We start from the raw sequence: 56460 nt of genomic DNA on the forward strand, positions 1-56460 counted from the left end.
GCATCGCCGAACTTATGAAAACGGATCATGCGGGACATCGCTTACCTCGAGCTTGATCGCGGATTAACACTTCAATGACTGTGGACTCTATCCGCTGTGTGGCGGTGGCACTATCCGACTCTATCGATAGTCGTCATGCCTGTCAGTGATTCGGCGCCTTTCAATACGCCTCGCACTGCCCGTACTATTGCCGGGGCAAAGGCTCTCATTTGCACCGCCGTGCTGACAAGGCCCGTTTTCCTCGGATGGTATCTGGATGAATCGCAACGACCTGCGTCGCCTCGATCTGAACCTGCTGATCGTCTTCGAGACATTGATGCACGAACGCAGCGTAACCCGGGCCGCAGAGAAGCTCTTTCTCGGTCAGCCAGCGATCAGCGCCGCGCTCGCACGCCTGCGCACCCTGTTCGATGATCCGCTGTTCGTCCGCACCGGCCGCAGCATGGAGCCGACTCCGCGTGCGCAGGAGATCTTCGCCCTGCTCTCGCCGGCACTGGATTCCATCTCCACGGCGGTCAGCCGCGCCGCGGACTTCGACCCGGCCACCAGCAAGGCGGTATTTCGCATCGGTCTGTCCGACGATGTCGAGTTCGCCCTGCTGCCCGCCCTGCTCCGCCGCCTGCGCGCCGAAGCGCCTGGCGTGGTACTGGTCATCCGCCGCACCAACTACCTGATGATGCCGAGCCTGCTCGCCTCCGGCGAAATCTCCGTGGGCGTGGCCTACACCGACGAGCTACCTGCCAACGCCAAGCGCAAGGTGCTACGCCGGAGCAAGGCCAAACTGCTGCGCGCCGACTCCATACCTGGCGCGCTGAGCCTGGATGACTACTGCGCCCGCCCCCATGCGCTGGTGTCTTTCGCTGGCGACCTCACTGGCTTCATCGACGACGAGCTGGCCAAGCTCGGACGCAAACGCCACGTGGTGCTGGCCGTGCCACAGTTCAACGGCCTCGGCACGCTGCTGGCGGAAACCGACATCGTCGCCAGCGTGCCTGACTACACCGCCGCTGCCCTGACCGCCGCCGGCGGCCTGCGTGCAGAAGACTTGCCGCTGCAAACCCAGACTTTCGAGCTGCACATGGCCTGGCGTGGCGCCCAGGACAACGATCCGGCCGAGCGCTGGCTGCGTTCGCGCATCCAGATGTTCTGTGGCGATCCGGACAGCCTGTAGCGCACCTCAGGCGTTACATTTCGCCGATTGGCGAATGCCTCAGCGCATTACTGTTTTCAATTCAGTACCGCTATTTATTGGCAACATCGTCGAGAAGGTAGCCTTTCCGCGTCGAGGCGGTGTGTTCGGCCTTTGAAGATCCGCTTCCGCAAGCGGATGAGACGTGAGCCAAATCAATCTGCGCCCGTGAGCCCCCTGCGGCGTCCCATCAGTCACATCACCACCACAGACGCTCCATAATCATTGGCGATGATATTGAACTTCATGGCGTTCGATTAGTCGCTCGCCATGCGTCGCCGCAGACTCCGCCCATTCACAAATCCGACTGGCGGAGTCACCCATGGAACAGCATCACAAGAACATCTGGATATTCCCCCTGGCCCTCGCCGGCGCCCTGCTACTGAGTGGCTGCGAGCAAGCGCCACAAGCCCAGGCGCAAATGGCGGCGCCCAAGGTCAGCGTGGCCGAGGTCATCGAACAATCCGTCAACGAGTGGGACGAGTTCACCGGTCATCTGGAAGCGCCGCAATCGGTTGAGATTCGCCCACGCGTGTCCGGCTACATCGACCGCGTCGCCTTCGACGAAGGCAGCCTGGTGAAGAAAGGCGATCTGCTGTTCCAGATCGACCCGCGCCCGTTCCAGGCCGAGGTCAAACGTCTCGAAGCGCAACTGCAGCAAGCCCGCGCCAACCAGGCTCGCGCCGTCAACGAAGCCCGTCGTGGCGAGCGCCTGCGCCAGAGCAACGCCATCTCCGCCGAACTGGCCGACGCGCGTGCCAGTGCCGCCACTGAAGCCCAGGCGCAGGTCGCGTCGATCCAGGCTGAGCTGGACAACGCCCGCCTCAACCTCGGCTTCACCCGTATCACCGCGCCCATCGACGGTCGCGTCAGCCGTGCCGAAATCACCCTGGGCAACCTGGTCAATGCCGGCACTAGCCTGCTGACCTCGGTGGTTTCCACCGACAAGGTCTACGCCTACTTCGATGCCGATGAACGCGCCTTCCTCAAATACACCGAGCTGGCTCGTGAAGCCGGTACCGATGCTCGTGGCGCCAGCCCGGTGTACCTGGGGCTGTCCGACGAAGCCGGTCACCCGCATCTGGGCCAACTGGACTTCCTCGACAACCAGGTCAACCCACGCACCGGCACCATCCGTGGCCGCGCCGTGTTCGACAATCAGGATGGCCGCTTCACCCCGGGCCTTTACGCACGCCTGAAGCTGGTAGGCAGCAAGCCCTACGCCGCCACCCTGATCAAGGACGAAGCGGTCGGCACCGACCTGGGCAAGAAGTACGTGCTGGTGCTCGGCACGGACAACACCGTGGCCTACCGCCCCATCGAGCTGGGACCGAAGCTCGAGGGCCTGCGCATCGTCCGCAGCGGCCTGAGCAAGGGCGAGAAGATCGTCGTCAACGGCCTGCAGCGGGCCATGCCGGGCGCCGCCGTCGATCCGCAACCGGTGGCCATGGCCGATGCCGACACCCTGGCGCAACTGGCGCGCATGCGTGAAGCCGCCGCTGACAGCCAGCCGCCACGCGTTGCCGCCGAAACCACCGCTACCCGCTCGCCGCGCGGCTGATCGCGCCTGCGCGACTTGAGGACAGAGCCATGAATTTCTCGCAATTCTTCATCCAGCGGCCGATCTTCGCCGCCGTGCTGTCGTTGCTGATCCTGATCAGCGGCGCCATCTCGTTGTTCCAGTTACCGATCAGCGAATACCCGGAAGTGGTGCCGCCCACCGTGGTGGTGCGCGCCAACTTCCCCGGCGCCAACCCCAAGGTGATCGGTGAGACCGTCGCCTCGCCGCTGGAGCAGGCCATCGTCGGCGTGGAAGGCATGCTCTACATGTCGTCGCAGTCGACCAACGACGGCAAGCTGACACTGACCGTGACCTTCGCCCTCGGCACCGATCTGGACAACGCCCAGGTGCAGGTGCAGAACCGCGTCACTCGCACCATGCCAACGCTGCCCACCGAAGTGCAGCGCCTCGGCGTGACCGTGGACAAGGCCTCCCCGGATCTGACCATGGTGGTGCACCTGACCTCGCCGGACAATCGCTACGACATGCTCTACCTGTCCAACTACGCCGCGCTCAACATCAAGGACGAGCTGGCGCGCCTGGACGGCGTGGGCGACGTGCAACTGTTCGGCATGGGCAACTACTCGCTGCGCGTATGGCTGGATCCGAACAAGGTAGCTTCGCGCGGGCTGACCGCCACCGATGTGGTCAATGCCATTCGTGAGCAGAACCGCCAGGTCGCCGCCGGTGCTCTCGGCGCACCGCCGTCTGATGCCGGTAACAGCTTCCAATTGTCAATCAACACCCAGGGCCGACTGGTCAGCGAGGAAGAGTTCGAGAACATCATCATTCGTGCTGGCGACGACGGTGAGATTACCCGCCTGCGCGACATCGCCCGCATCGAGTTGGGCTCCAACCAGTACGCCCTGCGTTCGCTGCTGAACAACCAGCCGGCCGTGGCCATCCCGGTGTTCCAGCGCCCTGGCTCGAATGCCATCGCCATCTCCGATGAGGTGCGCGCACGCATGGCCGAGCTGAAGCAGAGCTTCCCGCAGGGCATGGACTACGAGATCGTCTACGACCCCACCATCTTCGTCCGTGGTTCCATCGAGGCGGTGGTGCACACCCTGCTCGAAGCCATCGTGCTGGTGGTGCTGGTGGTGATCCTGTTCCTGCAGACCTGGCGCGCCTCGATCATTCCGCTGGCCGCTGTGCCGGTGTCCTTGATCGGTACCTTCGCCGTGATGCACCTGCTCGGTTTCTCGCTCAACGCCCTGTCGCTGTTCGGCCTGGTGCTGGCCATCGGCATCGTGGTGGACGACGCCATCGTCGTGGTGGAGAACGTCGAGCGCAACATCGGCCTGGGCAAATCGCCAGTGGAAGCCACGCGCCAGGCCATGAAGGAAGTCACCGGCCCCATCGTCGCCACCGCCCTGGTGCTGTGCGCCGTATTCGTGCCGACCGCGTTCATTTCCGGCCTCACCGGGCAGTTCTATCAGCAGTTCGCGCTGACCATCGCCATCTCCACGGTGATCTCGGCGATCAACTCGCTGACCCTGTCGCCGGCGCTGGCCGCTGTGCTGCTCAAGGATCACCACGCGCCCAAGGATGGCTTCTCGCGCCTGCTCGACAAGCTGTTCGGTGGCTGGTTGTTCGGCCCGTTCAACCGCGTGTTCGACCGCGCCAGCCATGGTTACGTCGGCACCGTGCGTCGCGTTCTGCGTGGCAGCAGCATCGCCATGCTGGTCTATGGTGGCCTGCTGGTGCTCGGCTACCTGGGCTTCTCCAGCACCCCGGCCGGCTTCGTGCCGCAGCAGGACAAGCAGTACCTGGTGGCCTTCGCCCAGTTGCCCGATGCCGCCACCCTCGACCGTACCGAGTCGGTGATCAAGCGCATGAGTGAGATCGCCGCCAAGTACCCGGGCGTGGAAAACACCGTGTCCTTCCCGGGCCTGTCGATCAATGGCTTCACCAATAGCCCGAACAGCGGCATCGTCTTTGTCACCCTCAAGGACTTCGACCAGCGCAAGGACAAAAGCCTGTCGGCTGGCGCCATCGCGGCCGCACTCAACGGTCAGTTCAGCGAGATCCAGGACGCCTACATCGCTATCTTCCCGCCGCCACCGGTACAGGGGCTGGGCACCATCGGCGGCTTCCGCCTGCAGATTCAGGATCGCGGCAACCTGGGCTATGAGGAGCTGTACACGCAGACGCAGAACATCCTCAACAAGGCTCGTCAGTTGCCGGAGCTGAACCCGATGTCGGTGTTCACCAGCTATCAGGTCAACGTGCCGCAGGTCGATGCCGCTATCGACCGTGAGAAGGCCAAGACCCACGGCGTGGCCATCAGCGACATCTTCGACACCCTGCAGGTGTACCTGGGTTCGCTGTATGCCAACGACTTCAACCGCTTCGGCCGCACCTATCAGGTCAACGTCCAGGCCGACCAGCAGTTCCGTCTGGAACCGGAGCAGATCGGCCAGCTCAAGGTGCGTAACAACCGTGGCGAGATGGTGCCGCTGTCGACCTTCGTCAAGGTCGATGACAGCGCCGGCCCTGACCGGGTGATGCACTACAACGGCTTCCTCACCGCTGAGATCAATGGCGCCGCCGCACCGGGCTACAGCTCCGGCCAGGCCGAGGCCGCCATCGCCAAGTTGCTGGAGGAGGAATTACCCAACGGCATGACCTACGAATGGACGGATCTGACCTACCAGCAGATTCTCGCCGGCAACACCGCTGTGTTCATCTTCCCGCTCTGCGTACTGCTGGCCTTCCTCGTGCTGGCCGCCCAGTACGAGAGCTGGAGCCTGCCGCTGGCAGTGATCCTGATCGTGCCGACCGTGCTGCTCTCGGCCATCACCGGGGTGATCCTGGCCGGTAGCGACAACAACATCTTTACCCAGATCGGCCTGATCGTACTGGTGGGCCTGGCGTGCAAGAACGCCATCCTCATCGTCGAGTTCGCCAAGGAGAAACAGGAAGAAGGCCTCGATCGCGTCGCCGCCGTGCTGGAAGCCTGCCGCCTGCGTCTGCGCCCGATCCTGATGACCTCCATCGCCTTCATCATGGGCGTGGTGCCGCTGGTACTGAGTTCCGGGGCCGGTGCCGAAATGCGCCATGCCATGGGCGTGGCGGTGTTCAGCGGGATGATCGGCGTGACCTTCTTCGGCCTGCTGCTGACGCCGGTGTTCTACGTACTGATCCGCGCCTTCGTGGAGAAACGCCAAGCGCGCAAAGCCACCCGCCTGCAGGAGGTACACGCATGAAGGCCTTGACCCCCGCCCTGCTCGCCCTGGCCCTGTCGGCCTGCGCCGTAGGCCCGGACTACCGGGTACCCGAAACCGACCCGGCGCGCATTGCCGCGCTGGAGGCCGGCGACTATGACCGCACGCGCTTCGATACAGCCTGGTGGCAGCAGTTCGACGACCCGACACTGAACCAGCTGGTGCAGCGCTCACTGGCGGACAACCGCGAGCTGCGCGTGGCCTTCAGCCGCCTGCGCGCGGCGCGGGCGATCCGCGATGACCTGGCCAATGATCGTTTGCCCACTGTCACCAGCCGCGCCAGTGGCGAATTCGGCAAGGCCCAGCAGCCGCCGACCACGGACGAGCGCATTCGCCAGGAACGCTACGATCTGGGCCTGGACACGGCCTGGGAGCTCGACCTGTTCGGCCGTATTCAGCGCCAACTGGAGGCCAGTGAGGCGCGCATCGAAGTGGCCGAGGCCGACTACTACCAGATTCAGGTCAGCCTGATCGCCGAACTGGTGGATGCCTACGGCACGCTGCGCGGTGCGCAGCTGCGTGAACATATCGCCCTGGAAAACCTGAAGAACCAGCAGGAATCGCGCGCCATCACCGAACAACTACGCGATGCCGGTATCGGCAGCGAGCTGGACGTGCTGCGCGCCGATGCCCGCCTAGCGGCGGTGGAAGCCAGCGTGCCGCAGTTGCAGGCGCAGCAGGTGCGTGCGCGCAACCGCATCGCTACCCTGCTCGGCCAGCGTCCGGAGCAACTGGAGGTGGATCTGGCGCCCAAGCCGCTGCCAGCCATCGCCAAGGCCCTACCAATTGGCAACCCGGCCGAGCTGCTGCGCCGACGCCCGGATGTGCAGGCCGCCGAACGGCAACTGGCGGTGGCTACGGCCGAAGTCGGCGTGGCCACGGCTGACCTGTTCCCCCGGGTGAGCCTGTCGGGTTTCCTCGGCTTTACCGCCGGGCGCGGCTCGCAGCTTGGCGCCTCGGCTGCGCGGGCTTGGGCAGTGGCACCGACCATCAGTTGGGCAGCCTTCGACCTGGGCAGCGTGCGGGCGCGCCTGCGCGGTGCCGAAGCCGATGCCGATGGCGCCCTGGCGCAGTACGAACAACAGGTACTGCTGGCCCTGGAGGAATCGGAGAACGCCTTCAGCGACTACGGCAAGCGCCAGCAACGCCTGATCGCCCTGGTGCGCCAGGCCGAAGCCAGCCGTGCAGCGGCGCAGCAGGCGGCAATTCGTTACCGCGAAGGCACGGTGGACTTCCTCGTGCTGCTCGATGCCGAGCGCGAGCGCCTGGCCGCCGAAGACGCCCAGGCCTCGGCCGAGGTCGAGCTGTACAGCGGTATCGTGGCGATCTACAAGGCGCTCGGTGGCGGCTGGCAACCACAGGCCTGAAACGGCTCTCCCCGGTCGGCAGCCTTGCCGACCCTCCTCAGCCTCAGGCGCTTCGTGCTCCTGAGGCTTTTTTACGCGCCTGAATCACACTCCACGCGGTTACGCCCTTGCTGCTTGGCGCGGTACAGCGCAGCGTCAGCCCGCTGCAAGAGCTGCTCCGGCTCGCCTGCAGGGGTAGCCGCCATCGCGGCGACGCCAATGCTCAGGGTGACCCTGCCGTAAGGCGAACCGCTGTGCGGAAGACGCAGAGCATGCATGGCCTCGATCAGCTTCTCGGCCCGTTGCAGAGCGCCGGCCAACTCGGTGCCGGGTGCCAGAAAGACGAACTCCTCGCCCCCATAGCGGGCGACGAAATCCGTCGAACGGCCAAGGGTTGCCTCCAACGTCTGCGCGATCTGTCGCAAACAGGCATCGCCCGCCGGGTGGCCATAGAGGTCGTTGTAAGCCTTGAACCAGTCCACATCCATGATGGCCAACGCCAGCGGCGTGGCAGTGCGTTGCGCCTGGCGCCATTGCTGGGCGAGCACGGCATCGAACTGTCGGCGGTTGCCAATTCCGGTCAGCGCGTCGGTGACGCTCAACGTCTCCAGGCGCTGATTGAGCACCTGCAACTCCTGTGTGCGCGCCTGTACGCGCTGTTCCAGCTCACGCTCGGAACGCTGCAGGGTTTCCACCAGTTGCGCCTGGGCCTGCAGCAATTGCGCCTGGGCGCGCATCTTTTCCTGGCGCATGACGTTGATTCGGTCGGCCAGGGCGAAGGCCAGCAGGAGCATCTCCAGCGACGAGCCCAGTTGCAGGCCATCGACGGTGAACACGTTGGTCGGCAGGATGCCCATTGCACGTAGTGTGGTACTGGCGCCGCCAAGTATCAGCAGGCCAAAGGCCGCCAGGAAGAAATAGGCACCGCGTTGACGCTTCAGGGCGCAAGCGAGCGCGACGGCGATCATCGCCAGTGCAGTGAGCAGGTTGAACACGATGGCCACACGCGCCACCTGCGGCAGTGCCAGGCCATAGATCACTGGCGTGACCAGGTACACGGCAATCATCGCCAGCAGCAGTCGGTCGCCCCAGGGCGATATCCGTGGGGTCTGCAGCATCTTCCGCATGAACAGCATCAGCGTGCACAACGCCAGCGAGGCGCTGCTGTAATAGGCAACGTTGGAATTGAGCGTAAAGCCGAACAGGCTCCAGTCTGGAGCCATGCCGTTCTTGATGGTCAGAAGGCTGACGGCGCATAGCACGAAAGCCACATACAGCAGGTAGATGCGTTCGCGCAAGGCGATGAACAGCATCAGGTTGAACAGGATCATCGCTACCGCGATACCTACATAGCCGCTGCGCGCCATGTAGTCATCACGCTCGTAGGCATGGAAGGCTGACGGTGACCAGAGCTGCAACGGTACCAACAGGCCGATGCTCGACTGCACACGCAGGTAGATCACCTGTTGCGAGCGCGCTGGCAGCTCGACCGGGAAGACGAAGTTGCGGTTGGCATAGGCTTTGGTGGTAAATGGCCGGTCGGCACCGGTGCGCCAGACCTGATAACCGCCCTGTCCGTCCGCAATATAGGCATCAACCATGGAGATACGCGGGTTTTCCACCACCAGCAGGCGCGTGAGCGCTACATCGCTGGAGTTGCCTAGCGACAGACGAAACCAGTAGGCCGAACGGGTGAAGCCCAGGGCGAAAGCAGCGCTTTCCTTCCTCTCATGGCGCATACGGCCAGTTAGCGCGGCGCTACTCACTTCCGCCAAGTTCAGCGCCTGGCCAGGGTCTTCCAGTACGCCTACGTAAGTCGTCAACGACACCGGGGAATGGTCGCCCTGCGCAACGTCGAGATGTACGCCATCGGCCCACGCTGGCAGCGCGAGCGCCAAGCCTAGCCAAAGCCAGATAAGAAGCCGATGAACGTTCATGAATGGGTATCGACTGGAGCGTCGAGAGGCTCCAGCTCGCAAGTGAGCATGTCGCAGAGTTTACAAGACAAGGTGAAAAGGCGGGAAAAATGTAGCGAACATTCACGAGCAAGGTCTAAATCAGCGTGTTTCAATGCTCTACAGCGCTCTGCCCGAAAGCCTGTGACGACGCGATAAAGCCTTGGCCTTGAAGAGCTGGAGTAGCATCGACTACGCCTGGAGCATCTGATTTCAGCCAACTCTGCGTTATGAGGCGGTGATATGCATGTACTGACGAAGGTAAAGTGGTGGGCCACGCCCCGAACCATCGGAAATGTTCATGTCTCCCGACCAGATCGCCCGTTTCTGCCTGAATCTGCCCGGCGCCCGCGAAGACCTCAAATGGGGCAGCAACCGCGTGTTCTCGGTGGCCGGTAACAAGATGTTCGCCATCCTCGACTTCCTCGGCGAGGATCTGGCCTTCAAGGTCGACAGCGACCTGTTCCTCGGTTACGTGGATCGTCCCGGTATCCGTCCGGCGCCCTACCTGGCGCGGGCGTACTGGATCAGCATGAGCGCCCAACGCTTACCGCTGGGCGAGGCCGAGCTAAGCGAGTTACTGACACGCTCGCATCAGTTAGTGGTGCGCCGCCTGCCCAAGCGCCTGCAACCGGGGCTATTGCTATAGAGGTTCAGGCATCTCCAGGCGAATGACCCGCCGCCGCTGCAGGCTCACCGGCGGCTCGAAGACCTGATGGTAGTACGCCCTGGCCAGACGGCTGATCAACCCCGTGCGTTGGGCCTGCGGCAGCAGTTCCTGCAGCAAAAGATGCAGCTCCGGGCGCGCTGGGGATACGTAGAGAATGTGATCCTGCGCGTAGGTGAATACCAGGTTCCGCTCCACCTTCAGGTCGCCGTGCTGCATCCACTCCAGTGCCATTTCATGAGCGCCACGGGGTAGATAATCGATCCGCCGCGTCGGTGAAGCCACCATGCGGTAGAGCCGTTTCCAGTCGCCGTCGATGGTCGCCACTGGCAGGCCGTTGGCTTCCCAGATGGCTCGATCCGCCCAGGCCGTGCCCATGCCTGCCACCTGCTGCAGGCCACGAAAATCGTCCAGGCTCTGCACCGGGTCGTACAGCGCCTGGCTGCCTCTGGGAATGAACAGGATGCGCTGGTTGACCAGGTTGTCGGTCATGGCCACGCGGACGGGCAGAAACCTGTGATCACGTTCGGCCGTTGGCCCAAGGATCAGTACGCTGATATCGCCACGTTGCAGCATGAGTTCCAGGCGCGTCATCGGCAGGTTGCCAAGCTCTTGCACAGTGGCTGAATGCTCCCCGAGGGCCAGTGTCTCTTCGAGCACCATACGGGTATAGGCAACCGACTCAGGTGTACCGCCCAGGCTCAGTTGCACCGTCGCAGAGGCTTGCACCGAACCAAGGAAACCACCCAGTAGAAACAGTCCCAGCGCATGGATACAGAGCCCAAGGCGCTGGGCGATACGGGCTTTGCCCGGGTTTCTTGTTATTGTTTTCATGACAACGTTGCTCTCGCCAGGCAGGCGGAATCCGTCACAGGCAGACTCCGAGCCTCAACATAGCCGCTTGACACGCTGCAAGGCCAGCGTGCCCATCTGGCTACGGCATGAGCAACGGGATGTGGCGGGCAATGTAGACGCCGTCGAACAACAACAGATCGATCCAGAACACCTGATGTGCGACCACGATCAGCCAGAAGACAGACTGATAGGACGCCTTGCGCGTCTTGTGGCGAAAGGTCTGCTGCGCAATCAGCGCGCCAGGCCAGCCACCCGCCAGCTCGACCAGGTGCAAGGTCTGCTCCGGCGTACGCCGCCCGCCTTGCTGCGCGCTGCGCTTGTCCATCCAGTACTGCAGGAAGCTGATCAGGCTGGCGCCGAGGTACAGCGGCAATAGCCACCATAAGGTGCCGCGCAGTTGCAGCGCAGCGCCGAACAGCGGCAGCGCACACAGCAGCACGAACAACACCGCCTTGGCGGTGAAATGACGGACGGGGCCTTCAACCTGACTGCGTCGCTTGGCGCGCGGCGCCTTGCTTGGCGCACTGGCTTTGGCGCTCTGCCTGGTGGTCGGTTTGCGGCGGATCGCCTGGCGATCCAGACTCAATTCACCGGCCAGGCGCATGTGCTCGGCACGCGGCCTGCCCTGCCCATCGCGCCCCTCGACATAGAGCACGTCATCGCCAGCCTGGGGCCGCCGCTCTCCGCGCATTACCGAGATATGGGCGAACAGCTCGTTACCGCCGTCTTGCGGCTGGATGAAGCCGAAGCCCTTGTCGTCGTTCCAGCTTTTCAGGCGTCCCTGGCGTTCCTTCACGGTTGCGCGGTGCTCCAGTCGATCAGATGCAGTTGCCAGGTCGCCAGAATCACCAGGCCAAAGGCGATGCGGTACCAGGCGAATACGGCGTAGCTGTGATTGGCGATGAACTTGAGCAGCACGCGCACGGTGATCATCGCCACGATGAAGGTGGTGACGAAGCCGATGGCGAAGATCGGCAAATCCGAAAGCTGCAGGATGTGGCGATACTTGAACAGCGAATACACGGTCGCCGCGACCATGGTCGGCATCGCCAGGAAGAACGAGAACTCGGTGGCGGCCTTGCGTGACAGGCCGAAGACCAGACCGCCGATGATGGTCGCGCCGGAGCGCGAGGTGCCGGGAATCAGCGCCAGGCATTGGGCGAAACCGACTTTCAGGGCCAGGCTCCAGGTCATGTCGTCGACCGTTTCAGCTTTGATCGCGTGCTGACGCTTCTCAGCCCAGAGCATGATCACCCCACCGACGATGAGCGCCGTGGCCACGGTGATCGGGTTGAACAGCCAGTGTTCGATGAGACTGGCGAACGCCAGGCCGAAGACCACGGCAGGGATGAACGCCAGCAGCAGGTTGAAGGTGAAACGCTGCGCCTTGCGCTCCCGCGGCAAGCCCCAGATCACGCCCAGTACGCGGGCACGGAACTCCCACATCACCGCCAGGATGGCACCCAGTTGAATGATGATCTTGAACGCGGTGGCGGTTTCACCATTGAAGCCCAGCAGGTCGCCCACCACGATCAGGTGGCCGGTGCTGGAAATTGGCAAAAACTCGGTTAGACCTTCGACTACGCCCAGAATCAGGGCCTGAAAGGCCAGCCAGATATCCATCATTCCCCCAGAAGTCGCGGCAAATGCCAAAAATAGTAGAAGCGTTGTCCCGGCGCTGGGACAGAGACCTACCGCAGAGGTTCCTTGCAACGGTCTGGCTCGATGAAGATTCAGCTTCCCTGCCAAGCTGCCGAAATGCTATCAGAGAACCCGAGTAAAAGAGCGCTCCGCTTCAGTACAGCGCTTTTTGGATCTCCGAGCATAACGACAAAAAACGGGGAATCACCCATGAACAGTTTGCGCAGTATCCCCATCAGCCGTCGCCTCTGGCTGATCCTTGCCTTGGCCATCTGCATGCTGGTGGTGCTTGGCTGCTTCATGCTGCAACAGATCAACACCGACCTTTACGCCGGCAAGTCGGAAAAGACCGAGCATGTGGTGCAGACCGCTGCCGGGATTCTCAAGTACTACCAGGGGCTCGAAGCCGCCGGCACGCTGAGCCGGGATCAGGCCCAGAAGCAGGCCATGGCAGTGATCCGCGAGCTGCGCTACGACGGCCAGGAGTACTTCTGGATCAACGACCAGCAGCCGGTCATGATCATGCACCCGACCAACCCCAAGCTCGAGGGCCAGAATCTGTCGGGTCTGAAGGATCCGGACGGCAAGGCGCTGTTCAACGAGATGGTGGCCATCACGCGCAGTCAGGGTGCCGGACACGTGGACTACCGCTGGCCCAAGCCTGGCGCCAGTGAGCCAATTCCGAAGATTTCCTATGTGGAGTTGTTCCAACCCTGGGGCTGGATCATCGGCTCTGGCGTTTACGTCAACGACGTGCAGGCCGAGTTTCGCGCCCAGGTGCTCAAGGCATCGGCCATCGGCCTGTCGATTGCCGTGCTGCTGGCCGCTCTGGTCTTGCTCATCTCGCGTAGCATCTCGCGTCCGCTGCAGGATGCCGTGGCCGCCATGGCCAATATCGCCAGTGGCGAAGGCGATCTGACGCGCAACCTCGACACTCACGGCCGCGACGAACTCACCGCTCTGGCGGGGCATTTCAACGTCTTTACCGACAAGCTCCGGGGTGTCATCCGCCAGTTGCTCGACTCCTCCAGCTCGCTGGATCAGGCAGCGCGCAGCCTGGGCAACATTTCCAGCGAAGCGCAGTTGCACAGCCAACAGCAGGCGCAGCAAATGGCGCTGGTAGCCACTGCGGTCAATCAGGTGACCTATGGCGTACAGGACGTCGCAAAGAACGCCGAGCAGGCATCCAGCGAAGTGCACACGGCCGAGAATCAGGCCAGCCAGGGGCAGCACAGCATTGATGCCAGCCTGCAACAGATCGAACAGTTGTCCGGCACCATCGCCAAGGCAGTCGAGGTGATTCAGTCGCTGGCCACCGAGAGCACGCAGATCGGCGGCGTGCTGGAGGTGATCCGCTCGATCGCCGAGCAGACCAACCTGCTCGCGCTCAACGCCGCCATCGAAGCGGCGCGTGCCGGTGATCAGGGCCGAGGCTTCGCCGTGGTAGCCGACGAGGTGCGCCTGCTGGCCCAGCGCACCCAGCAATCCACCTCCGAAATCCAGACCATGATCGAGCGCCTGCAGACCAATTCCGAGGCGGCGGTCAAGGTTATCAACGACAGCCACCAGGCCTCGCAGCAGACCATCGAGCAGGCTGGCCTGGCTGGCCAGAGCCTGAGCCAGATCACCCAATCGCTGCGCAACCTGACCGGTCTAAACGCCTCGATCGCCAGTGCCACGCTGCAGCAAACGCATGTCGTCGACGACATCAACCGCAACGTCACCCAGACGGCCAGCCTCGCTCACAACACCGCAGAAGCGGCCGAGCAGTCCAGCGCCGCCAGTCAGCATCTCCAGCAGCTAGCCGGGCAGATTCACCGTTTGCTTGGCCAGTTCCGCGTGTAACGAGGCGCACATGAGCATGATGGAACACCAGGAAGTCGACTTCAGCAGGCCGCAGAACCAGGATCTGGTCTGGGATCTCGACAGCATGGCGCGCCGTGAACTGGCGGAGCGCTTCATCAAGCTGTTCGAGAACCGCCTGTGCGTCTATTCCGAGTCGGTGGGCCAGCTCTACACCAACTACAGCCTGCACTTTCCCAGCGAACTGGGGCGCAAGATGGTCGTGTTGCCCAACCCCTATGCCTTTCATGACACCTTGCACGGCATCGACGCCCAGGCCATTCGCAAGACCGGCCTGTGCGTGTTGCCAGGCAAGGTACAAGGCAAGGCGGGTCTGTTGCTCAGCACGCAGATCAAAGGGCAAGGCCCGGCCCCACGGTGCATGCCATTCAAAGCGGCCCTGGCCCAGATCATCAGCCAGCAGAAAAAGGTCGGCGACCTGTTCCTGCCGGTGCTGGTCAAAGGCGACCTGCGTGAATTCAACCAGCAGATGCCCTACCTGCATCTGCACAGGCTGCAGGTGGCGCGCTTGACGCGGCTGTCCAGTTTCGAGCGCGACGACATCCAGCACACCATCACGCGCAAGCTGCTGCTTCTCTACCGTCAGGCAGACAGCCTGGTGTGCTGAGCCCGCCAGCCCGCTACAATCGCGCCCCGCCTTTTTCCTGAGGATGCCGGATGTCCTGGCTCGAACTCGTTGCTGCCGCTCTCGGCATCGTCTCGGTGTGGTTGACCGTACGGCAAAACGCCTGGTGCTGGCCCATCGGCCTGGTGATGGTGCTGCTCTATGCCTGGCTGTTCTTCGACTGGCGTCTGTACTCCAACCTGTTGCTGCAGGTGCTGTTCGCCGCGTTGCAGATTTATGGCTGGTGGCAGTGGACACGCGGCGGTGAGCGCCACGACGGCCGCCAGGTCAGCCTGTTGCCCGCTGCCGGTGTGACAAGGGATCTGGCGGCCGGCGTTGCCGGCGCCCTGTTGCTCGGCTACCTGATGGCCCGTTTCACCGATGCCAGCTCGCCTTGGCTGGATGCTGCGCTGACTGCATTCAGCCTGGTGGCGCAATGGTGGATGGCGCAGAAGCGCCTGCAGTGCTGGGCCCTGTGGATCGTGGTCGATCTGTGCTACGTGGCCTTCTTCATCGCCACGGATCTGTACCTGACTGCCGGCCTCTACGCGGCCTTCACCTTGCTGGCCATCAGCGGCTGGCTTGGCTGGCGCCAGGATCCGGCGCTGCGCGGCGCGGCATGAAGGTCATCGTCCTGACCGGCCCGGAGTCGGCCGGCAAGAGCTGGCTGTCGGGGCTTATCGCCGAGCGCTTTGGCGGCGTGGTGGTCGGTGAATACGTTCGCCACTTCATCGAACAGGAACAGCGTGATACCTGCTACGCCGACATCCCGGTGATCGCGCGTGGACAGTTGGCCTGGGAAGATCAGGCGCGCGCCCAGTGCCCGCCACTGCTGATTCTGGATACCCATCTGCTGAGCAACATTCTCTGGAGTCGCAGCCTGTTCGGCGATGTACCGGATTGGCTGGAAAGCGAGCTGCTCAGCCGTCATTACGACCTGCACCTGCTCCTCGACCCACGCGACGTGCCCTGGGTTCAGGATGGGCAGCGCTGCCAACCGGAACTGGCCGACCGCCTGGCATTCCACCAGGCCTGCCGGGACTGGCTGGAAGCCACGGGTCAACGCTTCAGCGCGATCAGCGGCGACTGGCTGCAACGGCGACATCAAGCGCTGCAGCAGGTCGAGGCGCTATTGGCTCAGTGACGCAGCACGCTGGCCCAAGCCACCAGCAGGCTGAGGCACACCACCCACGTCAGCGGTTTGCGCAACAGCGGGTACCAGCGCGGTGCCAATCCGATCCTGACCGCATGCAGATCAGCCAGATACAGGCCGATGAAGGCCAGCAGGAAGATCGGTAGCACCAGCCCCACCATCAAGCCACTGGACAGCGCCAGCCACCCCAGCAGCGGCGGAATCACCGAAAGCCCCAGTTGCAGTTGGGCACGACTGTCCGCCGCCTCCGCACGCATCGCCAGTCCCCAATGAATCGCGCCCATGAAGGCCAGGATCACGGCGGCATAGTCGAGCAGCGCTGCGAGTACGAACGCACGCCAACCGAGCGGTATCAGCCAGATACCCAGGGCGCCACCGATAAAGGGAAGCAAGCCGGCATAACCGAGCATAAGGGCCAGGCGTGGCGGTTTTTCGGCATCGAAGGGATGCATGGGAAATTCCTTGCGCGAGACGAGTTACAGCACATTAGCAGCGTTGCCTGGCCGCTGCTGCGTGATCAGCGCATCCGGTGCTTGTGCAGCAACCGATAGAAGGTCGGCCTCGACACCCCAAGTGCCCGCGCGGCCTGACTCATGTTGCTGGAATAGCGCGTCAGCGCATCGTTGAGCGCCTGGCGTTCGGCACGCAACACGTAATCGGCCAGGGTGTTACCGCTGTCGTCCAGAAACGAAGGCGCTGCCAGTTGCAGATCCTCGGCTGCCATCTGCCGCCCTTGGGCACTCACCAGCGCGTGCAGGACGCGATTACGCAGCTCATCGAGATTGCCCGGCCAGAGGTGCTCAAGCATGGCCTCGATGGCATCGTCGGCAAACAGACCCTCGAAGCGATTCGATCCCGCGCCATAGCGCTTGGCGAAATGCTCGGCCAGTAACAGGATATCGCCGCGCCGGCTCCTGAGCGGCGGCACCTCGATTTGCAAGCGTCCCAACTCGCCGTACAACGGCTCGAGAAAACGTCCGGCGGCAACGGCCGCAGCCAGTTCACCCTGATCCAGCGTCAGTACCCGCACTGCAGGCGCGCTCCGAAGGTAATCGAGCAGCTTCTCCTGCAACAGCGCAGGCATGGCGTCAGCCCCTTCGAGCACCACGCTGGTGCCCGGCTGCCGGAGTGCCCCCACGGATTCATCGAATAGACGTACGTGCAGTTGCTCGACGGCAAGCGCACGGCAATCCAGCTCGACCAGAGGATCATTGGCATGAGCGGATCGGCCATGAAGCAAGCGCGACAACAACGACTTGCCACTGCCCGTCTCGCCACGGATCAGCACGGGCGCCGACTGCGTGGCGTGCTGCTCCACCTGGCGTCGCAAGGTGCGCACCTGGCTGCTGTTGCCAATGAGCTGAGCCACCTGGCGTTCCGCCAGACGCCGCTGCAGACGGGTGCACGCACGCGCCTCACGCAGCGCCTCATGCAAACCGTCCACCCCCTCTGGCAATAGCACCTGTGCCACGCAACCGGCAGCGAAAAACGCCCCCTGGTATGCGTCGAACGGTTGTCGTTCATCGAGCGCGGCAACCCAGCACCAGCCACTGCGCCGCAGCACGCGCAGAATCTCAGGCAGCGCAGCGGCGGAGTCGGCATCGAGGCGAACCAGGGCAACGTCGACCGCGTACTGTGCCGCCTCGGCCAGGCTGGCCTGCTCCACGGCCCATCCATGTGCGTGCAGACGCGGCAGCAGAGCCGCACAATCGGCAGAGGGATTAATCAACAGCACCGGGTGATACGCGGCGAACGGAGCCTCGGACATATTCCTTCCTTGGCGCCAGTATTTTGTAAAACCAATAAAAACAATATGTTGGCGCGCTTAGTTGTAAAACTAGCAATTACTTTGACACCTCTTGGAACGTTTCTCTATATCCATGCTTCCTGTTGGTTATTGCGAGCACCGGGTTATTTGCCTGATGGCAACTTGCCAAGTGCGCAAGGGATTGGCATAACAGCGCAATTCATAAGAACGCCACAAGGAAGTCCCCGATGCGCATGCTCCGCCGTATCATCAAACTTGTCCTGGCAATGGCGCTGATCCTGCTGGCCGTGGTGCTCTACTACGTCGCCTACCCCAACCTGCCGGCCTATGAAAAGCCCGAGCAGCTGCATTACCTCGACCAATGGAGCGAGGCGCAACGCCAGACCTACTACTACACGCCGCAAGGCACCCAGGTTAAGGGGCTGCGCTACGAGTGGTTCACGGCGCTGGAATTGCCCTTCGGCACGGACAAGTTCGCCCGCCCCGAATACCTGGCCCGATTCGGCTTTCTGATCGACCCGCAGCAACAGCCCACGGCGCTCAACCCCGGCAACCTGCCGGTCGGGTTCACCCGCCACCAGGATGACGAAAACGGCGAGCGCTTCCTCGATATCAGCTGCGCGGCGTGCCATACCGGTGAGCTGCGCTATCGTGGCCAGGCCGTGCGCATCGACGGTGGCGCGGCGCTGCACTCGCTGGCCTCGACAGTGCCAACCCTGCGTGGCGGCGGCTTTGGCCAGGCACTCGGCATGAGCATGGCCTTTACCTATTACAACCCGTTGAAGTTCCGCCGCTTCGCTCGCGAGGTACTCGGTGATCAGTATCCGCAAGGGCGTGATCGTTTGCGCGAGGACTTCAAACAGGTACTCGACACCCTGCTGTCAACTGCCGCCAACGACTGGCACCGTGGGCTCTACCCCACCGAAGAAGGCTTCGGCCGCACCGATGCCTTCGGGCGCATCGCCAATACCGTGTTCGGCGGCGCCATCGATCCGGCCAACTACCGCGTTGCCAATGGCCCTGTGAGCTATCCGCAGCTCTGGGATATCTGGAAGTTCGACTGGGTGCAGTGGAACGGCTCGGCCATGCAGCCGATGGCCCGCAACATCGGCGAAGCGCTGGGCGTGGGTGCCACTCTGCAGTTGCTCGATACCCACGGCCAACCCATTGCCGAGGCCGATCGCTATGCCTCCAGCGTTCGCCCGCAGGATCTCTACACCCTCGAAGAGACGCTCAAGCAACTCAAGCCGCCGCACTGGCCGGAACAGGTGCTGGGCAACATCGATCTGCCCCTGGCCAGCCGTGGCAAAGCCCTGTTCAAGGAAAACTGCGCCTACTGCCACGCGCCCGATCCCAAGCCGAAAGATCAGCGCCTGGCGCCCTCGCGCGATCCGGAGTGGCGCATGCATATCGTGCCGACCAGCGTGGTCGGCACCGACCCGACTACGGCCGACAACATCGCTGACCACCGTTTCGACATCAGCCGCCTGGGCTGGACCAAGGCCGAGTTGAGCCGGCTTGACGTCAAGCTATTCGGCGCCAGCCTCGACGACGTCGACTTCAAGAGCATCTCCAGTGCCAAAGGGTTGGCCTACATCACCGCCTACGTGGAGAACCGTGCCTATCAGGACGCCGGCATCCAGCCCCCTCAGCGTCAGCAGATGGATGGCTACGGTCTGCCCATCGGCGTGCGGGAGTTGCGCGGCTACAAGGCGCGCCCGCTGGACGGCATCTGGGCGACGCCCCCCTTCCTGCACAACGGCTCCGTACCGACGCTGTTCCAGTTGCTCTCGCCTGTCTACGAGCGGCAGAGCAGCTTCTGGGTCGGTAACTTCGAGTTCGATCCCAAGTTCGTTGGCTTCCAGACGGAAAAATTCCCGGGCGGCTTCTTCTTCGACACGAGCGTGACCGGCAATGGCAATGGCGGCCACGAGTTCCGTGACGGTTGCCGCCAGCAGGGCGTGATCGGCCGCGCTCTGGCGCCGGAAGAACGCTTCGCGCTGATCGAATACCTCAAGGTGCTGGGCAACGAACGCCTGGAGGCGCAGTTGGGCGAGGTTCCGGCTCGCTCATGGACACCGGGGCCGAGCTGTGAAGGCTGATACCTGCGACTCACGAAAACGATAAAAAGGAATGCGCGCATGTTGAAACGTTTCTGGCTCTGGCTCGGTCGCCTGATCGGCAAGCTCGTGTTCTTTTTCGCCGTGGTCGGCATGCTCGGCTGGGGCGCTGGCGAGGCCTACTACGCCTGGAAGTTTTCCGGCCCGGTGTCGAGCGAGGAACAGATCCCACCGAATGAAGCGGCGCTGACCCGCGCGATCATCGAGGATGCCGTGCGCGTGGTCGAACAGCACCGCGACAACACCCGTGTACTGCGTGATGCCCACGCCAAGGCTCACGGTTGCGTAAAGGGCGAGGTGCAGGTGCTCGATGATCTGGCCGCCGAGCTGCGCCAGGGCGTGTTCAGCGAACCGGGAAAAACCTGGCAAGCCTGGGTGCGCCTGTCCAACGGCAACGCCTACCCGCAGTTCGACAGTGCGCGCGACGCGCGCGGCATGGCGGTCAAGCTGCTCGACGTGCCTGGCGAAAAACTGATGCCGGGCGCCGCTCATGCAGGGGAACAGGACTTCGTGATGTTCAATCACCCGGTGTTCTTCGTCAGCGATGTGGCCGAATACCGCAGCAACTTCGCCGCCCAGGCCGACGGCAAGAAGGTGCTGGCCTTCTTCCCCAGCTGGGATCCGCGTACCTGGGAAATCCGTCACCTGATCATCGCTCTGAAGACTCTGGCGCCGGCACCGGAGACGCCCGTGGCGACCACCTACAACTCCATCGCGCCTTACAAGCTGGGCCCGCTCAACGTCAAATACCGTGTGGTACCAGCTCCGCAGAACTGCCCGCCCTACCAGTTGCCCGAGCAGAACACCGAGCTGCCGAACTTCCTGCGTAATGCGCTATACCAGCAACTCTCGCTGGATCGCGCTCCGGCGTGCTTCGAGCTGCAGGTGCAAACGCAGAATCCGCAGTACTACATGCCCATCGAAGACACCAGCGTGCAGTGGAGCGAAAAGATCTCGCCGTTCCAGACCGTGGCACGCATCACATTGCCACCTCAGGACTTCGATAGTCGGGAACAGAATCTCTTCTGCGACAATTTGTCCTTCAATCCCTGGCATGCACTTCCGGAACATCGCCCCATTGGCGGAATAAACCGTCTGCGCAAGGCCGTATATGAAGCGGTCAGTGCTTACCGCCATGAGCGCAACGCCGCCCCACAAGCGCAAGCCCCCGCAAGCTCTGGCCTGTAGCCCTGACGCGGCGAAAATGCGCGGGAACTTTTTATCCAAAAAGTTGCCTTTACCGCCGCGCCGAAGTTGTTCGGTGCGGCACTTTTACGCAGTTCTAAAACTTTTTCCGAAAGCATGTGACTTAACGCTTGTGTCAGCTCATCAACAGAACTGACAGGTCAGCTAATTAGCTGCCAGACCACCCTACAAGTTGTTGGGAACTATTCGGAGAAACCGACCCCATGAATGCACCGCTGCGTTTTAATGAAGCCCTGCTGATCGCCGATCGCGCCTTCCAACCCTTTCAATGCGTTGCCTGGTCGCCGCAAGATGGCACCGGCCTGGTGAGCATCAGCGTCATCGACCGCACCAACACCCGCGTACTCGGCCGCACCCAGCTGTCCAGCGCCACTTACAGCGACCCGCAACAACTGGCCAGTGCCCTGACCCACTCCCGCGAAGAACTGCGACGCAAGGGCTTCGACCTGGCTCCCTGGAGCATGCCCGAGTAAACCCTGCCGGGGCGCCATTCGGCGCCCCTAAAAAATTGGCAATATCTGTGGGCTTAATGTCCTTGTTGCCACGCCTGCCCCGGCGCACACTGCCTCCAATTTCCGCGGAGGCTCCAGATGGATGCGCTCAGAACCATTGCCTGCCTGATCTACCCCGACGTGATGAGCCTGGACGTCACGGGGCCGCTGCAGGTCTTCGCCTCCGCCAATGTCGAACGCCAGCGCCAGGGTCTCTCACCCTGCTACCGTCTGTGCCTGCTCGCCGAAGAGGCTGGCCCGGTCGCCACGTCCGCTGGTTTTCAACTCGTCGCCGACCACAGCTGGCGCACCTTCGACAGCACCACGCTGGACACCCTGCTGATTCCCGGCGGACTGGGCGAGGCCGCGCAATGCAGCAATCCGGCGCTATTGGCCTGGCTGTGTGACAGCGAACCGCATATCCGCCGCTTGGGCTCGGTCTGCTCCGGTGCGCTGATCCTCGCCGCCGCCGGCCTGCTCGATGGTCGCCGCGCCACCACCCATTGGGCAGATGCCGAGCGACTGGCGCAGCGGCACCCCAAGATCACCGTTCAGGCCGACTGCCTGCACACCTTCGACGCACAGGACGAGCAGCAGTCGCACCTCTTTACCTCGGCTGGAGTGACCGCCGGCATCGACCTTGCCCTCGCGCTGCTGGAAGCCGATCTGGGTCGACCGATGGCGTTGGCAGTCGCGCGCCGCCTGGTGCTATTCCTGCGCAGGCCAGGTGACCAGGCGCAGTTCAGCTCACTGCTGAGCCCGGAGCCCAGTCGCACCCCCAAGCTGGCCGCCCTGCTGGACTGGATTCCCGCCAATCTGGCAGCAGATCTTTCGCTTCAGCGCCTGGCCGAGCAGGCCTGCATGGCGCCACGCAGCCTGTCACGCGCCTTCGTCGACGAACTAGGCATGGGGCCTGGGCGTTATGTGGAACGTGTACGCCTGGAGGCCGCACGTCTGCTGCTGCATGACGCCCAGGCATCGATCGCCACGGTGGCACGCCTGACTGGCTTCGGGCACGCCGAGAATCTGCGACGCTGCTTTCACAAACACCTGGCCATCAGCCCTCAGGAATATCTGCAACGCTTCGGTCAACGCCACTAGGAAATCACTCATGCTCGAACTGCGCCCCAACTGCGAATGCTGTGATCGCGACCTACCTCCCGACAGCCTGGACGCGCGCATCTGCTCGTTCGAGTGCACTTTCTGCAGCGATTGCGCCGAACATCGGCTCGCTCAACACTGCCCCAACTGTGGTGGCGAGTTGCTGCGACGGCCGATCCGCCCGCTAGGTAAACTGGCCAACAACCCAGCCTCGACCACTCGCATCAACAGGGCCACGCCATGCTGAAATTCCTGAGCAAACTACGCGGCGATGGGGCAGCGTTGCCGCCTCGAGCGCCGGCTCGCCAGATCGCCCTGGCCTGGCTCGGCGGCTTTCTCGCCATCGGCAGCATCGCGCTCAGCGCCGACCTGCTGTCGGCCAGCCTGCTGCTGGGCTCCTTCGGCGCCTCGTGCGTGCTGGTGTTCGGTTTTCCTGATCTGCCCTTCTCGCAACCGCGCAACGTGCTGCTGGGGCATGTGTTGAGCAGCCTGGTCGGTCTGCTCTGCCTGCACCTGCTGGGGCCAGGGGTGTGGTCACTGGCGATTGCGGTGGGCAGCGCCATCGCCCTGATGATGTTCACCCGTAGCGTGCACCCACCAGCGGGCTCGAACCCGGTGATCATCTTCCTGACGCAACCAGGCTGGAACTTCCTGCTGTTCCCCACCCTGAGTGGTGCGCTGATCCTGATACTGGTGGCATTGCTGTACAACAACGCCACGCGCCCAGGGCGTTATCCCAAGTACTGGTGAACGCCGGCACAACGAAAAAAGGCGACCCAAGGGTCGCCTTTTTCGCACACGCAAGCCGTCAGTAGTAGGCGTTCTCGCGGTTACTGTGGTCGGTCACGTCACGCACGCCCTTGAGTTCAGGGATGCGCTCGAGCAGGGTCTTCTCAATGCCTTCCTTGAGGGTGTAGTCGGCCTGGCCACAGCCCTGGCAGCCGCCGCCGAAGCGCAGCACGGCGATGCCCTCTTCCACCACGTCGACCAGCGACACCTGGCCGCCATGGCTGGCCAGGCCCGGATTGATCTCGGTCTGCAGGTAGTAGTTGATACGCTCGTTGAGCGGGCTGTCTTCGTTGACCATCGGCACCTTGGCGTTCGGCGCCTTGATGGTCAGTTGCCCACCCATGCGGTCAGTCGCGTAATCGACTATGGCGTCTTCGAGAAACGGCTCGCTGACGGCGTCGATCCAGGCAGTGAAGCTGGCCAGACCATGCGGGGTATCCTCCGGCTTCTGCTCGCCCGGCTTGCAGTAGGCGATGCAGGTTTCCGCGTAAGGCGTACCCGGCTGGGTGATGAAGATACGAATGCCGATACCCGGAGTGTCCTGCTTGCTCAGCAGCTCGGCCAGGTAATCATGGGCGGCATCGGTAATGGTAATGGTGCTCATGGCAACTCCTCACGGTCATGCGGCGCAGTGTACGCCAAGTGACGCGATGATTATAGTCCTACTAAATTACTCAGGATAAGGCTGCAGCACTCGACGATCTGAACGCGCCTCGACCCAAGCCTTGGCACGAACGAAGAACCGCCGCTCGATCAACTCGTAACTGCCCCAGGCGGCCACTGCAATCAGCGGTATGCACGCAGCGATGACCAGCGCTGGCGCAAGATCCAGGCTGGCCTGCACGTACCAGCCCAGCGACAGGATGATCACGTGTAGCAGGTACACCGAGTAAGAACAGTCACCCATCCGCACCAGCAGGCGATTGTCCTTGAACCAGGGCTCCATGGCGATGCAGGCCGCGACGATCAATGCACTGGGAACGCCCCAATGCAGCAGGCGCATGGAGTTGTCGAAGTGGTAGAGGGTCAGCAACGAGCCGGCGATGACCAGCAACGGCAGCCAGAGGCCCTGACGAATCCAGCCACGGCTATAGAACACGCCCAGCAGCATGCCAAAAACGAATTCGTAGACGATGCTGTTGCGATAGAAATCGCTCATCCAGGGTTGAGTCGCCAGTCCCCCAAAGACCACCAGGGCGATGACGACGAACGCCAGGCGCAGGCGCTCAGTCAGCATGAATGTCAGGGCGAACAGCAGGTAGAAGAACATCTCGTAGTTCAGCGTCCAGCCCACATTGAGCGTTGGATAGAGGCCGAAGCCGCCAGGATTTTCGGCCGGAATGAACAACAGCGAAAGCAACAGATGGTACAGATCGAACGCCTGCACCGGCATCACCGGGTTGGCGAAGGCGATGATCGCGGCGGCGATCAGTGAGTACAGCCAATAGGCGGGAACGATGCGCAGCACACGGTTGAGCATGAAGCGCCAAGGCGTGATGGCCTTGCCCTGAGTGGAGAGATAGATCACCAGCCCGCTGATGACGAAAAAGATGTCGACGCCAACGGCGCCTCGCTCGGCGAACAGCCGCCCGATGAAACTGTCAGCCTGAAAATTGAAGAACACCTGCATGACATGGTGAAAGACCACGACCCAGGCTGCCAATGCGCGCAACGCCTGTACTGAAACCAGCATGGAAACGCCGTTCCCCCTCTCGTTGAAGTTGTCACGAGACTGCCTGCAAACAGGCAACCACAGCGTCCGACCGCGGTGGCTAGAGAAAGGTCGACGAAACCCGACGAGCGTCGGCAGCAGCACAACGCCACTGCCGACTGCCAATGACTTTACAGGTTCTCGTAGCGGTTCATGTCCAGCACGCCGGCTTCGATGGGCTGGGTTTCACGAATGCGCGCGTCCAGGTCATGGAAGTAGAACCAGAACTGCGGATGACTACGGCGAATGCCCCAGCGCTGCGTGATGGCTTCGAAGCCCTTGGCGTCGCTCACCTGCTGCATCTGGCCAACGAAATCCTCGACCTCGCTCGCCTTGAGGTTGAAGAGGAAGTTCGGGTAGCTGCTCAGCACCTCCGGGTAGACCGTCAGGGTGTCCAGGCCCGGCTGATAACGCAGTTCCTCACCCAGCATGAAGGCCACGTTGCTGTGCGCGCGGTTGCGCAGCAGGCTGTAGACCTCGCGCGAGCCATCGGGGAACTCGACCCGCACCATCGTCGCCTCGGGCATCTGTTCGATCACCTTGAGCCCCGCTGCCGGGCGACTGGCCAGGCGGCTGAGGCTCTGCTCGACATCGCGCTGCTCAGCCTTGAGCCCTTCACGGTAGCAGCGACCATTGCTGCAGCGGTTGATCGGATCAGGCCGCGCATCGAGGCTGGCATAGCGGCTAAGCAATTGGTCGGCGAAGCTGCGCTTGGCATCCGGGCCGGGCAGATACAGAGCGCTCGGGGTGCGATGGTCGACGTGAGTGTAGTCCAGCCACATCTTCAGCTTGCCGCTGTCCTGGTACCAATCGTCCAGGTAGGCCTGGCGCGATTCGGCGGGCAGCAGGCGGAGGAAGTTGACCTCGGCGCCATTACGGATCAGGTCGAAGTACAAGCGTGTCTGCGCCTGGTGGGAGACATTGCCGAACACATCGAAGTTGACCACCAGTTGGTAGTAGGTGCGTTCCAGCAAGGGATAGTCCAGCAGCCAGATGGTCTGCGGAATCTCGCCCAGCAGGCCTTTGCGCACCGAGGCGCTGTCGTGCTGGCGGAAGATCGACAACAGCGCGTTGTCGTTGCCCGTCCAGATCGTCGACCAGCCCGGCAGCGGTGCATCGGCATAGGTGTCGCGGCGTAGGTCTTCGTATTCGTTGCGCTTGTCGCGGTAATTGCGCCACAGCCCCAGCAAATCGCCGATATCGTCGAACTGCCCCGGCATCGCCAACAGCGGTGTGGCCTGCTCGCGATACTCGGCATTGGTGATGTAGAGGTCGTGGGCCGGATCCTGGAACAGTGCCCAGAAGTTGTCGCGAATCACGTCAGTGGCGATCTGACCACGGCACACGGGGCCACGGATGAAGGTACGCACGAAGTACTCGGCGTTATCCAGCATGAACTGGTAACGCGCCTGCGCCGGGATGGCCGCGAAGGTCTCGAACGGATTGGCGCGGCGCTGGGCGCCGTAACCCGGCACGGCATCGACCGTCCAGTCGCTGGCGAAGAACAGCTGACGTACGCGTTCGAGCTGCTTGCTGCCAATCGGGTAGGTGATGTGGGTCTTGTGCACGATCACACCCTGGATCGGCCACAGGCGGTAATAGAAGGTCGTACCGGGATCGTCATTGGGGCGGCGGGTGGCGATCGGGTCGATGGGCTGACCACTGGGTGTGCGCGAACGCACCATCTGGAAGAAATGACGCTGATCCCCGCCCTCGATGTACAGATGCGCGAGGAACAGGTGCTCGTAGATCCAGCGCGACACCAGGTTCTCGCGCGCGCCCGGTGCATTAAGGAAACGCTCCCACGCCTCCACCTGGCTGAGTTCGGCAGCCGTTGGCGTGATGGCCTGTTCTTGTACAGGAGCGCCCTGCTGCAGCCATTGGCTCAGGGTGGCGTATTCGCCATCGGTCAGCCCGGTCACGGCGAACGGCATGCCGCCGTGCGGGTTCTTGCTGGCGTACTCGGCGAACTCCCCCGGCAGCGGGCAGGTGTTGCTGCGGGTGATGGCGATATCCAGATCCTCCGGCAGCTTGGCGTTGGCCGGTAACGGATTGCTCCGCCCCAACTCCAACATGCGCGCGATCAGCGCGGCCTGGCCGCCCTGCGCATCGAGTACGGAATGGAAATCCCGCCGGCGCCAGGCCGCCTCGCCGTGCGCGTCATAGTAAAGGCGAGTGGTCGCCTGCGCCTCGGTACGCGTGCCGTCATACACCAGTTGCTTGCTGGCGCCCCGCAGTGCGCCTTCACCACTGCCCAGGTTGAGCTGGCAGGGTGCGTCGTAGCAGGTATGGCAGGCCACGCACTTCTGCGTGAGGATCGGCTGCACGTCATCGACATAGGAAATGGCGGCGGCGCGCACGCCCAGAGAAGCCAACAGCAGCGCGAAGGCGAGCAACAAGCGGGTGGGCATGGAATGGCATCCGGAATCGATGAGAGCGCAGATTCTACCGGTAACGACGTTCATTGATAGCGCGATACGTGCCACGAAGGCCCTGAAAGAGATTCACGCACCCGCCGAATTGCGCGCGCGCCCAGGTCACACGCTACCTGGCGCAGCCCCGCAATCCACTGCCCTGGCGACCTACCCCGCGAGCAACATGAATGAAATTCATGGAAACCCAGCATGCGTCCGAAAGCCCTGCATCCTTGCTATGATTTGCGCCCTTTTTCTCCAGGCCAGACAGGTTGCCCATGTCCACGCTCCCCGATCGCAGCGCCCGACTGCATGCCCTCCAACAAGCCCTCAAGGAACGCATCCTGATCCTCGATGGCGGCATGGGCACCATGATCCAGAGCTACAAGCTGGAAGAGGCCGACTATCGCGGCGCGCGTTTTGCCGACTGGCCGAGTGACGTCAAGGGCAACAACGACCTGCTGTTGCTGACTCAGCCGCAGATCATCGCCGAGATCGAGAAAGCCTACCTGGATGCCGGCGCCGATATCCTGGAAACCAACACTTTCAACGCCACCCGCGTGTCGCAGGCCGACTACGACATGGAGGAGCTGGTTTACGAGCTGAACGTCGCTGGCGCCCGCGTGGCCCGTGAAGTGGCAGACGCCAAGACCCTGGAAACCCCGGATCGCCCGCGTTTCGTAGCGGGCGTGCTTGGCCCGACCAGCCGCACCTGCTCGATCTCCCCGGACGTCAACGACCCTGGCTACCGCAACGTCACTTTCGACGAGTTGGTGGAGAACTACACCGAAGCCACTCGCGGCCTGATCGAAGGCGGCGCCGACCTGATCCTGATCGAAACCATCTTCGACACCTTGAACGCCAAGGCGGCGATCTTCGCCGTGCAGCAGGTGTTCGACGAGGACGGTGTCGAACTGCCGATCATGATCTCCGGCACCATCACCGACGCCTCCGGCCGCACCCTCTCGGGCCAGACCACCGAAGCGTTCTGGAACTCGGTGGCGCACGCCAAGCCGATTTCCGTGGGCTTGAACTGCGCCCTTGGCGCCGCCGACCTGCGTCCGTACCTGGAAGAGCTGTCGAATAAAGCCGGCACCCATGTGTCCGCCCACCCCAACGCCGGCCTGCCCAACGCCTTCGGTGAATACGACGAAACCCCGGCAGAAATGGCCGCAGTGGTCGAAGAATTCGCCGCCAGCGGCTTTCTCAACATCATCGGCGGCTGCTGCGGCACCACGCCGGGGCATATCCAGGCCATCGCCGAAGCGGTCGCCAAGTATCAGCCGCGCCCGATTCCGGAGATTCCCAAGGCCTGTCGCCTGTCCGGCCTGGAGCCGTTCACCATCGATCGTCAGTCGTTGTTCGTCAACGTCGGCGAGCGCACCAACATCACCGGCTCGGCCAAGTTCGCCCGGCTGATCCGCGAGGAGAACTACACCGAGGCCCTGGAAGTCGCCCTACAGCAGGTGGAAGCCGGCGCCCAGGTGATCGACATCAACATGGACGAGGGCATGCTCGACTCCAAGGCGGCCATGGTCAGGTTCCTCAACCTGATTGCCGGTGAGCCGGACATCTCCCGCGTGCCGATCATGATCGACTCCTCCAAGTGGGAAGTGATCGAGGCGGGCCTCAAGTGCATCCAGGGCAAGGGCATCGTCAACTCGATCTCCATGAAGGAAGGCGTCGAGCAGTTCAAGCACCACGCCAAGCTGTGCAAGCGCTATGGCGCCGCCGTGGTGGTGATGGCCTTCGACGAAGTCGGCCAGGCCGACACCGCCGCGCGCAAGAAGGAAATCTGCCAGCGCAGCTACGACATCCTGGTCAACGAAGTGGGCTTCCCGCCGGAAGACATCATCTTCGACCCGAACATCTTCGCCGTCGCCACCGGCATCGAGGAACACAACAACTACGCCGTCGACTTCATCGAAGCCTGCGCCTATATCCGCGACAACCTGCCGTTCGCCCTGTCCAGCGGCGGCGTGTCCAACGTGTCGTTCTCCTTCCGTGGCAACAACCCGGTGCGCGAAGCGATCCACTCGGTGTTCCTCTACTACGCGATCAAGAACGGCCTGACCATGGGCATCGTCAACGCCGGCCAGCTGGAAATCTACGACGAGATTCCCAAGGAGCTACGCGACGCGGTCGAGGACGTGGTGCTCAACCGTAACGACGGCGCTACCGAGGCGCTGCTGGCCATCGCCGACAAGTACAAGGGCGACGGCGCTGCCAAGGAAGTCGAGAACGAAGAGTGGCGCTCGCTGCCGGTCGACAAGCGCCTGGAGCACGCGCTGGTAAAAGGCATCACCGCCTTTATCGTCGAGGACACCGAGGAATGCCGCCAGCAATGCGCACGGCCCATCGAAGTGATCGAAGGCCCGCTGATGAGCGGCATGAACGTGGTCGGCGACCTGTTCGGTTCAGGCAAGATGTTCCTGCCCCAGGTGGTCAAGTCCGCCCGCGTGATGAAGCAGGCCGTGGCGCACCTGATTCCCTTCATCGAAGCCGAGAAAGGCGACAAGCCGGAAGCCAAGGGCAAGATCCTCATGGCTACCGTTAAAGGCGACGTGCACGACATCGGCAAGAATATCGTCGGTGTGGTGCTGGGCTGTAATGGCTACGACATCGTCGACCTGGGCGTGATGGTGCCGGCGGAGAAGATCCTGCAGACCGCCATCGCCGAGAAGTGCGACATCATCGGCCTGTCAGGGCTGATCACCCCGTCGCTTGACGAGATGGTGCACGTCGCCAAGGAAATGCAGCGCCAGGGTTTCCACCTGCCGTTGATGATCGGCGGCGCCACCACCTCCAAGGCACACACGGCGGTGAAGATCGAGCCGCAATACCAGAACGACGCCGTGGTTTACGTCACCGATGCCTCGCGCGCCGTGGGCGTGGCCACCCAGTTGCTGTCCAAGGAGTTGAAAGCCGACTTCGTGCAGAAGACCCGCGACGAGTACGTAGTAGTACGCGAACGCACCGCCGCCCGTGCCACCCGCACCGAGCGCCTGAGCTACGACAACGCGGTGGCCAACAAGCCGACCTTCGACTGGGCCGGCTACGTCGCGCCCAAGCCAAGCTTCACCGGCGCACAGGTGCTGGACGATATCGACCTCAACGTGCTGGCCGAGTACATCGACTGGACGCCGTTTTTCATCTCCTGGGATCTGGCTGGCAAGTACCCGCGCATTCTCACCGATGAGATCGTCGGCGAAGCGGCCACCAGCCTGTTCAACGACGCCCAGGCGATGCTGCGTAAGCTGATCGACGAGAAGCTGATCAAGGCCCGCGCCGTGTTCGGTTTCTGGCCGGCCAATCAGGTGCGTGACGACGACATCGAAGTCTACGGCGACAACGGCGAACAGCTCGCCACCCTGCACCACCTGCGCCAGCAGACCATCAAGCCGGACGGCAAGCCGAACCTGTCCCTGGCCGACTTCGTCGCGCCGAAAGACAGCGGCGTGACCGACTACGTGGGCGGTTTCATCACCACCGCCGGCATCGGTGCCGAGGAAGTGGCCAAGGCCTACGAGGCCAAGGGTGATGATTACAACTCGATCATGGTCAAGGCCCTGGCCGACCGCCTCGCCGAAGCCTGCGCCGAATGGCTGCACGAGCGTGTGCGCAAGGAGTACTGGGGTTATGCCACGGACGAGCAACTGGACAACGAGGCGCTGATCCGCGAGCAGTACAAGGGCATCCGCCCGGCTCCCGGCTACCCGGCCTGCCCGGATCACACCGAGAAAGGCACGCTGTTCAAACTGCTCGACCCCGAAGCGGACTACAACAAGGCGGGCCGCAGCGGCGTGTTCCTTACCGAGCACTACGCCATGTTCCCGGCGGCCGCCGTGTCCGGTTGGTACTTCGCCCACCCAGAGGCGCAGTATTTTGCCGTCGGCAAGGTCGACAAGGATCAGATCGAAAGCTACACAGCGCGCAAGGGCCAGGACATCGCCGTCAGCGAACGCTGGCTGGCGCCGAATCTCGGTTACGACGACTGATGCAAACGAGCCCGCGAAAGCGGGCTCTTTTCATTCATAGGCATGTACACGAGGTGATTCGCGCCGATCATCGAAAAACGCGAACTCCGCACACGAACTCTGCTCCAACGACTGTCGAGCCATCTCGGCTCATTCGACGGAGCGATGACATGTACAAACGCAGCCTTGCAGTGCTGACCGTGGCGGCCGTGATGAGCGGTTGCTCGACGATAGAGAACCCGGTCGACTACGTGACCTTCCGCAACGAGCCGCTGGTCAAGCAGGTCGACCACGGCATGAGCAAGGAACAGGTGCTCACCCTCGGCGGCCCACCCTCCTCGGAAGTGCACAACAACGTCAGCGGCGGCACCTGCAACAACTACGTGCTGAATGTCGACGGCCTGGAGCAGCCCTACTACGTGGACTTCGATGTCAACGGCCGGGTCGACAGCAAGGGTTTCATGAGCTGCGCACAGCACCAGGACAACCAGCGCCGTCTGTGACAGCCAGCCGCCCGGCCGAAAGACAGCCGGGCGGCTGCAGTTAGAAGATCAGCTTGAACAGGCCAATCACCACGATCAGGCCAATGATGAAGATGATGCCAACGGTACCGACGAGAAACTTCAGCATGGAGCGCTCCTTGTTTGTCAGGTTCACACAGGTGTGACCTGTCCAGGCGCGCCAGGGTTTAGAGTTTTTGCCCCTCGGTCAGATACCCTCGCGCCGCTGACGCTTGATGGTGATGCTGTACTCGAGTTGTGGCTTGCGCGTCACGCTCACCGCTTTCCGACTCACGGTATCCAGGGTGATGTTCCAGAAACCACTGGAAGGCACGCGGATCTTCGCCGGGAACTTGATGAAGGCGCCGCCGTGGTAGGTATGCCGGCCACGGTTTCTGAAGGCGCGGAAGTTGGCATCGTTCATCAGGCGGATATTGCAGGGCTGCGAACACTGGATGACCACCAGATCGCCCTCTTCCAGTTGCTCGCGTTGATGGATGAATTTCATCGATTCGGACTCGGTGGTGAAACGGGGGCGCAATAGTGCCGCAAGCGGCGCAGCATCGCCAGCACGAGCGACGAGCCGCTTGCACCCAACGCGCCAGCTGCCTAGCATGCGCGCCCAGTTCATCTGCGTTCGATCCCCATGAAAGCCCTGCTCGCCAAGATCCCCACCCTGCTCGCCTGGCTCCACCGTTATCCGGGGCTGATCGCCATTTTCGGCTTCTGTTCGGGCGTCGCCAGCTTCCTCCTGGTGGATCGCCAGGCGCACCTGGCCAAGGTACTCGGGCTGGTTCTGCTGCTCAGTTGGGTCTGGCTGATACTGGAAAACCTGCTGCGTGAGCGCATCGCTCGACGCTTCGGTTTCGAGCTGCCATTGCCGCTGCTACGCTACGCCACCCAGGTGATCCACCAGGAAAGCCTGTTCTTCGTCCTGCCGTTCTTCTTCATCACCACCACCTGGAACAGCGGGCAGCTGCTGTTCAGTGGCCTGCTGGCAGCGGCCGCGCTGGCCTCGATCACCGACCCCATCTACTACCGCTGGCTGGCACCGCGCCGCTGGCTGTTGCTGAGCTTCCACACCCTGACGCTGTTCGCGGTAATGCTCACCGCGCTGCCGATCATCTTCCATCTGAGCACACCGCAGAGTTACGGCATCTCGCTGGCACTGGCGACCCTGCTGGCGCTCCCCAGCCTGGCGGGCGTGATCGGCTTCAGCGGCTGGCGCCGTGTGCTCGCCTTTACCCTGCTGCCGCTGGTACTGGCCGCCGGCGGCTGGATGGCGCGCGTCTGGGTACCGCCTGCGACGCTGTGGCTGAACGAAGTGGCCATCAGCGATCGCTTCGACGGCCAGTTGCGCACGCCGGGGGAACAGCTGGAAAGCGTAACTCTGGCGCAATTGCAGGACGACGGCCTGTACGCCTACACGGCGATCAATGCGCCTCGCGGGCTCAACGAGCGCATCTACCATGTCTGGCGCCACAACGGACGCGAGGTCGACCGCATCGCCCTGGATATCCATGGTGGGCGCAAGCAGGGTTACCGCGCCTGGACGCACAAGCTGCGCTTCCCCTCGGACGCTGCAGGCCAGTGGCAGGTACAGGTGGTCACGGAGGCTGGGCAGATGATCGGTGTGCTGCGCTTCGACGTGGTCGACACCCCGGCCAAGTGATAGCATCCGCGCCCCATGCAGCTCTCCGATATCACCCAACGCCTCGCCGACCTCGGCGCCAAACCCCAGCACATCGGGCGCATCACCCGTGCCTGGCTGCAGGGCAAGCCGCTGGACACCGGCACCAAGCACCAGAAAACCGAGAATTTCCTGCCGCTGACGGTGCGTGAGGCACTGCCGGCGCTGGCGGCTGATCTTGATGGCCTGGCCCGCCTGCGTTCCGAACACCCGGGAGCCGACGGCTCGGCGCGCCTGCTGGTGGAACTGGCCGACAAGCAGATGGTGGAAAGCGTGCTGCTGCCGCGCGACGGCCTGTGCATCTCCAGCCAGGTCGGTTGCGCCGTCGGTTGCGTATTCTGCATGACCGGCAAGAGCGGCCTGCTGCGCCAGCTCAGCAGCGCCGAGATGGTCGCCCAGGTCGCTCTGGGCCGACGCTTCCGCCCGGTGAAGAAAGTGGTGTTCATGGGCATGGGCGAGCCGGCGCACAACCTCGACAACGTGCTGGAGGCCATCGACCTGCTCGGCACCGAGGGCGGCATCGGCCAACGCAATCTGGTGTTCTCCACGGTCGGCGACCCGCGCGTATTCGAGCGCCTGCCACAGCAGCGTGTACGTCCGGCACTGGCCCTGTCGCTGCATACCACAGATGCCGAACTGCGCCAGCGTTTGCTGCCGAAGGCGCCGCGTATCGACCCCGAGGAACTGATAGAGCTGGGCGAGGCCTATGCCCGCACCATCGACTACCCCATCCAGTACCAGTGGACGCTGCTCAAGGGCATCAACGACAGCCAGGAGGAGATGGATAACATCCTGCGCCTGTTCAAAGGCAAGTTCGCCGTGCTCAACCTGATCCCCTACAACAGCCTGGAAGCGGACGATTATCAGCGCCCGGATGGCGAGCGTATCGTCGAGATGGTGCGCTACTTGCACAGCCGTGGCGTACTGACCAAGGTGCGCAACTCAGCGGGCCAGGATGTCGATGGAGGCTGCGGACAATTGCGCGCCCGCGCCACGGAATTGATCAAGGTTCGTAATCTGGATCGCAAATCGCCGAGCCGCCCTGCACTAACATGAGGCCTGGCGTTCTCTGAAGGAGTGCTCCATGCCCCGCTTTCCCGCTTTGCTCATCCTCGCCTCGCTGTGCCTGCCCATCGTCAGTCAGGCCGGAGTCCTGCGCGATAAACTCCAGGAACGCCGCGAAGCACGCGCCGAGCAACAACTGCTCGGCGAGCTACCGGCCGGCAGCCGCATCCTGCACGAGCAAACCTACGGCACAGATCCACGACAGGTTTTCGACGTTTACCTGCCGCCTAATGCGCAAACCGCACCCATTCTGTTCATGGTGCACGGTGGCGGCTGGTACACCGGCGACAAGGCCCGCGACGCGGTGATCGAGAACAAGGCCCGACACTGGCTAGGCAAGGGCTACATCCTGGTATCGAGCAACTACCGCCTGCTACCGGATGCCGACCCGCTGACCCAGGCCAGTGACGTGGCGCAGGCCATAACAGCCGTGCAACGCCAGGCCCGTGGCTGGGGCGGCGATCCGGCGCGCCTGGTGCTCATGGGCCATTCCGCCGGCGCTCACCTGGTCTCATTGCTGAGCAGCGACCCGCAACTGGCACCCGGGGTGTCGCCTTCTTGGCTCGGCACCGTCGCCCTGGACAGCGCCGCCTTCGACGTGCCGGCCGTGATGCAGGGTCGCCATCTGCCGCTGTACGACCGCGCCTTCGGCAAGGACAACAGCTACTGGCAGAAAGCCTCGCCGCTACATGTCCTGCGCAAGGACGCCCGCCCGCTGCTGGCCGTCTGCTCGACCCGGCGCAGCGACGCCTGCCCGCAGGCCGACGCCTATGCGGACAAGGCGCGCCAGCTGGGTGTGACGGTCAGCGTGGTGCGCGAGGATCGCTCGCACGGCGAGATCAACGCGGATCTCGGGGCCGATCCGACCTACACGGCGCGAGTCGATAGCTTCCTGAACACGCTCGGCCTGCCCTGAGGCAGGCCGAGCGTCCTTCACACGCCGCTCTTGACCTTGCTCCAGATACGCGTGCGCAGCCGGTCGATCTGTAGCGGCATGGCCTCCAGCGTGTACAGCTTGTCCATCACCGACTCCGGCGGGTACACGGTGGGATCGGCTTTCAGGGCCGGATCGACCAGGGCGTCGGCCTTGGCATTGCCGTTGGCGTACTTCACATGGTTGCTGATGGCCGCCATCACCTCGGGCTGCAGCAGGTAGTTCATGAAGGCATAGGCGCCCTCCTCGTTACCCGCATCGGCCGGCATGGCCACCATATCGAACCAGATTGGCGCGCCTTCCTTGGGAATCTCGTACTGGATCTTCACGCCGTTGCCCGCCTCGGCCGCGCGCGCACCGGCCTGCATGATGTCGCCGGAGAAGCCGACCGCCATGCAAATCTCGCCATTGGCCAGGTCGCCAACGTACTTGGAAGAATGGAAATACCGCACGTTCTTGCGCATCTCCATCAGCAGCGCTTCGGCGCGCTTGTAGTCTTCGGGGTTCTTGCTGTGGTGCGGCAGCCCCAGATGATGCAGGGCGATCGGCAGCATTTCCGGGCCATTGTCGAGGATCGCCACGCCGCACTGGCTCAGTTTGGCCAGTTTGGCCGGGTCGAACAGCACATCCCAGCTGTCCATGGCCACGTCATCGCCCAGCACCGCTCGCACCTTGTCGACGTTGTAGCCGATGCCAGTACTGCCCCAGAGGTAGGGGAAACCGTGTGCGTTGCCCGGATCGTTCACTTCCAGTGCCTTCATCAGCACCGGGTTGAGGTTGTTCCAGTTGGGCAACTTGCTGCGGTCGAGGGCCTTCAGTGCGCCGCCCTGGATCTGCCGGGCCATGAAGTGGTTGGAGGGGAACACCACGTCATAGCCGGAGCGGCCAGCCATCAGCTTGGCATCCAGGGTCTCGTTGCTGTCGTAAACGTCGTAGTGGGTCTTCAGACCGCTGGCCTGCTCAAACTGCTTGAGGGTGTCCGGGGCGATGTAGTCAGTCCAGTTATAGATGCGCACACTGTCAGCGGCATGGGCGGTGCCGGCCAGCAGCAGGCACGGAAGAAGTTTCTTCAGCATGGGAATACCTCGTTGAGTTGTTGTTCTAGGCAGTCACTGAAAAGGTGCTGATTCAGAAGATCAGCACATAGGTCTTGCGCACCGTTTCTTGTATGTCCCAGATGCCGGTGGTGTTGGCCGGCATCATCAGCGCGTCACCGGCGCAAATTTCGATAGGCTCACCGCCGTCGGGAGTGAAGGTGCAACGCCCGGCGACGAAGTGGCAGAACTCCTGCTGCACGATCTGCCGGCGCCAACGCCCCGGCGTGCATTCCCAGACACCGGTTTCCACGCCATCGCTGCGCTCGACGCTGGTGGTCGAAGTGACGGCCAGCGGCTCGCCCAGCGGGACAGCCACCGGATTGGAATCCTCCAGGGCGATCTCTGGTGTGTTACGGAAGTGAGTGATGTTCATGTGGGCTCCAGTAAAAGGTCGGCGGATACGAATGCTCGCTCAGCACATCAGGCTTTCCAGCCGTCCAGCCAGCGCTTGCGCCAGGCGTCGCCGCCAGGCCGGACTGCGCGGGCTGGCAAGCACCTCGTCTTCATGGACGAAGCTGCGGATGATCGCGTTGTAGCCGAGCCAGCGGCAGGGCTCGGGCTCCCAGCGACTCAGACGGGAAATCGGGCTGTCACTCAATACCCAGGGCTGCTGCAGCAACTCGCTGTCGCGCCCGAGGATGAGGTCGGCCAGGGTCCGGCCGCCAAGATTGGTGGCACCCACACCCTCACCGCCGTAGCCACCGGACAGCGCAATGCGGGTGCGCGTGTCGCGCAGCATGTGCGGCTGGAAACGCCGCGCCATGCCGAGGTTGCCGCCCCAGGAGTGGCTGAAGCGCACGTTGCGCAGCTGCGGGAAGAGTTCCCCCATCAGGTAGCGACGCAGACCGAGTTCATCTTCGGTCAGATTGAAGTCGTGACGCAGCCGGCCGCCGAAGCGGTAGCCGCCACGTGCACCGAAGATCAACCGATCATCGAGGCTGCGCTGACCATAGGTGACCTGCCGGCTGAACTCGCTGAAAGCCTGGCCACGTTCCAGGCCGATACCGGCCCAGACATCCGCCGGCAATGGCTCGGTGGCGACGATCAGGCTCTGCACCGGCAACTGATGATGGCCCAGCGGCGGCAGGCTCGCGGCATAGCCTTCGATAGCCGGTACGACCCAGTCAGCCGAGACGCAGGCCTGCGCGGTGCGCACCAGGCCGGGCTGCCAGTCGATCACCGGGCTGCGTTCATAGAGTTCGACGCCCATGCGTTCAACGCAGCGCGCCAGACCACGCACCAGCTTGGCCGGCTGAATGGTCGCGCAATGCGGGCTATACAGCGCGCCGTAGGCATTGGCGACACGCAGTTGCGCGGCCAGTTCGCTCGGCGACAGCCAGCGGTAATCGTCCTCACCGAGGCCCAGCTCGCGCAAATGCTGGAGGTAACCCCGCAGGCGTACTTCCTGCTCGGGGTAACGCGCGGCGCAATACAGCACGCCGCCTTTGCGCAGGTCGCAGTCGATGCCTTCACGAGCCACGACTTCGGCCACTTCATCGGGAATACCGTGCAGCAGGTCGAAGGATGCCTTGCGCTCAGTCGCAGGCAGAGCGCGCAGCAGGCGATCCTCGCCGAGCAGGTTGCCCATCAGCCAGCCGCCATTGCGCCCGGATGCGCCGAAACCAGCCGTCTCGGCCTCCAGAATCACGACACGTAGTTGCGGGGCATGCCGCTTGAGGTAATAGGCCGTCCACAACCCGGTATAACCGGCACCGATGATCGCCACATCGACCTGCAGGTCGGCCTGCAGGCTAGGCCTAGCCGGTAGTGGATCATCGAGCTGATCCATCCACAGGCTGATAGTGCGCCAGGAATTCATCCGCGCCTCCGTCATCCAACGATGACACAAGGCTAGTCGTGGCGATCAGTCGCTGTCTTGCGTGCGTGCACGCGCGGAAATCTCTTTCAGGTAGGCCTTCGGTGACAAGCCGGTATGTCGCTTGAAACAGCTGTAGAACGCCGACAGGGAGTTGAAGCCGGCGGCGAATGCCAGCTCGTCGATACGCTTGAGATCACTCCCAGCCTGCAGGCCATCCAGCAGATATTGCAACCGCGCGCGGTTGACGTAGCGATAGAAGCTCTCGCCGAGCACCTGGTTGAGCAGGTGGGAAATCTGATTGCGGCTGTAGCCGGTGGCGGCGGCGACCTGCTGCAGATCCAGCTCAGGGTCGAGGAACGGCTGGCTGCGCTGGAAATAATCCTGAAGATCCTGCGCCAGCTGCCCGAGCTGGCGCGTGGACAGGCCCAACCGGCTGATCGCCGGACGTGAGCTGGCCGTTTCCGCACCGTCACGCCCCTCGCGCACCAGGGTCGCATATTCATTGATTCGCCAGATCAGCCCCTCACGCACGGTGATGGCCTCGCCGGTACGAAACGAGACCAGCCCCTCTCCGCCCTGCAGACTGGTGCGGTACTGGATGAAGGCGGTATGCCCATCGATACGGATACGGTCGACGTGCTCCAACAGCTCCCCTGGCCGACGCGGCAGGTTGTGCTCGACATACTCGCGCAGGTCACTCAAGCGCATGCAGCGCTGCTGGTAGAAGTCGTTGTACTCGATGTCCGGATGATAGAGCGCCAGCACCGCCTCGAGGTCGCGGTGCTTCCAGCTCAGGTGATAACGCAGGATGGTCTCGCGCGTGCGCTCGGTTTGTGCAGCGTCATCGGGGAATGAGGGGTCGGCGGGAAGCATGGAAAACCTGTCAGCGAAGCCTGCCAGCAGCTTGCCTGATTCGCTTTCAATCGCCCAGCCTCGGACGGGCTAGACTCAATGGCGAGATTTCTTCTGCCGGAGGTCGACATGGAAAAGGACGAAAAGCCCCTGACCCTTCTGGAAATGCTGCAGAGCGTTCTGGCTGCCGCCTTTGGCGTGCAGAGCGGCAAGAACCGCAGCCGGGATTTCAGCCGGGGCAAGCCCAGCCACTTCATCCTGCTCGGCGTGATCTTCACCAGCTTCTTCGTCCTGGTGCTACTGGGCGTGGTGAAACTGATCCTGCATCTGGCCGTCGGCTGATCACTCCAGCAGCGCGTCGACCGAACAGGCACTGCCGCCCGGGTTGAGCACGGCACTGAAACGGGTGAAATCGACATCCGCTTGCGCCCGCTTCAGGTGCTTGGCCAGGCTTCGCGCCTGATCGCCGCTGATCAAGCGCAACAGCCGCGCGATCTGATCCTTGCCACCTCGGCTGGCGAAGTCGGCGCCATGCGCGTGATCGTAGAGCATCACCAGGGCACAGCCACCCAGCAGGAAGTGCCCGCTGGCGAGAATATCGATACGCCCATCCGCATGGGCCTGCAATACCCGTTGCGAATTGTTCAGCGCCGAGTAATGCAGCTTGCGCCCCAGCTCCTGCGCGGCCTGCATCACTCCAAAGGCCATTTCGTCGTTGGCCGACCAGATCAGGTCGAGCCTGGGGTAACGCGGTAACAGCGCCCTGGCCTGCTCATAGGCACGACGCTGCTGCCACTCGCCGTACAAGGCCTGTTCAAGGCGCACGTTCGGCGCCTCAGCCAACGCCCTGTGCAACCCATCCAGGCGCAAGGTGGCCGAAGGAGTCTGCTTGACCCCGGTAAACGCCAGCATCTGCGCGGGCCGCCCGCCGGCCTGCTCGATCAGCGCACGCCCCATCAGGTAACCCGCCTCTTCATCATTGGGCACCAGGCTGCCGATCCAGTTGCTGTAACGCTCGCGGCTACCACCGGTGAGCGCCCGCTGCTCCGGGTTGAGCGTGCTGTGCAAGGCGAACAGGCGGGTACGCCGCCCCTCGAAAAGACGCAGTATCTGTGGGCCGGCGAATTGTTCGTTGGTAAAAATCAGGTAATCCGGAGGGGTTGCCGAGTGGCTGAGCTGACGAGCCACTTGCAGCATGCGCGGCACGTCCCGCTCGCCATAGATGACCTCGAACTGCATGCCGAGCTGCGCGGCCGCCTCGTGCATGAAGCGACTGTAGTCGACCCAGAACGGCTCGTTGCTGTAACCGGGATTGATGAAAACGACCGAGACGGGCTTATCCGCCGCTCCGGCAACGGCGACCCACAACATCACGCACAGGCCCAGCACCCACCTGATCACCGACGCACATCCTCCACAAGTCGGCGCAGTATAGGGCTAACGGCAGAAAAACGCCGAGCCGTGATCAGCAGGTCAGCGGCCGCTGACCCAGAACACTGCAGTGGAGACGACGATGAGGATAAGCAAAAGAATTGCCCAGGCGTCGACGACACTGTCGCCACGTTCGCTATCACCCTGACTGCTCATATGTCCCCCTTCGTTCTTGTCGGTGTAGGCGGTTGATAGGAGTTAAGACCAGCCTTTGCCATCGCTCAAGGCCGTATCGATGCAACGCCGAGCCGGCTTATTACCAAATCATCGGCTTATATACTCAAACTTCACTTTTACGCATAAAGCTGAGCTGGTATCGTGCCCCGGCTCCGTGTTCATACGGGGTGCGCGGCCGTGCGCGCTGATTGGCAGTTGCCTGAAAAACAGGACCCTTCATGTACGTATATGACCAGTACGATCAGAAGATCGTCGAGGATCGCGTCAAGCAGTTCCGCGATCAAACCCGTCGCTACCTCGCTGGTGAGCTGAGTGGCGAGGAGTTCCGCCCGCTGCGCCTGCAAAATGGCCTCTATATCCAGCGCTTCGCCCCGATGCTGCGCATCGCCGTTCCCTACGGCCTGATGTCCTCGACGCAAGTGCGCATGATGGCCAAGATCGCCCGCGATTATGACAAGGGCTATGCGCACATCAGCACCCGGCAGAACGTGCAGTTCAACTGGCCGGAGCTGGAAGACGTGCCGGAGATTCTCGCCGAGCTGGCCACCGTGCAGATGCACGCCATCCAGACCAGCGGCAACTGCATCCGCAACACCACCACCGACCAGTTCGCTGGCGTGGCCAAGGACGAGATCGTCGATCCGCGCCCCTGGTGCGAAATCATCCGTCAGTGGTCGACCTTCCACCCCGAGTTCTCGCACCTGCCGCGCAAGTTCAAGATCGCCGTCAACGGCGCCGTGAGCGACCGCGCCGCCATCGAAGTGCATGACATCGGCCTGGAAGCGGTGAAGAACGAAGCCGGGGAACTGGGCTTCCGTGTTTCCGTCGGTGGCGGCCTGGGCCGTACCCCGATCGTCGGCAGCTTCATCAATGAATTCCTGCCGTGGCAGCACCTGATCAGCTATCTCGACGCCATCCTGCGCGTGTACAACCGCTACGGCCGTCGTGACAACAAGTACAAGGCGCGCATCAAGATCCTGGTCAAGGCGCTGACCCCCGAGGTGTTCGCCGAGCGCGTCAACGCCGAGTGGGCACACCTCAAAGACGGCCCGATGACCCTGACCGAGGCCGAAGTGGCGCGCGTCGCCGCCCACTTCGTCGACCCGGCTTACCTGGCCCTGCAGGACGAAGACGCCCTGCTCACCCAGCAGGACGCCGAGCACCCAGGTTTCGCCCGCTGGCGCCAGCGCAACACCTTCGCCCACAAGAAGCCCGGCTACGTCGCCGTGACTCTGTCGCTCAAGCCCACCGGCGTGGCGCCAGGCGACGTCACCGACAAGCAGCTCGACGCCATCGCCGAACTGGCTGACCGCTACAGCTTCGGCGAGGTGCGTAACAGCCACAACCAGAACATCATTCTCGCCGACGTCGAGCAGCGTCAGTTGTTCACCCTCTGGGGCGAGCTACGCGAGCAAGGTTTCGCCACGCCGAACGTGGGCCTGCTGACCGATATCATCTGCTGCCCAGGCGGCGATTTCTGCTCGCTGGCCAATGCCAAGTCGATCCCGGTGGCCGAAGCCATCCAGCGCCGCTTCGACGATCTCGACTACCTGTTCGACATCGGCAACCTCGACCTGAACATTTCCGGCTGCATGAATGCTTGCGGCCACCACCACGTCGGCCACATCGGCATTCTCGGCGTGGACAAGAAAGGCCAGGAGTTCTACCAAGTATCGCTCGGCGGCAGCGCCGGCCGTGATGCCAGCCTGGCGCAGATCCTCGGCCCGTCCTTCGCCCAGGACGACATGCCGGACGTGGTCGACAAGATCATCAAGGTCTACGTCGAGCAACGTACCGAAGAAGAAAGCTTCCTCGATACCTACCGCCGCATCGGTATCGACCCGTTCAAGGAGCGCGTCTATGCAGCGAATCATTAAGAACGGCCAGGTGATCGACGAAACCTGGCACCTGCTGGCCAAGGACGTGACCCTGGACGCCATCCCCAACTGCGACGACGTCATCGTGCCGCTGGCATTGTGGGTCGAGCACGGCCACGCCCTCAAGGCCCGCGATGGCGGCCTGGGTGTTTGGCTGGAAGCTGGCGATGAAATCGAGGAAATCGCCGATGACCTGGCGAATTTTCAGGTGATCGCTCTGGAGTTCCCGGCCTTCACCGACGGCCGTCACTCCTCCACCGCCTACCTGCTGCGCACCCGCTACGGCTACAAAGGTGAAGTGCGTGCCATCGGCGACGTGCTGCGCGATCAACTGTTCGCACTGCGCCGGGTCGGTTTCGATGCCTTCGCCCTGCGTGCGGACAAGGATCCCATCGACGCCCTCAAGGCCTTCGAGGAGTACGACGAGGTTTATCAGGCCTCTGCCGATCAGCCACTGCCGCTGTTCCGTCGCCGCGCTTGAATCGCCTGCAGAAACGCAAAGGCCCCGCACTGCGGGGCCTTTTCATTGGCGTGGCACTCAGTCCAGATGCACCAGCACCCGACCGACCATGCTGCCAGCAAGGATCTGCTCGATAGCATCAGGCAGCGCTTCCAGCGCGACTTCATGAGCCAACGGCGCCAGATCCAGCTTCCACTGTAGCGACAGCTTGTCCCACATGGATGCCTTGACCACCAGCGGCAACTCCACCGAATCCACGCCCAGCAGGTTGACGCCACGCAGGATGAACGGCAGCACCGACGCCTGGAAAGCGACTCCTGCAGTCAGGCCGCAGCAGGCCACGCTACCACTGTGACGCAGTGACTTGACCACGTTGAACAGGATATCGCCACCCACCGTATCCACCGCTGCTGCCCAGCGCTCCTTGAGCAGTGGCCGTTCGACGCCCTGCTGCAGTTCCTCACGCGTGACGATCTCGTCGGCACCCAGGCCGCGCAGGAACTCGGCCTGATCCGCCTTGCCGGTGGCAGCCGCGACGCGATAACCGAGCTTCTTCAGCAGCATCACGGCAACGCTACCAACGCCACCAGTAGCGCCAGTGACCAATACGAGGCCATCACGCGGCGCGACGCCGACACGCTCCAGCTTGTCCACGCACAGCGCCGCCGTCAGGCCAGCGGTACCCAGCAACATCGCTTCACGCAGCGACAGCCCCTGCGGACGCTTGATCGCCCAGGCCGCCGGTATGCGAATGTATTGGCCAAAGCCGCCAGCCGTATTCATGCCCAAGTCGTAGCCGGTAACGATCACCTCGTCGCCGACGGCGAACTCGCCCACGCTGGAGGCCTCGACCACCCCCGCAGCATCGATGCCCGGCGTGTGCGGGTACTGCTTGGTCACGCCACGATTGCCGCTGGCCGACAAGGCATCCTTGTAGTTGAGCGAGGAATAACGCACGCGAATCAGCAATTCGCCATCCGCGAGATCGGTCAGTTGGCGCTGCACCACCTGGCGCTGGAAGCTGCCATCAGCCTTTTCACTGACCAGCAATGCCTTGAATTCAGTCATCTCCGTCTCCTGTCGTCGTGATTCTTCAAGCTACCAGAAGCGCTGCTGTTGCAGGCGGCTCAGCCAGGTCAGCACGAAGCGGTCGAGTGCCACGCTGGCGGCAAGGCCGACACGCTCCTGCAGGCTTTTCTTCTGGGCGAAATGCAGATGGAACAGCTCGGCCTGCGCCGCACGCTCGGCCAGGTATTGATCGCTGGTCTTGAGCTCGTCGACCAGCAGGCGTTCCTGCGCCGCCATACCCAACCAGACCTCACCGGTCGCCACGGCATCGATGTCCAGCTGTGGGCGGTAGCGGGCGACGAAGCCCTTGAACAACTCATGGGTGATCTCCAGGTCTTCCTGGAACTTCTCCCGGCCCTTGTCGGTGTTCTCACCGAATACGGTCAGGGTGCGCTTGTATTCGCCGGCGGTCAGCACCTCGAAGTCGATATCGTGCTTTTTCAGCAGACGGTGCACGTTGGGCAACTGCGCGACCACGCCAATGGAGCCGAGAATGGCGAACGGCGCACTGAGGATCTTCTGGCCGATGCAGGCCATCATGTAGCCGCCGCTGGCCGCCACCTTGTCCACGCACACGGTCAGCGGAATGCCGGCCTCACGGATACGTGCCAGTTGCGACGATGCCAGGCCATAGCTGTGCACCATGCCGCCACCGCTTTCCAGGCGCAGCACCACTTCGTCCTCGGCCTTGGCCATCGACAGCAGTGCCGTGACTTCATGGCGCAAATTGTCGGTGGCAGACGCCTTGATATCGCCATCGAAGTCCAGCACGAAAACCCGAGGCTTGCTGCTCGGCGCCTTCTTCTCCAGCTTGGCCGCCTTGGCTTCGGCCTTGCGCAGAGCTTTCAACTCGTCCTTGCGCAACACCGAGTGCTCCAGGTGCTCGCGTAGGTTCTTGTAGAAATCGTTGAGTTTTTCGACCTGCAACTGTCCGCCAGCTCGGCGCCCCTTGCCGCGCAGGGCCGCGATGAAGACCAGCACCACGACGATGGCGACCACGACGGTCAAGGTTTTGGCGAGAAAGCCGGCATACTCACTAAGAAACTCCACAGATCCCCCTTGGAAAACGATTCAGTCAGGCGCGCGGGCCAAAGATTTGCGACGCTGGGCGCCTGAACGAGCATTCAAGCATACCGACGCAAGCGCACATCCACCATTGGCTTACGGACGCGCATCGAGGTTTTTACGGCAATTCAAACAAGCGTATGTTTTTTCGTTGACAGTGCTTCGGCTTCCTCATAACCTCGCGAAACTTTCAACGTGCCGGGAAGACGACGGACGTGGGCAGCATCTACCTGATTCGACATGGCCAGGCTTCATTCGGCGCAGACGATTACGACGTGCTGTCCCCCACCGGCGTGCGCCAGGCAGAGGTGCTTGGTGCGCACCTGGCACAGCTGGGCGTGCGCCTGGATCGCTGCATAAGCGGCAGCCTGCGCCGCCAACAGCACACCGCACGAGCCACCCTGGAACAACTGGCCACAGCGCCTGCCCTGGAAATCGACGACGCGTTCAACGAGTTCGATGCCGATGCGGTAATCCGTACGCTGGTGCCCGGCATCCTCGCTGAAGAACCCGAAGCGCTGGATATCCTGCGCAATGGCGCGAATAACCGCGCCGAGTTCCAGCGCCTGTTCGCCAAGCTGATCCAGCGCTGGGTGTCCGGCGAATACGACGTACACGGCCTGCAGAGCTGGCAGGCATTCGTCAACCAGGTCGAAGGTGGCCTGCAACGTATTCTCGAGCAGGCAGACAGCAAGCAGAACATCGCGGTGTTCACCTCCGGTGGCACCATTACCGCCCTGCTGCGTCTGATCACCGACGTACCGGCCTGCAAGGCGTTCGAACTGAACTGGCAAATCGTCAATACCTCGCTCAGCCTGCTGAAGTTTCGCGGGCGCGAGGTAAGTCTGGCTTCCTTCAACAGCCATGTGCATCTGCAGCTGCTGAAGGCGCCTGAGCTCATCACCTACCGATGAGCCCGGCCCCATGCGGCCTCGCGCCGCGCGAAAAACCTGAAAAGAAGGATAAGACCATGAGTGTTGCTGACATCGCCCAAACCATGCAATCCAAGTTCAACGCCAGCGCCGCTGCCGGCCTGGATCTGGTGTTCCAGTTCAACATCGAAGATGGCGAGAACTACGCGCTGATCGTCAAGGACGGCACCTGCGCCCTCGAACAAGGCGACAACCCGAACGCCAACGTCACCCTGATCATGGACAGCGAGACCCTCAAAGGCATCGTCAGCGGTGAAACCGACGGCATGCAGGCCTTCATGGCTGGCAAGCTGCGCGCCGAAGGCGACATGATGCTGGCGATGAAGCTGGGCGAACTGTTCCCGGTCTGATCAGCGAGCTGATTGCAAGACACGAAAACCGGAGTCCTGGCACTCCGGTTTTTTATTGCCTGCATCCCTGGCGCCGCCCCTTCGTGTCGTCGCTGCGCGACGCTCGCAGACGGCTGAACCAGGCCACTCCAAGGTGACTGATCAGGCAGTTTGATCGAGGGGCAACACGCCCACCTATAACGGCGCGTATTGCTTGTGACGACCCGGGTGCAGCATTAGATTAGAAAATTATCTGGGGCACCCATCATAAGTAGAAGGGATAGACATGGCGCTCACTGATCAATCCACTGGCATCCGCGCAGGCGAAGAACTTGACGCAGGCACCATCGACGCCTACCTCAAGGCCCACATCTCCGATCTCGAAGGCGCACCACGTATCAGCCAGTTTCCAGGCGGCGCATCGAACCTGACCTACCTGATCGAATACCCCCAGCAGGAATTCGTGCTGCGTCGCCCGCCGTTCGGCCACAAGGCCAAATCCGCCCATGACATGGGCCGTGAGTACCGCATCCTCAATCAACTCAATGCCGGCTTCCCCTACTGCCCCAAAGCCTATGTGCACTGCACCGACGAGTCGGTGATCGGCGCCGAGTTCTACGTCATGGAACGGGTCAAGGGCATCATCCTGCGCTCGGAGATGCCGGCCGAGCTGAGCTTCAGCGCCGAGCAGACCACGAGCCTGTGCAAGAGCTTCATCGACAAGCTGGTCGAGCTGCATAACGTCGATTACAACGCCTGCGGTCTGGGCGACCTGGGCAAGCCAGAGGGTTATGTCGAACGCCAGATCAAAGGCTGGAGCGACCGCTACGAGAAGGCCCTGACCCCAGACGCGCCGACCTGGGAACCGGTCAAGGCCTGGTTGAACGACAAGATGCCGGCCGACCACCACAAGCCCGGCATCGTGCACAACGACTACCGCTTCGACAACGTGATCCTTGACCCGAACAATCCGATGCAGATCATCGGCGTGCTCGACTGGGAGATGACCACCATCGGCGACCCACTGATGGATCTGGGCAACACCCTGGCCTACTGGATCGAAGCCGGCGATCCACCACCGGTACAGCTGATGCGCCGCCAGCCGAGCAACGCGCCGGGCATGCTCACGCGCCAGCAGTTCGTCGACTACTACGCCGAAAAAGCCGGCATCGCTATCAACAGCTTCGACTTCTACTACACCTACGGCCTGTTCCGCCTGGCCGGCATCGTGCAGCAGATCTACTACCGCTTCTATCACGGCCAGACCCAGGACAAGCGCTTCGCCCAGTTCATTCACATGAACAAGCTGCTGGAGCAGATGTGCCTGCAGGTCATCGCTAAATCCACTCTCTAACCCGGGGTAATCACAATGTCCAAGACCCACCTGTTCGACCTCGACGGCAAGATCGCCTTCGTCTCCGGCGCCAGCCGCGGCATCGGCGAGGCCATCGCCAAGCTGCTGGCCCAGCAAGGCGCCCACGTGATCGTCTCCAGCCGCAAGATCGACGGCTGCCAGGCCGTGGCCGATGCCATTATCGCCGAAGGTGGCAAAGCCACCGCCATCGCCTGTCACATCGGCGAGATGGAGCAGATCCAGAGCGTCTTCGCGCAGATCAGAGAACAGTTCGGTCGCCTCGACATCCTGGTCAACAACGCCGCCACCAACCCGCAGTTCTGCAACGTGCTGGACACCGACCTCTCCGCCTTCCAGAAGACCGTGGACGTGAACATTCGCGGCTACTACTTCATGTCCATCGAAGGCGGCAAGCTGATGAAGGAGAACGGCGGCGGCTCGATCATCAACGTCGCCTCGATCAATGGCGTCTCCCCCGGCGAGTTCCAGGGCATCTACTCGGTGACCAAGGCCGCCGTGATCAGCATGACCAAGGTCTTCGCCAAGGAATGCGCGCAGTTCGGCATTCGCTGCAACGCGCTGCTGCCGGGCCTGACCGATACCAAGTTCGCCTCGGCGCTGACCAAGAACGACGCCATCCTCAAGCATGCCCTGCAACGTATCCCGCTCAAGCGCGTGGCCGACCCGAGCGAAATGGCCGGCACTGTGCTGTACCTGGCCAGTGACGCCTCCAGCTACACCACCGGCGTGGCCCTGAACGTGGATGGCGGTTTCCTTTCCTGAGGAACCTTCCTCCCCCTCGTGAGGCTCAACACCCTCTCCCGCCCTTCGGGCACCCTCTCCCGCAAGCGGGAGAGGGTCATCAGATGGCCGCAGGCGGCCGCTACCAGTCCTTCAACGCTGCCTTGGCGGCCGAGTTCATCGGCTCGGCCAGAAGGCCAGTTGGCGTAAGGCTGACGCTGTATACCGCATCATCGGCAATCGGCAGGTAGGTCACGCGCAAGGCCTGCGCATCGAACAGAAACAGGTCACGCTGATTCAGGCGCAGCCAACGCCACAGATCGACGCCATAGGGACTTTGTGCCAGTTGCACGCGCCCTCGCTGCGCCAGGGCCTGCTGTTCGATGGCGAGAAAGCGGCCGGTAAGGCGCTCCAGGCGATAACCCGGCTCCAGCCCGATCAGATTGGCCAGCCCCTTCCAGCGGATCAGGCGCCCGTCGAGCTGCCACAAGTCGCCTTCCAGTGTAACGGTACGCTCCCGACCGCCCTCCAGCAGGCTCACGCTGTAGCGCTGCGGCCCGTCGGCCTTGAAGCTCAGGGTGACCAGCGGCTTGCCCTCGGGCAATCGCTCGTAGTTGTACAGATCGTAAGCCACCAATCCGACCAGAGCGGCCAGGGCGAGGAACGCCAGGCCAACGGTGCCCCGCAACCAACCGAGAAACCAGCCGGTATTGAGCAGGACGCGCAGCGCCACCAGCAGCACCAGAAGCGCCAGCAAGGCGACTGCCCAGGCCAAGCCGTTGTATTGCATCGATCACGTTCCTTCTCTGGCGAAATGCGGGCATTATGCGCAGCTCTTCTGCCCACGAACAGCCGAGACGCTGCGCACTCGCCCACAAGTCGACATTTTCCATGCCCTTTCTGCTCGAACTCGCCATCGATCCCGGCACCCTGGCCGTCCTCGTACTGGTCGCCTTCATCGCCGGCTTCATCGATGCCATCGCCGGCGGTGGCGGCCTGCTGACCATCCCGGCACTGCTCACCGCTGGCCTGCCACCGCATCTGGTATTGGGTACCAACAAGCTCTGTGCGACCTTCGGTTCCGGCACGGCGGCCTTCACCTTCTACCGGCGCAAGCTCTTCGATCCGAACCAATGGCGCAACGCCTTGCTGGCAACGCTGATCGGCGCCCTGCTTGGCGCAGTGATCGCCCACTGGATGCCAGCTCAATGGCTCAATCAGATGCTGCCAGCCGTGGTCTTCGCCTGCGGCCTGTACCTGCTGTTTGGCCGCACACCACAGGCACCCAGCGAGCAGAACCTGCCCATCGCCCGTGGCCGGCAGTGGCCGCAAGGACTAGGACTGGGACTCTATGACGGCGTAGCCGGCCCCGGCACCGGAGCCTTCTGGACGGTCAGCAGCCTGCTGATGTATCCGCTCGATCTGGTGCGCGCCAGCGGGGTGGCGCGGACGATGAACTTCGTCAGCAACGCCGCTGCCCTGGTCGTGTTCATTGCGTTCGGTCAGGTCGCCTGGGTGCTGGGGCTGAGCATGGGAGCGGCGCTGATGGTCGGTGCATTCCTGGGCGCGCGCACAGCGATCAAGGGCGGCTCGAAGTTCATTCGCCCGGTGTTCATTCTGGTGGTACTGGCACTGACTGCGCGCCTGGTCTGGCAGCACTGGCTCGCCTGACACCACTGGGCGTGGCAGGCCAACCCCGTACTACGGCAGGATGGGTTCAGGCAAGCCTAGGCGTCGTGCGACATACAGATCGATCAGATGCCGAGCAATCGAGCGCGACGCCGGCAGCGGCGGCAGATCATCGACGCGGAACCAGCGAGCATCCTCAATCTCGTCCTCCTGCATGACGATCTCGCCGCCGGCATATTCGGCATGGAAGCCGAGCATCAGTGAATGCGGGAACGGCCAGCCCTGGCTGCCGATGTACTGCAGGTTGTGCACCTGCAGGCCCACCTCTTCGTGCACCTCGCGTGCGACGCAGTGCTCGACCGACTCACCCGGCTCGACGAAGCCAGCCAGCGTGCTGTAGACGCCGGTGACGAAACGCGGGGAACGCGCCAGCAGGATTTCATCGCCACGGGTCACCAGCACGATCATGCTCGGCGACAGGCGCGGATAATGCTGCGACTCGCATGTCTCGCAGCGCATCGCCCACTCGCCCGGTACTTGGCGGGTGGCCTCACCACAACTGCCGCAGAAACGGTGCTCGCGCTGCCAGGTACCGATTTGCGCGGCGTAGGCCAGCATGCGGAAGGTCTCGGCATCGCCCTGCAGCATGAACTGGCGCAGACTTTGCCAACTGCAGCCTTCCAGTGCGGCCGAGGACTCTACCTGCAGCAGGAAGACCGCATCCTTGCCGAAATAGCCGATGCCCTGTTCGCTGACGATGGGCAGATCCTGACGCTTGATCCAGTCACGCGGGAACAGCACGCCATTGCTGTCGGCCAGGAACTGCTGACGGTCATACAGCAAGGCCCAGCCGCCTGCCTGCGCAGGATCGAGGTAGGTATGACGCCAGACCATCAGGCTGCCACCGACATGCCCAGGGCCTTGATGCTCTCCTCGGCCAGATCGAGCACGCTCGGCTGGGTTTCGGGTCGCAGCACGGCACCGGCTTCGAGGTAATACTCCAGGCTGCTCAGGGCATCGGCCAGGGTTTCCAGCATCTGCTCGGACGGCATCTGCCCGGCATCGAGCATGCGCGTCTGGATGTAATCGGCACAGGCACCGACCAAGGCGGCAGCACGGCGCTGCTCGAGGAACCACAGCCCACCGCGCACGGCCTGCAAACTGAACGGCACATTGGCCAGATGCATCTTGTCGCCGGCAGACTCGAGGTAGGCGGTAATGGCCCGCTTTGCCAACGCCAGGCCGGCCTGAGCCTCGTCGACCACGACGATGCGCGCCTCGGCCAACTGATGGCCGGCAAACGACTGTGCCTCATCGCCCGGTTCAACCGGTTGCGGCTTGCTTTCACGATGCTCGCCACGCTCCAGGCTGGCGACCATGCCCTCGACATAGAGCACGGCATCCGCCAATTGCAGCAACTGCTGCGGCTGCGGCGCTGTGCTGTCCATCCAGGTGGCGACTTGTGGCAACTGCGCACTCAACGAGTTACCCGCCGAGCTCAGCCCGACCATGCTCAGGGTCTTGGCCAGCTTGCCCAGCAGCGCATGCAGCGTTCCCAGGGTCTCTTCATGCTGAGTGCCACGTTCGAGCAGGTCGAGCATGTCCTTGACGCTGGCCAGCTCCTCGCGAATGGCGGTGGAGAGCGAGCGCATCACCGCCTGCCCAGGGCCGGACAGGCGCTTGTATTCCTCTTCCAGCATATGGTCGGTGAACGGCAGTGGCGCCAGCCCGAACACCTCACGCACGGCGCTAGCATTGGCGCTATGACTATCGGCCAGGGCGACCAGATAGAGCAGCTCCTTGAGCAGGCTGCGTGGTGCTTCGTACTGAGGATTGGCGAGCACCAGCTTCAGTTCGCGGTCGAGGCGCGAGAGCAATTGCTTGCGCGACTTGCGCGGCAGCAGTTGACCATCGGCCTGGGACTCGATGGCAGCGCTGCCGATCCAGCACATGCGCCCGCCCGGCTCGCCAGCGAACAGCTTGCTCAAGCGCTCCATCGCGCGCGCCATGAGCTTGAGGCTGCCCTGCAGGTTCTGTTCGCGAATCAGACCGAGCAGGCCAACCTGATACATGTGACGCAAACGCTTGGCTTCGACCTGCTTGGCCGCGCTATCGATCGGCAGCGCAGGCGTGTGCGGGCGCGCCTGGTCGAGGCGCACGCTGAAGAAGAAACTCTCGGGCAAAGGTTGCTGTGCGCCGGCCTGGCGCAAATCGTTGATCGCCGGCAGCAGCAGCTCGGGCATTTCCTGGCGATGGGCATCGACGTTTTCGAGATAACGGCGCAGTACATGCAGCGCATTACTCAAGGCGGCCAACTGCACGTCACGCTCCTCACCGGCACCGGCAGGGATGTCCGTGGCCTGGTCGAGCACTTCCTGAGCCAGCAGCTCGGCACCGGCCAACTCCACCAGATTGAGCGTGCCGCGCACCTGGTGCAGGCTTTCCACGGCCTGCTGCAGCAGGCTGCCGTTGTGACGTTCGGCGATGAACTGTTCGAGGCTCTGCTCGGCTTCTTCCATGGTGACGAACAACTCGTCGCGCACCAGGTTCAGGGACGTGGCTCCACTCACCATACGCTAGGCACCTCGTAACTCGCGACGAACAACGCTGGGCAGGGCATCAGTCGGCGAACTCCGGCTTTTGCTTGGTCATGTGCGCAGCCATGGCCAGGCGCAGGTCTTCGGACTGCAGCATGGCGGCATTCCAGGTGGCAATGTATTCGAGGCCATCGTCGACCCGGTGATCGCGCATGTAGCGAATCATTTCCTTGGTGCCGCGGATGGCGATCGGCGACTTGGCAGCGATCTCGCCAGCCAGTTGCATGACTCCGGCGAGCAGCGCCTCTTGATCGGCATAGGTGCGATTGACCAGGCCGATGCGGGCGGCCTCCTCACCGTCGATGGTGCGCCCGGTGAAGGCCAGTTCCCGCATCATTCCGTCACCGATGATCCGTGGCAGGCGCTGCAGGGTACCGACATCCGCCGCCATGCCCATGTCGATCTCCTTGATGGAGAACTGTGCATCGGCGGTGGCGTAGCGCATGTCGCAGGCGCTGATCAGATCGATGGCGCCGCCCAGGCAGTACCCCTGGATCGCCGCCAGGACAGGCTTGCGGCAATTGTCCACGGCATTGAACGAGGCCTGCAGTTCGAGAATCTTGCGGCGCAGCGCGTTGGCATTGCGTCCGACGTCCTTGCCCAGTTGCGCACCGACCGAGGCCAGCAGCATCAGATCGATGCCGGAAGAAAAGTGTTTGCCGGCACCAGACAGCACCACGACGCGCACGGCATCGGTGTTATCGATCCAGTCGAAGATGTCGATGATCTCGCGCCAGAAGTCGGCGTTCATCGCATTGACCTTCTCTGGACGGTTGATCTGCACATGGGCGATCTTGTCCGCCAGGTCGACGCGGAAGGCTTGGTAGTCGGACATGGCAGTCATCCTCGGCCGCAGGCTCGGCAATACGGTAATTATTTTGTGATTAATAACCGCGCAACTATAACAAGCACGCCATAAAAGTCGATGCTTGCCACTGTGACGCAAGGCACGCCTGAGAAGTTAAGAACTGCTTTGACTATCGCGGATAACGGGTTGATCTGCCAGGGTTCTTGTTCAGCCTGGCAGAATGCCAGCCTATTCGATCAGGCAATCCACGCAATACTGCCCCTGCTCGACCTGCAAGCCGTGCACGTCGATGTCGAAGCCGGGGAACGCTTCATCAAAGGTACGGGCGAAGCTCAGGTAATCGAGAATCGAGCGGGTCGCAGCCGTGAAGCGCTCCCCTGGCATGATCAGCGGGATGCCTGGCGGATAAGGCACCAGCATCACCGCAGCAATGCGCCCTTCCAGCTCCGCCACCGGCACCGCTTCCACATCGCCGCGCACCAGGCGGTCATAGGCATCCGCCGGTTTGATCGCCACCTCGGGTAGCGCGGTATACATGGTCTTCATGGCCTTGGCTGTGGCGTTATCGCGGTAGCAGCCATGCAGGGCATTGCAGAGATCGCGCAGGCCCATGCCGTGATAGCGCACGCCGCCGGCCTGAGCGATGGAAGGCAGCACCTGGGTCAGCGGCAGATTGGCATCGTAGCTGCGCTTGAACTCCAGCAACTCGGTGAGCAACGTGCTCCACTTACCCTTGGTGATGCCCATGGAGAACAGCACCAGGAAGGAATACAGGCCGGTCTTCTCCACCACCAGGCCACGCTCCCAGAGGAACTTGCTGACCACCGCAGCCGGGATGCCCTGCTGCTCCATGCGCCCTGCCGCCGTCAACCCGGGCATCACCAGGGTCACCTTGATCGGGTCGAGCAGCACGTAGTCCTCGGCCACCTCGCCGAAACCGTGCCAGTCGGCGTCGGGCTCGAGCAGCCAGTCTTCGGTGGCGACACCTTCGCTGCCCTCGCCCAGGCTCGGCTGCCAGATGCTGAACCACCAGTCATTCGCCGCCAGATTGCGCCTGACGTTGGCCAGCGCACGGCGGAAGCTCAGCGCCTCGTCGAAGGTTTCCTGAATCAATGAGCGCCCCGCCGGGCCTTCCATCATGGCCGAGGCGACGTCCAGCGAGGCGATGATGCCGTACTGTGGCGAGGTGGAGATGTGCATCATGAACGCTTCGTTGAAGCGGTCACGATCGAGCTGGCGTCGCCCACCATCCTGCACGTGGATCATCGAGGCCTGGCTGAAAGCGGCCAGGAGCTTGTGGGTCGAATGGGTACTGAACACCAGCGGCGTCTGCTCGCCGCCTTCGGTACCCATGCCATAGCGCCCGGCATAGAACTCATGGAACGCTGCGTAGGCGTACCAGGCCTCGTCGAAGTGCAGCACCTCGACGCTGTCGCCCAGGGTGCGCTTGATCAGCTCGGCGTTGTAGCACAGGCCGTCGTAGGTGGAGTTGGTCACCACCGCCAGCTTGACCTTGGGCGCACGGCCGCGTGCCAGCGGGCTGGCATCGATCTTGGACTGGATCGACTCCTTGCTGAATTCGGAAAGCGGAATCGGCCCGATGATGCCCAGCTCGTTGCGTTCCGGCGTCATATACAGCGGGATGGCGCCAGTCATGATGATCGAATGCAGGATCGACTTGTGGCAGTTGCGATCCACCAGCACCAGGTCGTCACGCCCGACCATCGAATGCCAGACGATCTTGTTCGCAGTCGAGGTACCGTTGATCACGAAAAAGGTGTGATCGGCGCCGAAATTGCGCGCCGCGCGGGCTTCGGCCTCGGCCAGCGGGCCGGTGTGATCGAGCAGCGAGCCCAGTTCCGGCACCGAGACGGACAAGTCCGAACGCAGCGTGTTTTCGCCGAAGAACTGATGGAAGGCCTGCCCTACCGGACTCTTGCGATAGGCCACGCCACCGCCATGACCTGGCGTATGCCAGGAGTAGTTGGACTGCGCGGTGTGCTGCACCAGCGCCTTGAAGAACGGCGGCAACAAGCCGTCGAGGTAATTGTGCGCGGCGCGCGCCACCTGCCGAGCGAGGAAGGAGACGGTGTCCTCGTAGAGGTAGAGGATGCCGCGCAGGTTGTTCAGATCGGCCATGGCCTCGGCCGGGGCATTCTCGATGGTGACTTGCTCACCCAGGGCGAAGATCGGCAATTGCGGCGCCCTCACCCGCGCCACGCGAATCAGCTCGACCATGTCCTGTAACAGGCGGCTGTTCTCACCAGCCCCTTCGGCGGCGACCAGGATGCAGGCCAGACCATGGTGAGTCGAGGCGACGATGCGCCCCTCGGTGGAACTGGCCGTTGGCAGGATGCTGAAACCGTCGAGCTCCAGCTCGCGCGCAATGGCCCGCAC

The 56460-nt window shown here is 62.9% G+C and carries 52 protein-coding genes and 1 pseudogene (2 of these 53 running past the window's edge); 29 read left to right on the forward strand and 24 right to left on the reverse strand.

The features are described from left to right. Positions 1 to 38: the 5' end (the start) of a zinc-dependent alcohol dehydrogenase family protein gene (locus tag ACODS1_RS04420; RefSeq protein ID WP_489084695.1), read on the reverse strand. 985 nt of this gene lie to the left of the window's left edge; only the first 38 of its 1023 coding nucleotides appear in the window; its start codon is at positions 36 to 38; its stop codon lies off the left edge, out of view. Between the two features lie 218 nt (positions 39 to 256). Between ACODS1_RS04420 and ACODS1_RS04425 the strand changes: the two genes are divergently transcribed. From ACODS1_RS04425 to ACODS1_RS04440, 4 genes are all read left to right on the forward strand, one after another. After that, positions 257 to 1171, forward strand: a complete 915-nt coding sequence (locus ACODS1_RS04425) for a LysR family transcriptional regulator (RefSeq protein ID WP_322977757.1) — start codon at positions 257 to 259, stop codon at positions 1169 to 1171. A gap of 340 nt (positions 1172 to 1511) precedes the next feature. Further along, positions 1512 to 2750: a multidrug efflux RND transporter periplasmic adaptor subunit MexE gene (gene mexE / locus ACODS1_RS04430; RefSeq protein ID WP_489084696.1), complete on the forward strand. Its 1239-nt coding sequence runs from the start codon at positions 1512 to 1514 to the stop codon at positions 2748 to 2750. A gap of 29 nt (positions 2751 to 2779) precedes the next feature. Next, a complete protein-coding gene (locus ACODS1_RS04435) occupies positions 2780 to 5959 on the forward strand; it encodes an efflux RND transporter permease subunit (protein ID WP_489084697.1) in 3180 nt (1059 codons plus the stop codon). Next, positions 5956 to 7344 carry an efflux transporter outer membrane subunit gene (locus tag ACODS1_RS04440; protein ID WP_489084698.1) on the forward strand — a complete coding sequence of 463 codons (1389 nt, stop codon included), beginning with the start codon at positions 5956 to 5958 and terminating at the stop codon, positions 7342 to 7344. The genes ACODS1_RS04435 and ACODS1_RS04440 overlap by 4 nt, the downstream gene beginning before the upstream one ends. A 71-nt stretch (positions 7345 to 7415) precedes the next feature. Here the strand turns inward: ACODS1_RS04440 and ACODS1_RS04445 are convergent, their stop codons facing one another. Further along, the gene (locus ACODS1_RS04445) at positions 7416 to 9152 is read right to left on the reverse strand and encodes a sensor domain-containing diguanylate cyclase (protein ID WP_489084699.1); all 1737 of its coding nucleotides are present in this window, start codon (positions 9150 to 9152) and stop codon (positions 7416 to 7418) included. 427 nt (positions 9153 to 9579) lie between these two features. Here ACODS1_RS04445 and ACODS1_RS04450 point away from each other — a divergent pair, with 427 nt between their 5' ends. After that, the gene (locus ACODS1_RS04450; protein ID WP_489084700.1) at positions 9580 to 9927 is read left to right on the forward strand and encodes an MmcQ/YjbR family DNA-binding protein; all 348 of its coding nucleotides are present in this window, start codon (positions 9580 to 9582) and stop codon (positions 9925 to 9927) included. Here ACODS1_RS04450 and ACODS1_RS04455 read toward each other — a convergent pair. The 3 genes from ACODS1_RS04455 to ACODS1_RS04465 all read right to left on the reverse strand — a co-directional run bounded on the left by ACODS1_RS04455 (position 9922) and on the right by ACODS1_RS04465 (position 12423). Next, a complete protein-coding gene (locus tag ACODS1_RS04455) occupies positions 9922 to 10779 on the reverse strand; it encodes a hypothetical protein (protein WP_489084701.1) in 858 nt (285 codons plus the stop codon). The two genes, ACODS1_RS04450 and ACODS1_RS04455, sit on opposite strands and share 6 nt — an antisense overlap. Positions 10780 to 10879: 100 nt before the next feature. Then, the gene (locus tag ACODS1_RS04460; protein ID WP_489084702.1) at positions 10880 to 11596 is read right to left on the reverse strand and encodes a DUF1294 domain-containing protein; all 717 of its coding nucleotides are present in this window, start codon (positions 11594 to 11596) and stop codon (positions 10880 to 10882) included. Then, positions 11593 to 12423, reverse strand: coding sequence for an undecaprenyl-diphosphate phosphatase (locus tag ACODS1_RS04465; protein WP_489084703.1), 831 nt, complete (start codon positions 12421 to 12423; stop codon positions 11593 to 11595). The genes ACODS1_RS04460 and ACODS1_RS04465 overlap by 4 nt, the downstream gene beginning before the upstream one ends. 318 nt (positions 12424 to 12741) lie before the next feature. On the opposite strand from ACODS1_RS04465, the pseudogene ACODS1_RS04470 reads away from it, so the two are divergent. The 5 genes and pseudogenes from ACODS1_RS04470 to ACODS1_RS04490 form a co-directional block, all read left to right on the forward strand. After that, positions 12742 to 13428 (forward strand): annotated as a pseudogene (locus ACODS1_RS04470) (cache domain-containing protein); the annotation flags it as partial. A 123-nt stretch (positions 13429 to 13551) separates the two neighbouring features. Beyond that, positions 13552 to 14286 (forward strand): methyl-accepting chemotaxis protein, encoded by a 735-nt coding sequence (locus tag ACODS1_RS04475; protein WP_489084809.1) that lies wholly within the window; start codon positions 13552 to 13554, stop codon positions 14284 to 14286. A gap of 10 nt (positions 14287 to 14296) precedes the next feature. Continuing rightward, the gene (locus ACODS1_RS04480; RefSeq protein WP_489084704.1) at positions 14297 to 14911 is read left to right on the forward strand and encodes a hypothetical protein; all 615 of its coding nucleotides are present in this window, start codon (positions 14297 to 14299) and stop codon (positions 14909 to 14911) included. 50 nt (positions 14912 to 14961) lie between these two features. After that, positions 14962 to 15531 carry a nicotinamide riboside transporter PnuC gene (gene pnuC, locus ACODS1_RS04485; RefSeq protein WP_489084705.1) on the forward strand — a complete coding sequence of 190 codons (570 nt, stop codon included), beginning with the start codon at positions 14962 to 14964 and terminating at the stop codon, positions 15529 to 15531. Further along, on the forward strand, positions 15528 to 16052 hold the full coding sequence (locus ACODS1_RS04490) for an AAA family ATPase (RefSeq protein ID WP_489084706.1): 525 nt from the start codon (positions 15528 to 15530) through the stop codon (positions 16050 to 16052). Before pnuC ends, ACODS1_RS04490 begins: the two co-directional genes overlap by 4 nt. Here ACODS1_RS04490 and ACODS1_RS04495 read toward each other — a convergent pair. Next, entirely contained in the window at positions 16046 to 16513 is a 468-nt protein-coding gene (locus ACODS1_RS04495; protein WP_322977741.1) for a DUF3429 domain-containing protein, read from the reverse strand. The genes ACODS1_RS04490 and ACODS1_RS04495 overlap by 7 nt on opposite strands. A 65-nt stretch (positions 16514 to 16578) precedes the next feature. After that, positions 16579 to 17829: a sigma-54-dependent transcriptional regulator gene (locus ACODS1_RS04500; protein WP_489084707.1), complete on the reverse strand. Its 1251-nt coding sequence runs from the start codon at positions 17827 to 17829 to the stop codon at positions 16579 to 16581. A 227-nt stretch (positions 17830 to 18056) separates the two neighbouring features. Here ACODS1_RS04500 and ACODS1_RS04505 point away from each other — a divergent pair, with 227 nt between their 5' ends. From ACODS1_RS04505 to ACODS1_RS04530, 6 genes are all read left to right on the forward strand, one after another. Then, positions 18057 to 19931 carry a di-heme-cytochrome C peroxidase gene (locus ACODS1_RS04505; protein ID WP_489084708.1) on the forward strand — a complete coding sequence of 625 codons (1875 nt, stop codon included), beginning with the start codon at positions 18057 to 18059 and terminating at the stop codon, positions 19929 to 19931. 39 nt (positions 19932 to 19970) lie between these two features. Then, positions 19971 to 21137, forward strand: a complete 1167-nt coding sequence (locus ACODS1_RS04510; RefSeq protein ID WP_489084709.1) for a catalase family protein — start codon at positions 19971 to 19973, stop codon at positions 21135 to 21137. Positions 21138 to 21358: 221 nt separating this feature from the next. After that, positions 21359 to 21628, forward strand: a complete 270-nt coding sequence (locus tag ACODS1_RS04515; RefSeq protein WP_322977737.1) for a hypothetical protein — start codon at positions 21359 to 21361, stop codon at positions 21626 to 21628. A 117-nt stretch (positions 21629 to 21745) separates the two neighbouring features. Continuing rightward, positions 21746 to 22747: a GlxA family transcriptional regulator gene (locus tag ACODS1_RS04520; protein ID WP_489084710.1), complete on the forward strand. Its 1002-nt coding sequence runs from the start codon at positions 21746 to 21748 to the stop codon at positions 22745 to 22747. Between the two features lie 10 nt (positions 22748 to 22757). Next, positions 22758 to 22994 (forward strand): DUF1272 domain-containing protein, encoded by a 237-nt coding sequence (locus ACODS1_RS04525; protein WP_489084711.1) that lies wholly within the window; start codon positions 22758 to 22760, stop codon positions 22992 to 22994. Beyond that, positions 22988 to 23497: an HPP family protein gene (locus ACODS1_RS04530; RefSeq protein WP_489084712.1), complete on the forward strand. Its 510-nt coding sequence runs from the start codon at positions 22988 to 22990 to the stop codon at positions 23495 to 23497. Before ACODS1_RS04525 ends, ACODS1_RS04530 begins: the two co-directional genes overlap by 7 nt. Positions 23498 to 23555: 58 nt before the next feature. Here the strand turns inward: ACODS1_RS04530 and nfuA are convergent, their stop codons facing one another. The 3 genes from nfuA to ACODS1_RS04545 form a co-directional block, all read right to left on the reverse strand. Further along, positions 23556 to 24140 carry a Fe-S biogenesis protein NfuA gene (nfuA, locus tag ACODS1_RS04535; protein WP_322977733.1) on the reverse strand — a complete coding sequence of 195 codons (585 nt, stop codon included), beginning with the start codon at positions 24138 to 24140 and terminating at the stop codon, positions 23556 to 23558. Positions 24141 to 24206: 66 nt separating this feature from the next. Then, positions 24207 to 25229 carry an acyltransferase family protein gene (locus ACODS1_RS04540; RefSeq protein ID WP_489084713.1) on the reverse strand — a complete coding sequence of 341 codons (1023 nt, stop codon included), beginning with the start codon at positions 25227 to 25229 and terminating at the stop codon, positions 24207 to 24209. A gap of 149 nt (positions 25230 to 25378) precedes the next feature. Beyond that, a complete protein-coding gene (locus ACODS1_RS04545) occupies positions 25379 to 27658 on the reverse strand; it encodes a fatty acid cis/trans isomerase (RefSeq protein WP_489084714.1) in 2280 nt (759 codons plus the stop codon). Positions 27659 to 27939: 281 nt separating this feature from the next. Here ACODS1_RS04545 and metH point away from each other — a divergent pair, with 281 nt between their 5' ends. Beyond that, a complete protein-coding gene (gene metH / locus ACODS1_RS04550) occupies positions 27940 to 31659 on the forward strand; it encodes a methionine synthase (protein WP_489084715.1) in 3720 nt (1239 codons plus the stop codon). Between the two features lie 149 nt (positions 31660 to 31808). Further along, positions 31809 to 32141: an osmotically-inducible lipoprotein OsmE gene (osmE, locus tag ACODS1_RS04555; protein ID WP_322977729.1), complete on the forward strand. Its 333-nt coding sequence runs from the start codon at positions 31809 to 31811 to the stop codon at positions 32139 to 32141. A 40-nt stretch (positions 32142 to 32181) separates the two neighbouring features. On the opposite strand, the gene ACODS1_RS04560 is transcribed toward osmE, so the two are convergent. Then, the gene (locus ACODS1_RS04560; protein ID WP_489084716.1) at positions 32182 to 32295 is read right to left on the reverse strand and encodes a small membrane protein YohP; all 114 of its coding nucleotides are present in this window, start codon (positions 32293 to 32295) and stop codon (positions 32182 to 32184) included. Between the two features lie 51 nt (positions 32296 to 32346). Next, on the reverse strand, positions 32347 to 32646 hold the full coding sequence (locus tag ACODS1_RS04565; protein ID WP_322977728.1) for a DUF1883 domain-containing protein: 300 nt from the start codon (positions 32644 to 32646) through the stop codon (positions 32347 to 32349). Positions 32647 to 32784: 138 nt separating this feature from the next. Here ACODS1_RS04565 and ACODS1_RS04570 point away from each other — a divergent pair, with 138 nt between their 5' ends. Genes ACODS1_RS04570 through ACODS1_RS04580 form a run of 3 tightly spaced genes read left to right on the forward strand, consistent with a single transcriptional unit; the run spans position 32785 to position 35809 of the window. Then, the gene (locus ACODS1_RS04570; RefSeq protein WP_322977727.1) at positions 32785 to 33810 is read left to right on the forward strand and encodes a DUF5924 family protein; all 1026 of its coding nucleotides are present in this window, start codon (positions 32785 to 32787) and stop codon (positions 33808 to 33810) included. A 15-nt stretch (positions 33811 to 33825) separates the two neighbouring features. Then, entirely contained in the window at positions 33826 to 34884 is a 1059-nt protein-coding gene (locus ACODS1_RS04575; RefSeq protein WP_322977726.1) for an RNA methyltransferase, read from the forward strand. A 28-nt stretch (positions 34885 to 34912) separates the two neighbouring features. Next, positions 34913 to 35809, forward strand: coding sequence for an alpha/beta hydrolase (locus ACODS1_RS04580; protein ID WP_322977725.1), 897 nt, complete (start codon positions 34913 to 34915; stop codon positions 35807 to 35809). Between the two features lie 17 nt (positions 35810 to 35826). Here ACODS1_RS04580 and ACODS1_RS04585 read toward each other — a convergent pair whose 3' ends face one another. From ACODS1_RS04585 to ACODS1_RS04600, 4 genes are read right to left on the reverse strand one after another with little or no spacing between them, the layout of a single operon-like run. Continuing rightward, positions 35827 to 36903 carry a polyamine ABC transporter substrate-binding protein gene (locus ACODS1_RS04585; RefSeq protein ID WP_322977724.1) on the reverse strand — a complete coding sequence of 359 codons (1077 nt, stop codon included), beginning with the start codon at positions 36901 to 36903 and terminating at the stop codon, positions 35827 to 35829. 52 nt (positions 36904 to 36955) lie between these two features. Further along, complete coding sequence (locus tag ACODS1_RS04590; protein WP_322977723.1) at positions 36956 to 37297, reverse strand: cupin domain-containing protein; 342 nt, start codon at positions 37295 to 37297, stop codon at positions 36956 to 36958. Between the two features lie 39 nt (positions 37298 to 37336). Next, positions 37337 to 38743 (reverse strand): NAD(P)/FAD-dependent oxidoreductase, encoded by a 1407-nt coding sequence (locus ACODS1_RS04595; RefSeq protein ID WP_489084717.1) that lies wholly within the window; start codon positions 38741 to 38743, stop codon positions 37337 to 37339. A 45-nt stretch (positions 38744 to 38788) separates the two neighbouring features. After that, on the reverse strand, positions 38789 to 39616 hold the full coding sequence (locus tag ACODS1_RS04600) for an AraC family transcriptional regulator (protein ID WP_489084718.1): 828 nt from the start codon (positions 39614 to 39616) through the stop codon (positions 38789 to 38791). Between the two features lie 108 nt (positions 39617 to 39724). Here ACODS1_RS04600 and ACODS1_RS04605 point away from each other — a divergent pair, with 108 nt between their 5' ends. Next, the gene (locus ACODS1_RS04605; RefSeq protein ID WP_322977720.1) at positions 39725 to 39937 is read left to right on the forward strand and encodes a DUF2970 domain-containing protein; all 213 of its coding nucleotides are present in this window, start codon (positions 39725 to 39727) and stop codon (positions 39935 to 39937) included. Here the strand turns inward: ACODS1_RS04605 and ACODS1_RS04610 are convergent, their stop codons facing one another. Further along, the gene (locus ACODS1_RS04610) at positions 39938 to 40996 is read right to left on the reverse strand and encodes an ABC transporter substrate-binding protein (protein ID WP_489084719.1); all 1059 of its coding nucleotides are present in this window, start codon (positions 40994 to 40996) and stop codon (positions 39938 to 39940) included. A gap of 425 nt (positions 40997 to 41421) precedes the next feature. Between ACODS1_RS04610 and ACODS1_RS04615 the strand changes: the two genes are divergently transcribed. Continuing rightward, positions 41422 to 43080, forward strand: coding sequence for a nitrite/sulfite reductase (locus tag ACODS1_RS04615; RefSeq protein ID WP_489084720.1), 1659 nt, complete (start codon positions 41422 to 41424; stop codon positions 43078 to 43080). Beyond that, positions 43064 to 43561 (forward strand): DUF934 domain-containing protein, encoded by a 498-nt coding sequence (locus tag ACODS1_RS04620; RefSeq protein WP_489084721.1) that lies wholly within the window; start codon positions 43064 to 43066, stop codon positions 43559 to 43561. The genes ACODS1_RS04615 and ACODS1_RS04620 overlap by 17 nt, the downstream gene beginning before the upstream one ends. A gap of 57 nt (positions 43562 to 43618) precedes the next feature. On the opposite strand, the gene ACODS1_RS04625 is transcribed toward ACODS1_RS04620, so the two are convergent. Next, entirely contained in the window at positions 43619 to 44608 is a 990-nt protein-coding gene (locus ACODS1_RS04625) for a YhdH/YhfP family quinone oxidoreductase (RefSeq protein ID WP_489084722.1), read from the reverse strand. Positions 44609 to 44638: 30 nt separating this feature from the next. Then, positions 44639 to 45658: a protease SohB gene (gene sohB, locus ACODS1_RS04630; RefSeq protein WP_489084723.1), complete on the reverse strand. Its 1020-nt coding sequence runs from the start codon at positions 45656 to 45658 to the stop codon at positions 44639 to 44641. A 230-nt stretch (positions 45659 to 45888) separates the two neighbouring features. Here sohB and ACODS1_RS04635 point away from each other — a divergent pair, with 230 nt between their 5' ends. From ACODS1_RS04635 to ACODS1_RS04650, 4 genes are all read left to right on the forward strand, one after another. Then, positions 45889 to 46587 (forward strand): histidine phosphatase family protein, encoded by a 699-nt coding sequence (locus ACODS1_RS04635; RefSeq protein WP_489084724.1) that lies wholly within the window; start codon positions 45889 to 45891, stop codon positions 46585 to 46587. Between the two features lie 56 nt (positions 46588 to 46643). Beyond that, positions 46644 to 46955, forward strand: a complete 312-nt coding sequence (locus tag ACODS1_RS04640; protein WP_003459932.1) for an SCP2 sterol-binding domain-containing protein — start codon at positions 46644 to 46646, stop codon at positions 46953 to 46955. A 265-nt stretch (positions 46956 to 47220) separates the two neighbouring features. After that, positions 47221 to 48288, forward strand: coding sequence for a phosphotransferase family protein (locus ACODS1_RS04645; RefSeq protein ID WP_489084725.1), 1068 nt, complete (start codon positions 47221 to 47223; stop codon positions 48286 to 48288). Between the two features lie 15 nt (positions 48289 to 48303). Further along, entirely contained in the window at positions 48304 to 49071 is a 768-nt protein-coding gene (locus ACODS1_RS04650; protein WP_489084726.1) for an SDR family oxidoreductase, read from the forward strand. A 100-nt stretch (positions 49072 to 49171) separates the two neighbouring features. Here ACODS1_RS04650 and ACODS1_RS04655 read toward each other — a convergent pair whose 3' ends face one another. After that, entirely contained in the window at positions 49172 to 49819 is a 648-nt protein-coding gene (locus tag ACODS1_RS04655) for a hypothetical protein (protein WP_489084727.1), read from the reverse strand. 101 nt (positions 49820 to 49920) lie between these two features. On the opposite strand from ACODS1_RS04655, the gene ACODS1_RS04660 reads away from it, so the two are divergent. Then, positions 49921 to 50700: a TSUP family transporter gene (locus ACODS1_RS04660; protein WP_489084728.1), complete on the forward strand. Its 780-nt coding sequence runs from the start codon at positions 49921 to 49923 to the stop codon at positions 50698 to 50700. 30 nt (positions 50701 to 50730) lie between these two features. Here the strand turns inward: ACODS1_RS04660 and nudC are convergent, their stop codons facing one another. The 4 genes from nudC to ACODS1_RS04680 all read right to left on the reverse strand — a co-directional run. Continuing rightward, complete coding sequence (gene nudC, locus ACODS1_RS04665) at positions 50731 to 51552, reverse strand: NAD(+) diphosphatase (RefSeq protein WP_489084729.1); 822 nt, start codon at positions 51550 to 51552, stop codon at positions 50731 to 50733. Then, complete coding sequence (locus ACODS1_RS04670) at positions 51552 to 53231, reverse strand: FimL-related protein (protein ID WP_489084730.1); 1680 nt, start codon at positions 53229 to 53231, stop codon at positions 51552 to 51554. The genes nudC and ACODS1_RS04670 overlap by 1 nt, the downstream gene beginning before the upstream one ends. 46 nt (positions 53232 to 53277) lie before the next feature. Next, positions 53278 to 54090, reverse strand: a complete 813-nt coding sequence (locus tag ACODS1_RS04675) for a crotonase/enoyl-CoA hydratase family protein (protein WP_489084731.1) — start codon at positions 54088 to 54090, stop codon at positions 53278 to 53280. A 201-nt stretch (positions 54091 to 54291) separates the two neighbouring features. Further along, positions 54292 to 56460, reverse strand: partial view of an Orn/Lys/Arg family decarboxylase gene (locus ACODS1_RS04680; RefSeq protein WP_489084732.1) — the 3' portion only. 75 nt of this gene lie beyond the right edge of the window; 2169 of the gene's 2244 nt are visible here — the last part of the coding sequence; the start codon falls outside the window, past its right edge — the gene reads right to left on this strand; the stop codon is at positions 54292 to 54294.

Source organism: Pseudomonas sp. FG29, from assembly GCF_057809355.1.

What these genes read in the sequence shown, in the direction of transcription:
- ACODS1_RS04425 (WP_322977757.1), top strand. Translation starts at nt 257, where the DNA reads ATGAATCGCAACGACCTGCGTCGCCTCGATCTGAACCTGCTGATCGTC.
- mexE (WP_489084696.1), top strand. Translation starts at nt 1,512, where the DNA reads ATGGAACAGCATCACAAGAACATCTGGATATTCCCCCTGGCCCTCGCC.
- ACODS1_RS04435 (WP_489084697.1), top strand. Translation starts at nt 2,780, where the DNA reads ATGAATTTCTCGCAATTCTTCATCCAGCGGCCGATCTTCGCCGCCGTG.
- ACODS1_RS04440 (WP_489084698.1), top strand. Translation starts at nt 5,956, where the DNA reads ATGAAGGCCTTGACCCCCGCCCTGCTCGCCCTGGCCCTGTCGGCCTGC.
- ACODS1_RS04450 (WP_489084700.1), top strand. Translation starts at nt 9,580, where the DNA reads ATGTCTCCCGACCAGATCGCCCGTTTCTGCCTGAATCTGCCCGGCGCC.
- ACODS1_RS04455 (WP_489084701.1), bottom strand. Translation starts at nt 10,779, where the DNA reads ATGAAAACAATAACAAGAAACCCGGGCAAAGCCCGTATCGCCCAGCGC.
- ACODS1_RS04465 (WP_489084703.1), bottom strand. Translation starts at nt 12,423, where the DNA reads ATGGATATCTGGCTGGCCTTTCAGGCCCTGATTCTGGGCGTAGTCGAA.
- ACODS1_RS04475 (WP_489084809.1), top strand. Translation starts at nt 13,552, where the DNA reads ATGGCGCTGGTAGCCACTGCGGTCAATCAGGTGACCTATGGCGTACAG.
- ACODS1_RS04480 (WP_489084704.1), top strand. Translation starts at nt 14,297, where the DNA reads ATGAGCATGATGGAACACCAGGAAGTCGACTTCAGCAGGCCGCAGAAC.
- pnuC (WP_489084705.1), top strand. Translation starts at nt 14,962, where the DNA reads ATGTCCTGGCTCGAACTCGTTGCTGCCGCTCTCGGCATCGTCTCGGTG.
- ACODS1_RS04490 (WP_489084706.1), top strand. Translation starts at nt 15,528, where the DNA reads ATGAAGGTCATCGTCCTGACCGGCCCGGAGTCGGCCGGCAAGAGCTGG.
- ACODS1_RS04495 (WP_322977741.1), bottom strand. Translation starts at nt 16,513, where the DNA reads ATGCATCCCTTCGATGCCGAAAAACCGCCACGCCTGGCCCTTATGCTC.
- ACODS1_RS04500 (WP_489084707.1), bottom strand. Translation starts at nt 17,829, where the DNA reads ATGTCCGAGGCTCCGTTCGCCGCGTATCACCCGGTGCTGTTGATTAAT.
- ACODS1_RS04505 (WP_489084708.1), top strand. Translation starts at nt 18,057, where the DNA reads ATGCGCATGCTCCGCCGTATCATCAAACTTGTCCTGGCAATGGCGCTG.
- ACODS1_RS04510 (WP_489084709.1), top strand. Translation starts at nt 19,971, where the DNA reads ATGTTGAAACGTTTCTGGCTCTGGCTCGGTCGCCTGATCGGCAAGCTC.
- ACODS1_RS04515 (WP_322977737.1), top strand. Translation starts at nt 21,359, where the DNA reads ATGAATGCACCGCTGCGTTTTAATGAAGCCCTGCTGATCGCCGATCGC.
- ACODS1_RS04520 (WP_489084710.1), top strand. Translation starts at nt 21,746, where the DNA reads ATGGATGCGCTCAGAACCATTGCCTGCCTGATCTACCCCGACGTGATG.
- ACODS1_RS04525 (WP_489084711.1), top strand. Translation starts at nt 22,758, where the DNA reads ATGCTCGAACTGCGCCCCAACTGCGAATGCTGTGATCGCGACCTACCT.
- ACODS1_RS04530 (WP_489084712.1), top strand. Translation starts at nt 22,988, where the DNA reads ATGCTGAAATTCCTGAGCAAACTACGCGGCGATGGGGCAGCGTTGCCG.
- nfuA (WP_322977733.1), bottom strand. Translation starts at nt 24,140, where the DNA reads ATGAGCACCATTACCATTACCGATGCCGCCCATGATTACCTGGCCGAG.
- ACODS1_RS04540 (WP_489084713.1), bottom strand. Translation starts at nt 25,229, where the DNA reads ATGCTGGTTTCAGTACAGGCGTTGCGCGCATTGGCAGCCTGGGTCGTG.
- ACODS1_RS04545 (WP_489084714.1), bottom strand. Translation starts at nt 27,658, where the DNA reads ATGCCCACCCGCTTGTTGCTCGCCTTCGCGCTGCTGTTGGCTTCTCTG.
- metH (WP_489084715.1), top strand. Translation starts at nt 27,940, where the DNA reads ATGTCCACGCTCCCCGATCGCAGCGCCCGACTGCATGCCCTCCAACAA.
- osmE (WP_322977729.1), top strand. Translation starts at nt 31,809, where the DNA reads ATGTACAAACGCAGCCTTGCAGTGCTGACCGTGGCGGCCGTGATGAGC.
- ACODS1_RS04565 (WP_322977728.1), bottom strand. Translation starts at nt 32,646, where the DNA reads ATGAAATTCATCCATCAACGCGAGCAACTGGAAGAGGGCGATCTGGTG.
- ACODS1_RS04570 (WP_322977727.1), top strand. Translation starts at nt 32,785, where the DNA reads ATGAAAGCCCTGCTCGCCAAGATCCCCACCCTGCTCGCCTGGCTCCAC.
- ACODS1_RS04575 (WP_322977726.1), top strand. Translation starts at nt 33,826, where the DNA reads ATGCAGCTCTCCGATATCACCCAACGCCTCGCCGACCTCGGCGCCAAA.
- ACODS1_RS04580 (WP_322977725.1), top strand. Translation starts at nt 34,913, where the DNA reads ATGCCCCGCTTTCCCGCTTTGCTCATCCTCGCCTCGCTGTGCCTGCCC.
- ACODS1_RS04585 (WP_322977724.1), bottom strand. Translation starts at nt 36,903, where the DNA reads ATGCTGAAGAAACTTCTTCCGTGCCTGCTGCTGGCCGGCACCGCCCAT.
- ACODS1_RS04590 (WP_322977723.1), bottom strand. Translation starts at nt 37,297, where the DNA reads ATGAACATCACTCACTTCCGTAACACACCAGAGATCGCCCTGGAGGAT.
- ACODS1_RS04595 (WP_489084717.1), bottom strand. Translation starts at nt 38,743, where the DNA reads ATGAATTCCTGGCGCACTATCAGCCTGTGGATGGATCAGCTCGATGAT.
- ACODS1_RS04600 (WP_489084718.1), bottom strand. Translation starts at nt 39,616, where the DNA reads ATGCTTCCCGCCGACCCCTCATTCCCCGATGACGCTGCACAAACCGAG.
- ACODS1_RS04605 (WP_322977720.1), top strand. Translation starts at nt 39,725, where the DNA reads ATGGAAAAGGACGAAAAGCCCCTGACCCTTCTGGAAATGCTGCAGAGC.
- ACODS1_RS04615 (WP_489084720.1), top strand. Translation starts at nt 41,422, where the DNA reads ATGTACGTATATGACCAGTACGATCAGAAGATCGTCGAGGATCGCGTC.
- ACODS1_RS04620 (WP_489084721.1), top strand. Translation starts at nt 43,064, where the DNA reads ATGCAGCGAATCATTAAGAACGGCCAGGTGATCGACGAAACCTGGCAC.
- ACODS1_RS04625 (WP_489084722.1), bottom strand. Translation starts at nt 44,608, where the DNA reads ATGACTGAATTCAAGGCATTGCTGGTCAGTGAAAAGGCTGATGGCAGC.
- ACODS1_RS04640 (WP_003459932.1), top strand. Translation starts at nt 46,644, where the DNA reads ATGAGTGTTGCTGACATCGCCCAAACCATGCAATCCAAGTTCAACGCC.
- ACODS1_RS04645 (WP_489084725.1), top strand. Translation starts at nt 47,221, where the DNA reads ATGGCGCTCACTGATCAATCCACTGGCATCCGCGCAGGCGAAGAACTT.
- ACODS1_RS04650 (WP_489084726.1), top strand. Translation starts at nt 48,304, where the DNA reads ATGTCCAAGACCCACCTGTTCGACCTCGACGGCAAGATCGCCTTCGTC.
- ACODS1_RS04655 (WP_489084727.1), bottom strand. Translation starts at nt 49,819, where the DNA reads ATGCAATACAACGGCTTGGCCTGGGCAGTCGCCTTGCTGGCGCTTCTG.
- ACODS1_RS04660 (WP_489084728.1), top strand. Translation starts at nt 49,921, where the DNA reads ATGCCCTTTCTGCTCGAACTCGCCATCGATCCCGGCACCCTGGCCGTC.
- nudC (WP_489084729.1), bottom strand. Translation starts at nt 51,552, where the DNA reads ATGGTCTGGCGTCATACCTACCTCGATCCTGCGCAGGCAGGCGGCTGG.
- ACODS1_RS04670 (WP_489084730.1), bottom strand. Translation starts at nt 53,231, where the DNA reads ATGGTGAGTGGAGCCACGTCCCTGAACCTGGTGCGCGACGAGTTGTTC.
- ACODS1_RS04675 (WP_489084731.1), bottom strand. Translation starts at nt 54,090, where the DNA reads ATGTCCGACTACCAAGCCTTCCGCGTCGACCTGGCGGACAAGATCGCC.